The organism is Scandinavium sp. (genome assembly GCF_036271055.1).
In the GTDB taxonomy this organism is placed as follows: Bacteria; Pseudomonadota; Gammaproteobacteria; order Enterobacterales; family Enterobacteriaceae; genus Scandinavium.
Window position 1 is genome coordinate 1 of sequence record NZ_DATBBJ010000109.1, and the last position, 57,671, is coordinate 57,671.

General features: G+C 50.7%; 52 protein-coding genes and 1 tRNA gene (1 of these 53 running past the window's edge). 28 read left to right on the forward strand and 25 right to left on the reverse strand.

Translation table 11 applies throughout. The features are described 5' to 3' along the window. Nucleotides 1-693, forward strand: a 693-nt coding sequence (gene metK, locus VH187_RS22865) for a methionine adenosyltransferase (RefSeq protein WP_329703723.1), incomplete at its 5' end; no start/stop codon positions are given. Between the two features lie 77 nt (nucleotides 694-770). On the opposite strand, the gene VH187_RS22870 is transcribed toward metK, so the two are convergent. Further along, entirely contained in the window at nucleotides 771-1,220 is a 450-nt protein-coding gene (locus VH187_RS22870) for a hypothetical protein (protein ID WP_329703724.1), read from the reverse strand. Between the two features lie 432 nt (nucleotides 1,221-1,652). On the opposite strand from VH187_RS22870, the gene VH187_RS22875 reads away from it, so the two are divergent. The 7 genes from VH187_RS22875 to ruvX all read left to right on the forward strand — a co-directional run bounded on the left by VH187_RS22875 (nucleotide 1,653) and on the right by ruvX (nucleotide 7,274). Next, entirely contained in the window at nucleotides 1,653-3,047 is a 1,395-nt protein-coding gene (locus tag VH187_RS22875; RefSeq protein WP_329703725.1) for a sugar porter family MFS transporter, read from the forward strand. Between the two features lie 83 nt (nucleotides 3,048-3,130). Continuing rightward, nucleotides 3,131-3,631 (forward strand): SprT family zinc-dependent metalloprotease, encoded by a 501-nt coding sequence (locus tag VH187_RS22880; protein WP_329703726.1) that lies wholly within the window; start codon nucleotides 3,131-3,133, stop codon nucleotides 3,629-3,631. 94 nt (nucleotides 3,632-3,725) lie between these two features. Further along, nucleotides 3,726-4,460 (forward strand): deoxyribonuclease I, encoded by a 735-nt coding sequence (gene endA, locus VH187_RS22885; RefSeq protein WP_329703727.1) that lies wholly within the window; start codon nucleotides 3,726-3,728, stop codon nucleotides 4,458-4,460. A gap of 20 nt (nucleotides 4,461-4,480) precedes the next feature. Further along, nucleotides 4,481-5,212, forward strand: coding sequence for a 16S rRNA (uracil(1498)-N(3))-methyltransferase (rsmE, locus tag VH187_RS22890; RefSeq protein ID WP_329703728.1), 732 nt, complete (start codon nucleotides 4,481-4,483; stop codon nucleotides 5,210-5,212). A gap of 24 nt (nucleotides 5,213-5,236) precedes the next feature. Beyond that, complete coding sequence (gshB, locus tag VH187_RS22895) at nucleotides 5,237-6,184, forward strand: glutathione synthase (RefSeq protein ID WP_329703729.1); 948 nt, start codon at nucleotides 5,237-5,239, stop codon at nucleotides 6,182-6,184. Nucleotides 6,185-6,294: 110 nt separating this feature from the next. After that, complete coding sequence (locus VH187_RS22900; RefSeq protein WP_329703730.1) at nucleotides 6,295-6,858, forward strand: YqgE/AlgH family protein; 564 nt, start codon at nucleotides 6,295-6,297, stop codon at nucleotides 6,856-6,858. Then, nucleotides 6,858-7,274: a Holliday junction resolvase RuvX gene (gene ruvX, locus VH187_RS22905; RefSeq protein ID WP_329703731.1), complete on the forward strand. Its 417-nt coding sequence runs from the start codon at nucleotides 6,858-6,860 to the stop codon at nucleotides 7,272-7,274. Before VH187_RS22900 ends, ruvX begins: the two co-directional genes overlap by 1 nt. A gap of 39 nt (nucleotides 7,275-7,313) precedes the next feature. Here the strand turns inward: ruvX and VH187_RS22910 are convergent, their stop codons facing one another. Further along, complete coding sequence (locus tag VH187_RS22910; protein WP_329703732.1) at nucleotides 7,314-7,967, reverse strand: LuxR C-terminal-related transcriptional regulator; 654 nt, start codon at nucleotides 7,965-7,967, stop codon at nucleotides 7,314-7,316. 561 nt (nucleotides 7,968-8,528) lie between these two features. Beyond that, nucleotides 8,529-9,509, reverse strand: a complete 981-nt coding sequence (locus VH187_RS22915; RefSeq protein WP_329703733.1) for a type IV pilus twitching motility protein PilT — start codon at nucleotides 9,507-9,509, stop codon at nucleotides 8,529-8,531. A 15-nt stretch (nucleotides 9,510-9,524) separates the two neighbouring features. Here VH187_RS22915 and VH187_RS22920 point away from each other — a divergent pair, with 15 nt between their 5' ends. From VH187_RS22920 to hemW, 5 genes are read left to right on the forward strand one after another with little or no spacing between them, the layout of a single operon-like run. Then, nucleotides 9,525-10,229 carry a YggS family pyridoxal phosphate-dependent enzyme gene (locus tag VH187_RS22920; RefSeq protein WP_329703793.1) on the forward strand — a complete coding sequence of 235 codons (705 nt, stop codon included), beginning with the start codon at nucleotides 9,525-9,527 and terminating at the stop codon, nucleotides 10,227-10,229. 22 nt (nucleotides 10,230-10,251) lie between these two features. Further along, nucleotides 10,252-10,818, forward strand: a complete 567-nt coding sequence (locus tag VH187_RS22925; protein WP_329703734.1) for a YggT family protein — start codon at nucleotides 10,252-10,254, stop codon at nucleotides 10,816-10,818. Continuing rightward, nucleotides 10,815-11,102 carry a DUF167 family protein YggU gene (yggU, locus tag VH187_RS22930; RefSeq protein ID WP_329703735.1) on the forward strand — a complete coding sequence of 96 codons (288 nt, stop codon included), beginning with the start codon at nucleotides 10,815-10,817 and terminating at the stop codon, nucleotides 11,100-11,102. Before VH187_RS22925 ends, yggU begins: the two co-directional genes overlap by 4 nt. Before the next feature lie 11 nt (nucleotides 11,103-11,113). Beyond that, nucleotides 11,114-11,701 carry an XTP/dITP diphosphatase gene (locus VH187_RS22935; protein WP_329703736.1) on the forward strand — a complete coding sequence of 196 codons (588 nt, stop codon included), beginning with the start codon at nucleotides 11,114-11,116 and terminating at the stop codon, nucleotides 11,699-11,701. After that, nucleotides 11,701-12,837, forward strand: coding sequence for a radical SAM family heme chaperone HemW (hemW, locus tag VH187_RS22940; protein ID WP_329703737.1), 1,137 nt, complete (start codon nucleotides 11,701-11,703; stop codon nucleotides 12,835-12,837). The genes VH187_RS22935 and hemW overlap by 1 nt, the downstream gene beginning before the upstream one ends. 74 nt (nucleotides 12,838-12,911) lie before the next feature. On the opposite strand, the gene VH187_RS22945 is transcribed toward hemW, so the two are convergent. The 5 genes from VH187_RS22945 to trmB form a co-directional block, all read right to left on the reverse strand. Next, nucleotides 12,912-13,571: a hypothetical protein gene (locus VH187_RS22945; protein ID WP_329703738.1), complete on the reverse strand. Its 660-nt coding sequence runs from the start codon at nucleotides 13,569-13,571 to the stop codon at nucleotides 12,912-12,914. Further along, on the reverse strand, nucleotides 13,564-14,613 hold the full coding sequence (gene parM, locus VH187_RS22950; protein ID WP_329703739.1) for a plasmid segregation protein ParM domain-containing protein: 1,050 nt from the start codon (nucleotides 14,611-14,613) through the stop codon (nucleotides 13,564-13,566). Before parM ends, VH187_RS22945 begins: the two co-directional genes overlap by 8 nt. 473 nt (nucleotides 14,614-15,086) lie before the next feature. Continuing rightward, entirely contained in the window at nucleotides 15,087-15,806 is a 720-nt protein-coding gene (locus tag VH187_RS22955) for a YggN family protein (RefSeq protein WP_329703740.1), read from the reverse strand. Between the two features lie 54 nt (nucleotides 15,807-15,860). Further along, nucleotides 15,861-16,187, reverse strand: a complete 327-nt coding sequence (locus VH187_RS22960; RefSeq protein ID WP_329703741.1) for a YggL family protein — start codon at nucleotides 16,185-16,187, stop codon at nucleotides 15,861-15,863. Then, nucleotides 16,187-16,906 carry a tRNA (guanosine(46)-N7)-methyltransferase TrmB gene (gene trmB, locus VH187_RS22965; protein ID WP_329703742.1) on the reverse strand — a complete coding sequence of 240 codons (720 nt, stop codon included), beginning with the start codon at nucleotides 16,904-16,906 and terminating at the stop codon, nucleotides 16,187-16,189. The genes VH187_RS22960 and trmB overlap by 1 nt, the downstream gene beginning before the upstream one ends. 143 nt (nucleotides 16,907-17,049) lie before the next feature. Here trmB and mutY point away from each other — a divergent pair, with 143 nt between their 5' ends. The 4 genes from mutY (at nucleotide 17,050) to VH187_RS22985 (ending at nucleotide 21,020) form a co-directional block, all read left to right on the forward strand. Further along, complete coding sequence (gene mutY, locus VH187_RS22970) at nucleotides 17,050-18,102, forward strand: A/G-specific adenine glycosylase (RefSeq protein WP_329703743.1); 1,053 nt, start codon at nucleotides 17,050-17,052, stop codon at nucleotides 18,100-18,102. 25 nt (nucleotides 18,103-18,127) lie between these two features. Next, entirely contained in the window at nucleotides 18,128-18,403 is a 276-nt protein-coding gene (locus tag VH187_RS22975) for an oxidative damage protection protein (protein ID WP_329703744.1), read from the forward strand. 46 nt (nucleotides 18,404-18,449) lie between these two features. Continuing rightward, entirely contained in the window at nucleotides 18,450-19,529 is a 1,080-nt protein-coding gene (gene mltC, locus VH187_RS22980; RefSeq protein ID WP_329703794.1) for a membrane-bound lytic murein transglycosylase MltC, read from the forward strand. A 234-nt stretch (nucleotides 19,530-19,763) separates the two neighbouring features. Beyond that, a complete protein-coding gene (locus tag VH187_RS22985; protein WP_329703745.1) occupies nucleotides 19,764-21,020 on the forward strand; it encodes a nucleoside permease in 1,257 nt (418 codons plus the stop codon). A gap of 50 nt (nucleotides 21,021-21,070) precedes the next feature. Here VH187_RS22985 and VH187_RS22990 read toward each other — a convergent pair whose 3' ends face one another. Then, nucleotides 21,071-23,206: an ornithine decarboxylase gene (locus VH187_RS22990; protein WP_329703746.1), complete on the reverse strand. Its 2,136-nt coding sequence runs from the start codon at nucleotides 23,204-23,206 to the stop codon at nucleotides 21,071-21,073. A 539-nt stretch (nucleotides 23,207-23,745) separates the two neighbouring features. Here VH187_RS22990 and VH187_RS22995 point away from each other — a divergent pair. Continuing rightward, nucleotides 23,746-23,821, forward strand: a tRNA-Phe gene (locus VH187_RS22995). A gap of 373 nt (nucleotides 23,822-24,194) precedes the next feature. Here VH187_RS22995 and VH187_RS23000 read toward each other — a convergent pair. From VH187_RS23000 to VH187_RS23025, 6 genes are all read right to left on the reverse strand, one after another. Continuing rightward, complete coding sequence (locus tag VH187_RS23000; protein ID WP_329703747.1) at nucleotides 24,195-24,599, reverse strand: hypothetical protein; 405 nt, start codon at nucleotides 24,597-24,599, stop codon at nucleotides 24,195-24,197. Between the two features lie 14 nt (nucleotides 24,600-24,613). Continuing rightward, nucleotides 24,614-26,176 carry a fimbrial protein gene (locus VH187_RS23005; protein WP_329703748.1) on the reverse strand — a complete coding sequence of 521 codons (1,563 nt, stop codon included), beginning with the start codon at nucleotides 26,174-26,176 and terminating at the stop codon, nucleotides 24,614-24,616. Nucleotides 26,177-26,278: 102 nt separating this feature from the next. Then, nucleotides 26,279-26,962, reverse strand: a complete 684-nt coding sequence (locus VH187_RS23010) for a fimbrial biogenesis chaperone (protein WP_329703749.1) — start codon at nucleotides 26,960-26,962, stop codon at nucleotides 26,279-26,281. 37 nt (nucleotides 26,963-26,999) lie between these two features. Next, nucleotides 27,000-28,862: an Ig-like domain-containing protein gene (locus VH187_RS23015; protein WP_329703750.1), complete on the reverse strand. Its 1,863-nt coding sequence runs from the start codon at nucleotides 28,860-28,862 to the stop codon at nucleotides 27,000-27,002. 23 nt (nucleotides 28,863-28,885) lie between these two features. Beyond that, nucleotides 28,886-30,973: a hypothetical protein gene (locus tag VH187_RS23020; RefSeq protein ID WP_329703751.1), complete on the reverse strand. Its 2,088-nt coding sequence runs from the start codon at nucleotides 30,971-30,973 to the stop codon at nucleotides 28,886-28,888. A gap of 337 nt (nucleotides 30,974-31,310) precedes the next feature. Further along, entirely contained in the window at nucleotides 31,311-35,141 is a 3,831-nt protein-coding gene (locus VH187_RS23025; RefSeq protein ID WP_329703752.1) for an Ig-like domain-containing protein, read from the reverse strand. A 571-nt stretch (nucleotides 35,142-35,712) separates the two neighbouring features. Here VH187_RS23025 and VH187_RS23030 point away from each other — a divergent pair. Then, entirely contained in the window at nucleotides 35,713-36,576 is an 864-nt protein-coding gene (locus VH187_RS23030; protein ID WP_329703753.1) for a LysR family transcriptional regulator, read from the forward strand. 27 nt (nucleotides 36,577-36,603) lie between these two features. Here VH187_RS23030 and VH187_RS23035 read toward each other — a convergent pair whose 3' ends face one another. Continuing rightward, nucleotides 36,604-37,218 carry a helix-turn-helix domain-containing protein gene (locus tag VH187_RS23035; protein ID WP_329703754.1) on the reverse strand — a complete coding sequence of 205 codons (615 nt, stop codon included), beginning with the start codon at nucleotides 37,216-37,218 and terminating at the stop codon, nucleotides 36,604-36,606. A 269-nt stretch (nucleotides 37,219-37,487) separates the two neighbouring features. Between VH187_RS23035 and VH187_RS23040 the strand changes: the two genes are divergently transcribed. The 7 genes from VH187_RS23040 (at nucleotide 37,488) to VH187_RS23070 (ending at nucleotide 44,012) form a co-directional block, all read left to right on the forward strand. Next, entirely contained in the window at nucleotides 37,488-39,542 is a 2,055-nt protein-coding gene (locus VH187_RS23040) for a hypothetical protein (RefSeq protein WP_329703755.1), read from the forward strand. 18 nt (nucleotides 39,543-39,560) lie between these two features. Beyond that, nucleotides 39,561-40,694, forward strand: coding sequence for a hypothetical protein (locus VH187_RS23045; RefSeq protein ID WP_329703756.1), 1,134 nt, complete (start codon nucleotides 39,561-39,563; stop codon nucleotides 40,692-40,694). Between the two features lie 61 nt (nucleotides 40,695-40,755). After that, nucleotides 40,756-41,784 (forward strand): hypothetical protein, encoded by a 1,029-nt coding sequence (locus VH187_RS23050; protein ID WP_329703757.1) that lies wholly within the window; start codon nucleotides 40,756-40,758, stop codon nucleotides 41,782-41,784. 159 nt (nucleotides 41,785-41,943) lie between these two features. Next, on the forward strand, nucleotides 41,944-42,927 hold the full coding sequence (locus VH187_RS23055) for an Ig-like domain-containing protein (RefSeq protein ID WP_329703758.1): 984 nt from the start codon (nucleotides 41,944-41,946) through the stop codon (nucleotides 42,925-42,927). 91 nt (nucleotides 42,928-43,018) lie between these two features. Next, nucleotides 43,019-43,381, forward strand: coding sequence for a putative holin (locus VH187_RS23060; protein WP_329703759.1), 363 nt, complete (start codon nucleotides 43,019-43,021; stop codon nucleotides 43,379-43,381). A gap of 71 nt (nucleotides 43,382-43,452) precedes the next feature. Further along, a complete protein-coding gene (locus VH187_RS23065) occupies nucleotides 43,453-43,641 on the forward strand; it encodes a hypothetical protein (RefSeq protein ID WP_329703760.1) in 189 nt (62 codons plus the stop codon). A gap of 14 nt (nucleotides 43,642-43,655) precedes the next feature. Next, nucleotides 43,656-44,012, forward strand: coding sequence for a D-Ala-D-Ala carboxypeptidase family metallohydrolase (locus VH187_RS23070; protein WP_329703761.1), 357 nt, complete (start codon nucleotides 43,656-43,658; stop codon nucleotides 44,010-44,012). A 225-nt stretch (nucleotides 44,013-44,237) separates the two neighbouring features. On the opposite strand, the gene VH187_RS23520 is transcribed toward VH187_RS23070, so the two are convergent. From VH187_RS23520 to VH187_RS23095, 6 genes are read right to left on the reverse strand one after another with little or no spacing between them, the layout of a single operon-like run. Further along, nucleotides 44,238-44,498 (reverse strand): DUF202 domain-containing protein, encoded by a 261-nt coding sequence (locus VH187_RS23520; protein WP_414714055.1) that lies wholly within the window; start codon nucleotides 44,496-44,498, stop codon nucleotides 44,238-44,240. Between the two features lie 2 nt (nucleotides 44,499-44,500). Next, the gene (locus VH187_RS23075) at nucleotides 44,501-44,890 is read right to left on the reverse strand and encodes a YidH family protein (RefSeq protein WP_329703762.1); all 390 of its coding nucleotides are present in this window, start codon (nucleotides 44,888-44,890) and stop codon (nucleotides 44,501-44,503) included. Then, on the reverse strand, nucleotides 44,874-45,755 hold the full coding sequence (locus VH187_RS23080) for a MurR/RpiR family transcriptional regulator (protein ID WP_329703763.1): 882 nt from the start codon (nucleotides 45,753-45,755) through the stop codon (nucleotides 44,874-44,876). The genes VH187_RS23075 and VH187_RS23080 overlap by 17 nt, the downstream gene beginning before the upstream one ends. Before the next feature lie 43 nt (nucleotides 45,756-45,798). Then, nucleotides 45,799-46,677 (reverse strand): aldose epimerase family protein, encoded by an 879-nt coding sequence (locus VH187_RS23085; RefSeq protein ID WP_329703764.1) that lies wholly within the window; start codon nucleotides 46,675-46,677, stop codon nucleotides 45,799-45,801. A gap of 2 nt (nucleotides 46,678-46,679) precedes the next feature. Next, nucleotides 46,680-48,440, reverse strand: coding sequence for a sulfatase (locus VH187_RS23090; protein WP_329703765.1), 1,761 nt, complete (start codon nucleotides 48,438-48,440; stop codon nucleotides 46,680-46,682). 14 nt (nucleotides 48,441-48,454) lie between these two features. After that, nucleotides 48,455-49,996 carry a PTS transporter subunit EIIC gene (locus VH187_RS23095; protein ID WP_329703766.1) on the reverse strand — a complete coding sequence of 514 codons (1,542 nt, stop codon included), beginning with the start codon at nucleotides 49,994-49,996 and terminating at the stop codon, nucleotides 48,455-48,457. A gap of 157 nt (nucleotides 49,997-50,153) precedes the next feature. On the opposite strand from VH187_RS23095, the gene VH187_RS23100 reads away from it, so the two are divergent. Both VH187_RS23100 and VH187_RS23105 read left to right on the forward strand, forming a co-directional pair. Beyond that, nucleotides 50,154-51,380 carry an anaerobic sulfatase maturase gene (locus VH187_RS23100; protein ID WP_329703767.1) on the forward strand — a complete coding sequence of 409 codons (1,227 nt, stop codon included), beginning with the start codon at nucleotides 50,154-50,156 and terminating at the stop codon, nucleotides 51,378-51,380. Between the two features lie 278 nt (nucleotides 51,381-51,658). Continuing rightward, on the forward strand, nucleotides 51,659-52,414 hold the full coding sequence (locus VH187_RS23105; RefSeq protein WP_329703768.1) for a lipoprotein YafT: 756 nt from the start codon (nucleotides 51,659-51,661) through the stop codon (nucleotides 52,412-52,414). A 124-nt stretch (nucleotides 52,415-52,538) separates the two neighbouring features. On the opposite strand, the gene VH187_RS23110 is transcribed toward VH187_RS23105, so the two are convergent. The 3 genes from VH187_RS23110 to tssM all read right to left on the reverse strand — a co-directional run. Next, nucleotides 52,539-53,870 (reverse strand): VasL domain-containing protein, encoded by a 1,332-nt coding sequence (locus VH187_RS23110; protein WP_329703769.1) that lies wholly within the window; start codon nucleotides 53,868-53,870, stop codon nucleotides 52,539-52,541. Between the two features lie 98 nt (nucleotides 53,871-53,968). Beyond that, a complete protein-coding gene (locus VH187_RS23115; protein ID WP_329703770.1) occupies nucleotides 53,969-54,448 on the reverse strand; it encodes an Hcp family type VI secretion system effector in 480 nt (159 codons plus the stop codon). 80 nt (nucleotides 54,449-54,528) lie between these two features. Next, nucleotides 54,529-57,671: the 3' portion of a type VI secretion system membrane subunit TssM gene (gene tssM, locus VH187_RS23120; RefSeq protein WP_329703771.1), read on the reverse strand. It continues 388 nt past the right edge of the window; only the last 3,143 of its 3,531 coding nucleotides appear in the window; its start codon lies off the right edge, out of view — the gene reads right to left on this strand; the stop codon is at nucleotides 54,529-54,531.

The following is a 57,671-nucleotide window of genomic DNA, read 5'->3' on the forward strand; positions in this document are numbered from 1 at the left end:
AATGGCACCCTGCCATGGCTGCGTCCGGATGCAAAAAGCCAGGTGACCTTCCAGTACGACGACGGCAAAATCGTCGGTATTGACGCGGTCGTTCTGTCTACTCAGCATGCGGAAGATATCGATCAGAAATCCCTGCAGGAAGCAGTGATGGAAGAGATCATCAAGCCGGTTCTGCCAACTGAATGGCTGAGCTCCGCAACCAAATACTTCATCAACCCAACCGGACGCTTTGTTATCGGTGGTCCAATGGGCGACTGCGGTCTGACCGGACGTAAAATCATCGTTGATACCTACGGCGGCATGGCACGTCATGGTGGCGGTGCATTCTCTGGTAAAGATCCATCGAAAGTTGACCGTTCTGCGGCGTACGCTGCGCGTTATGTGGCGAAAAACATCGTCGCGGCGGGCCTGGCTGACCGTTGTGAAATCCAGGTATCTTACGCGATTGGCGTAGCAGAACCGACGTCCATCATGGTTGAAACCTTCGGTACTGAAAAAGTGCCGACCGAGCAACTGACCCTGCTGGTACGCGAGTTCTTCGACCTGCGTCCGTACGGCCTGATTCAGATGCTGGACCTGCTGCACCCAATCTACAAAGAAACCGCAGCATACGGTCACTTTGGTCGCGAACATTTCCCATGGGAAAAAACCGACAAAGCCGCTGTGCTGCGTGAAGCTGCCGGCCTGAAATAAACCGTTGCGTTTCATTCTCTAAAGGCCAGCCTCGCGCTGGCCTTTTGCTTTTGTGCGATCGATGTCGTTACCGTTCACTAAACAGGGAGCGTACCACTCAGCCATGAAAGAATAAGCATTAGCACAAGAATGGCAAAGACAACAGCAATCCCAAACAAGATGGCGTGAAAGGCCAGGGTCCCACCGCCAAATACTATTGCGCCCCTAATGCTCCAGCTATTTTCTTTACACATCCCCCCCACGAAAGCGAACACCAATGCCAAAACCGCCAAACCAATCCCTGTGTTATCAATTACTTTATCAATATTGACGCGATGAGTTCCCTCAGCCTCGGAGGGATTCTGGCCTTTAAGACCCGCAATGACGCCTTTTTTTATGGCAGAAACGTGTTCAGCAACAGCACGTTCGAGTGACACAGTCGGGGCTGAAACAGGCCCTAAGGTATAATGAAAAATACCGATTACGAGGGCCAAGGCACCCATTAACATCCCTGCAGAGCTCCATTTGTTTTGCAATAGCATTTCCATTTGACGTCCCTATACTGAGTAAAGTTTCGCCTGAATATCCTTCTCATTTCCTTAAACGAGCAAAGCCAGGCAATGCTATTTTGCTTGTTATACTGTTCAAAAATCCATCTTTTTTAGCGAATCAGTGGGAAGTGCCAAACTACACCTGCAATGAAAGCGATTACATTGATACTTGTTGGACTATTTTAAGATTAATCGCTTTGCATGACTGGAAATTGCGTGCTGTTACATAACATTTCAGTTAACTCCGAAATTTAAATTTTTCCAGACCACACGTAAAAACATATCGCACTGATTTATAATAATTAATTTAGCTTACACAACATGACAATAGTGTAACCGATTACACCAATGTGATTTATCTCACATCTTTTCACGTATCCCTAACCTACCCTTCACATTGACGAAATTAATAATTAAGTGGAGGGCGATATGCCTGACAATAAAAAACAGGGGCGTTCCAACAAGGCGATAACGTTCTTTGTCTGTTTTCTCGCAGCCCTTGCGGGATTACTTTTCGGCCTTGATATCGGTGTGATCGCGGGCGCATTGCCATTTATCACCCATGAATTCCAGATTGACTCACACACTCAGGAATGGGTTGTCAGCTCGATGATGTTTGGTGCTGCGGTCGGTGCTGTCGGCAGCGGCTGGCTCTCTTATCGCCTGGGCCGTAAAAAAAGCCTGATGATTGGCGCGATCCTATTTGTTCTCGGCTCGCTGTGCTCTGCCGCTGCGCCAAACGTTGAAGTGCTGCTGCTCTCCCGCGTACTACTTGGCCTGGCGGTCGGTGTGGCTTCTTATACTGCACCTCTTTATCTGTCTGAAATTGCGCCGGAAAAAATCCGTGGCAGCATGATTTCGATGTACCAGTTGATGATCACCATCGGTATTCTGGGTGCATATCTCTCCGACACCGCCTTTAGTTACAGCGGCGCATGGCGCTGGATGCTCGGCGTGATCATCATCCCGGCTATTCTGCTGTTGATTGGTGTGTTCTTCCTGCCGGACAGCCCGCGCTGGTACGCAGCCAAACGCCGCTTCAACGATGCCGAACGCGTGCTACAACGCCTGCGTGATACCAGCGCAGAAGCGAAACAAGAGCTGGAAGAGATCCGCGAAAGCCTGAAAATCAAACAATCTGGCTGGGCGCTGTTCAAAGACAACAGTAACTTCCGCCGCGCAGTATTCCTTGGCGTATTGTTGCAGGTGATGCAGCAGTTCACCGGGATGAACGTCATCATGTACTACGCGCCAAAAATCTTTGAACTGGCGGGCTACACCAATACCACCGAACAGATGTGGGGCACGGTTATTGTCGGTCTGACTAACGTACTCGCTACCTTTATCGCTATCGGTCTTGTGGATCGTTGGGGACGTAAACCGACGCTGGTGCTTGGCTTCCTGGTCATGGCGGTCGGTATGGGCGTGCTGGGCACCATGATGCACAACGGCATCCACACGCCGGGCGCGCAGTACTTCGCCGTCGCCATGCTGCTGATGTTTATTGTGGGCTTCGCAATGAGCGCCGGTCCGCTGATTTGGGTACTGTGCTCTGAAATCCAGCCGCTGAAAGGACGTGATTTCGGCATCACCTGCTCAACCGCGACCAACTGGATTGCTAACATGATTGTCGGTGCGACCTTCCTGACCATGCTGAACACACTGGGCAACGCTAACACCTTCTGGGTTTATGGCGGCCTGAACTTGTTCTTCATCGTCCTGACGCTGTGGCTGGTGCCAGAAACCAAACACGTGTCGCTGGAGCATATCGAACGTAACCTGATGAAAGGCCGTCGTCTGCGCGAGATTGGCGCTCACAACTAATTTCCACTACGCCCGGCGGCATACGCTTGCCGGGCAAAACCACCTCTTGCACCACCCCGCCTCACACTCTATCCTTTTGCGCTATGAAAACCCCTCGCCTCCCCATCGCCCTTCAGCAAGCCGTTATGCGTAGCCTGCGGGAAAAACTCGCGCTCGCGAATCAAAAGCTCGACCGCAATTTCCCTGAACCGAAACTGACGTGGCAACAGCGCGGCACCTCAGCGGGCACTGCCTGGCTTGAAAGCTATGAAATTCGCCTCAACCCCGTGTTGTTGCTGGAAAACCAACAGGCGTTTATCGATGAAGTCGTGCCACACGAACTGGCGCATTTGCTGGTGTGGAAACGCTTTGGCCGCGTCTCGCCGCACGGTAAAGAGTGGAAATGGATGATGGAGAGCGTGCTGGGTGTACCTGCCCAACGCACACACCAGTTTGAACTGGAGTCCGTGCGCAAAAATACTTTCCCCTATCGCTGCGGCTGCCAACAGCATCAGCTGACCGTGCGTCGCCATAATCGCGTAATGCGTGGCGAAGCGGTTTATCGCTGTGTGCATTGCGGCGATCCGTTGGTGGCGGAAAAGTAACCTTCGGAAATAACTGGAAGTTTTCTGATCTGACTGATTGCATCTGACAACAGCATTCGCTACGTTGCGGGCTCGTTTTGACACGGAGTTCGTGATGTCCCGCAAATCTCTTTTGGCGCTGGCCTTTTTTGCCATCGCCCTTTCCGGCCCTGTATTGGCCGTTGGTATCAACAGTTTTTCTCAGGCGAAAACTGCCGGAGTGAAGGTCAATGCTGACGTTCCGGGTGACTTTTATTGCGGCTGTAAAATTGACTGGCAGGGCAAAAAAGGCGTTATCGATCTGGAGTCCTGCGGCTATAAAGTACGTAAAAACGAAACCCGCGCCAGCCGCGTCGAATGGGAACATGTGATGCCTGCCTGGCAGTTCGGTCATCTGCTGCAATGCTGGCAGGACGGTGGACGTAAAAACTGCGCCAAAGATCCGGTGTATCGCAAAATCGAAAGCGATATGCATAACCTGCAACCCGCCGTTGGCGAGGTGAATGGTGACAGAAATAACTTCATGTACAGCCAGTGGAATGGTGGTAAAGGCCAATATGGCCAGTGTTCCATGAAGGTCGATTTCAAAGATAAAATTGCTGAACCGCCTGCGCGCGCACGCGGCTCTATTGCACGTACCTACTTCTATATGCGCGACCAGTACAAGCTCACGCTGTCTCGTCAGCAAACGCAGTTGTTCACCGCCTGGGATAAGCAATACCCGGTCAGTGCGTGGGAATGTACACGCGACGAACGTATCGCGAAGATTCAAGGGAATCACAACCCGTACGTCCAGCAGGCTTGCCAGGCACAAAAGAGCTACCCTACACTAGCGTCAAACGTTAACTGAAATCCGGAAACCCTGAGACTATGCGCATTCCCCGCATCTATCACCCTGAATTTATTGCTGCTGGCAGCCAGATTGCCCTGAGCGAAGACGCGGCGAATCACGTAGGCCGCGTGTTGCGCATGGGCGCAGGCCAGGCCATTCAGCTGTTTGACGGCAGCAATCAGGTCTTTGAAGCCGAAATCACTCAGGCCGATAAGAAAAGCGTGCGGGTCAATGTGCTCAGCGCCGAGACCGATGACCGCGAATCGCCGCTGCATATCCACCTCGGCCAGGTGATGTCGCGCGGCGAAAAGATGGAATTCACCATCCAGAAATCGATTGAACTCGGTGTAAGCCTCATTACGCCACTCTTTTCCGAACGCTGCGGCGTTAAACTGGATGCTGAACGTCTGAACAAGAAGCTCCAGCAGTGGCAGAAAATCGCGATCGCCGCCTGTGAACAGTCCGGGCGAAATGTGATCCCGGAGATCCGCCCGGCAATGGATCTGGAACAGTGGTGCGCCGAGGAAGAGAGCGGATTGAAGCTCAATCTGCACCCACGCGCCAGCGCCAGCATCAACACGCTACCGCAGCCGGTTGAGCGTGTGCGTCTGCTCATCGGCCCGGAAGGCGGTTTGACGGCGGATGAAATTGCCATGACCGCTCGCTATGCGTTTACTGATATTCTGTTAGGACCTCGCGTTCTGCGTACTGAGACCACTGCGCTCACCGCCATCACCGCGCTTCAGGTGCGTTTTGGCGATCTGGGCTAATACTCGCGTTACAGGAGAAGAGTAATGATCAAGCTCGGCATCGTGATGGACCCCATCGCGAAGATCAACATCAAGAAAGATTCCAGCTTCGCTATGCTGCTGGAAGCGCAGCGTCGTGGTTACGAACTCCACTATATGGAGATGAACGATCTCTATCTGATTAACGGCGAAGCACGGGCGCAGACGCGTCTGTTGAGCGTTGAGCAGAACTACGACGGCTGGTACAGCTTTAACGGCGAACAGGATGTGGCGCTTGCCGATCTCGACGTTATCCTGATGCGTAAGGATCCACCGTTCGATACCGAATTTATCTACGCGACTTATATTCTTGAGCGCGCAGAAGAAAAAGGCACGCTTATCGTCAACAAACCGCAGAGCCTGCGCGACTGTAACGAAAAGCTGTTCACCGCCTGGTTCTCTGACCTGACCCCGGAAACACTGGTCACGCGCAACAAAGCACAGTTGAAAGCCTTCTGGCAGCAGCACGGTGACATCATCATGAAACCGCTGGACGGCATGGGTGGCGCCTCTATCTTCCGCGTGAAGCAAGATGACCCAAACATTGGCGTTATCGCAGAAACCCTGACCGAACTCGGCACGCGCTACTGCATGGCGCAGAACTACCTGCCTGCCATCAAAGACGGTGATAAGCGCGTGCTGGTGGTTGATGGCGAACCGGTGCCGTACTGCCTCGCACGTATTCCACAGGGCGGTGAAACGCGCGGCAACCTGGCTGCAGGGGGCCGTGGTGAACCACGTCCGCTGTCAGAAAGCGACTGGGAAATCGCCCGTAAAGTGGGACCAACGCTGAAAGAAAAAGGGCTGATTTTTGTCGGCCTCGACATCATTGGCGATCGTCTGACGGAAATTAACGTCACCAGCCCTACCTGTATTCGTGAAATCGAAGCCGAATTCCCTGTCTCCATTACAGGCATGCTGATGGACGCTATCGAAAAGCGTCTGGGTAAGTAATCCGCTGATACGGCGGGAGCAATGGACTCCCGCCTTCTCTCGACAGCGCCCTGGTTTGCCCGCATACTGGCCGTTGTTGCTTTTTAAACCAGGAAACAGAACCTCTGACAATGAATTTACAGCACCACTTTCTAATTGCCATGCCTGCTCTCCAGGACCCGATGTTCCGCCGTACCGTTATCTACATTTGTGAATACAATGACGACGGAGCGATGGGGATCATCATCAATAAACCGATGGAAAATCTGAAGGTTGAAGGGATTCTGGAAAAGCTGAAAATCACCCCGGACCCGCGTGATCCGGAGATTCGTCTCGACAAACCGGTGATGCTCGGCGGCCCGCTTGCGGAAGACCGCGGTTTTATTCTGCACACACCACCGTCATCGTTCTCGTCGAGTATCCGCATTTCTGACAACACTGTGATTACCACTTCCCGTGACGTGCTTGAAACGCTCGGCACCGCTGAACAGCCGACAGAAGTGCTGGTCGCGCTGGGCTATTCTTCATGGGAAAAAGGTCAGCTCGAGCAAGAAATTCTTGATAACGCCTGGCTGACCGCGCCGGCCGATCTCAACATTCTGTTCAAAACACCGCTCGCCGACCGCTGGCGTGACGCGGCTCGTCTGATTGGTATTGATATTCAGACCATGCCCGGCGTGGCAGGGCACGCCTGATGAGCGGCACATTGATAGGCATCGACTTCGGCACGCGCAGTATCGGCGTAGCGGTCGGACAACGCGTGACCGGAACCGCCCGTCCACTCGGTGCGCTGAAAGCGCAGGACGGCACGCCAGACTGGACCGCTGTCGAAAAAATATTGAAAGAGTGGCAACCGGAAGCCGTGGTTGTTGGCCTGCCGCTGAATATGGACGGTACAGAACAACCGCTCACCGCTCGCGCCCGCAATTTTGCCAACAAAATTCATGGTCGCTTTGGCGTGAAAATTATCCTTCACGACGAACGCCTAAGCACCGTAGAGGCACGCGCAGGGCTGTTTGAGCACGGCGGATACCGCGCGCTGAACAAAGGCAAAGTGGACTCTGCCTCAGCGGTAGTGATTCTGGAAAGCTTTTTCGAGCAGGGATTTTGAGACTCCCTCTCCCTTGCGGGAGAGGGTTTTGTGGCACAATCAGTGACGCAGATTTTCGTTCGCCCAACTCACCGCCTGGGTTCTGTTTTTCACGCTTAATTTGCGGAAAACATTATACAGGTGCGTTCGTACCGTATTCTCGCTAATAAATAACGCTCGCGCGATATCCATATTGGTTGCGCCATAGCGCAATTCATTGAGGATTTCACATTCACGTTCGGTCAACGGAATATTGTCTGAATCGCTGGATGTGTGAACCGCTGCATACATGGCAGGGTGCATCACGCTCAATTCAGCCGTCTGCTCGCCGTGAAGCACAGCTTTGACGCCCTCAATTAAGCGCGATTCATCATCGTCATGGCGAAATACTCCGTAAAGCGCTGGCCATTTCGCCATTTCGTATAGCTCATACTTTTGTGCGCTATTGATAATAAGCAAGCGCGGGTTTTCCACCTGCGACTGAATAATATCTCGCCAAATCCCATTCAGTTTTTTCGTCGATACGGCAATATCAAACAATACCACCGTTTCGCGCGGGAGGCGCTGTAACAGCGGTTTATTGATATTGTGCACATCAACAAAAACAGAAAGGAGATCGGACAGATAATTCGCAAAAGCATTCGCTTGTACAGACGGGTGAGTGATAAGAAGAAGCTGACGTGATTTGCCTACACTCTCTGATACATCAAGCATTTAAAAACTCTCCATAGTTGAGGCTCACCATCATGGTGATTAAATGGGTCAAAAAGACACAAACAACGTGTATGAATATATAAATTTCAAACGTACACACCGAAATGATATTTCATGAGAAAAATCCTATTCCTCATAAACAGAATAGAACGAATGCCTGATAAGTGTCAAAAGATTATCACCCTTTTTTTCTACGCCTGCGCAATACAATCTCATGCGTGGCGCGGGTTTGCCTGATACATGTTCCGCAGCGTTCGTTTTTACAACACCAGTAATGATGCATATTACTGAGAGTGTAAAAAATAAATTGTATTAGCCCGACTGAATATCAACATCAATATAACATTAGTATTAATTAAGTATTAATCCCGCTAACACAATAATTGTATTTTACTGGGGCTGCCCAACAACGATTAATTATTCGGCAAATAACTCGATACTTTGACCTGGAGGCGTGATCGGACTCACGTTTTTTCACTAAATAATTTTCATATCGTTAACCAATACATAAAAAGTGCCGCTGAAATGAGCCTGTTCAGCGGCATTACGCAGATTTCGGGGTTATAGACGACCCGCCGCCTGTCGCTGTTGATAGCTTTGAGCAAAAGTCAGCATCCCCGCCTGCTGCCCGGTTTGCATTACGCCGGGTAGCTGGTGCGTTTTCCCTTCGCGAATAAGACTGCCCACAGCAGGCGTGTTCACCAGCAGTTCATAGAGAGCCACTCGCCCCGCTTGTTTGTCCGGCAACAGTTTTTGCGCCAGCACCGCACACAAGCTTCCGGCAAGCTGGCTACGCACCTGCTCTTTTTCCCCGGCAGGGAAAACATCCACCAGCCGCTCAATGGCCTGAGCTGCACCGCGCGTATGCAGCGTGGACAGCACGAGATGGCCCGTTTCTGCCGCCGTCAACGCCAGACGAATAGTTTCTGTGTCTCGCAACTCACCTAGCAGGATCACATCCGGATCCTGACGCAATGCCACGCGCAGTGCCGCAGAAAATGATCCACAATGCGCTCCCACTTCTCTTTGATGAATCAAACATCGTTCGCTGTGATGCACAAACTCCACCGGATCTTCCAGCGTCAGAATGTGCCCGTCGCGCTGATGATTGAGATGGTCGACCATCGCCGCAAGCGTGGTGGATTTCCCGCTTCCCGTCGCGCCGGTCACCAGAATCAGCCCGCTTTCCTCATTCAATAATTCATTAATGGCGGGCGGCGCGCCCAATGACGACAACTGCGGGCAGCTTTCCGGTAAGAGTCGCAAGACCAGAGAGACTCCGTCTACATGACGAAATACGCTGGCACGCAGGCGCGTACCGCCATCGGTTTGTACTGCGAAGTCGCATTGGTTCTCCGTTTGCCACTGCCGCTGCGCCGCCTGACTCAACCAGTCATACAGCAGCAATTGCGCCTCGGGTGCGGTAAACGGCGCGAGTTCCAGTCTCCCCTGCCGCCGCCAGCGTACCGTGCCATCGTTGCACAGGTGTAGATCCGAGACATTATGCTTTACACTAAGGGCCACAATTTCCTGCATATCCATATCATCATCCTGAAAATGACCGACATTGCGCATAACCTGACACAGGTCAGGGACAAAATCTCAGCCGCTGTCGCCCTTTGCGGCCGTGCTCCAGAAGAAGTTACGTTGCTTGCAGTGAGTAAAACGAAACCTGCGAGCGCCATCGAGGAAGCTATCGCTGCGGGCCAGCGTGCCTTTGGCGAAAACTACGTTCAGGAAGGGGTAGAAAAGATCCGCTATTTTCAGGAAGCGGGACAGAACGCGTTGCAATGGCACTTTATTGGCCCGTTGCAGTCGAACAAAAGTCGCCTGGTGGCTGAGCATTTCGACTGGTGTCATACCGTCGATCGTCTGCGTATCGCCAGTCGTTTGAGTGAGCAGCGCCCGGCGCATCTGCCGCCGCTGAACGTACTGATTCAGGTGAATATCAGCGATGAAACGAGTAAGTCCGGGATTGCACCTGAGGATGTTGACGCGCTGGCGGCCGAAGTGGCTGCATTGCCAGGTCTGTGCCTGCGCGGTTTGATGGCCATCCCTGCTCCAGAGTCAGAATATGTAAGGCAGTTTGCGGTTGCCCAACAAATGGCGGTAGCATTTGCCCGGCTGAAAACACGCTATCCGTCCGTAGACACGCTGTCGCTTGGCATGTCAGACGATATGGACGCCGCCATTGCGGCGGGTAGCACGATGGTGCGCATCGGTACTGCCATTTTTGGCGCGCGCGATTACACACAACAATAAATAAGGACAACTGAGGAACGCCATGAAGACGTTGACTTTCCTGCTTTCGACGGTGATTGAGCTGTACACCATGGTGATGCTGCTCCGCGTCTGGATGCAGTGGGCCCGCTGTGATTTTTACAATCCGTTTTCGCAGTTCGTGGTGAAAGCCACTCAGCCGCTTGTCGGGCCGCTGCGCCGCGTTATTCCTGCGATGGGGCCGATTGACAGCTCATCTTTGCTGATTGCTTTCGTGCTCTGCGTATTGAAAGCGATCGTGCTGTTTATGGTCATTACATTCCAGCCGATCATCTGGATCTCAGCGGTACTGATCCTTGTGAAAACCATCGGTCTGCTGATCTTCTGGGTGTTGATGCTGATGGCGATCATGAGCTGGGTCAGCCGTGGTCGTAGCCCGGTCGAATTCGTGCTGATGCAATTAGCTGATCCGCTGTTGCGCCCTATCCGTAGCATGTTGCCTTCAATGGGCGGCATCGACTTCTCTCCGATGATCCTTGTGCTGCTGTTGTATGTGGCAAACATGGGCATTTCAGAGCTGTTGCAGGCGACCGGAAATATGCTGCTGCCGGGGCTATGGATGGTACTATGAGTGCTGTCGTAACCTGCGAAGACGGGCTGGTTTTACGGCTGTATATTCAGCCGAAAGCCAGCCGTGACAGTATTGTTGGGCTGCATGGCGACGAGCTTAAAGTCGCCATCACCGCCCCTCCGGTTGACGGCCAGGCCAATGCACATCTGATTAAATTTCTCGCCAAACAGTTTCGCGTCGCGAAGAGCCAGGTGATAATTGAGAAAGGCGAGCTTGGCCGCCATAAGCAGATAAAAATTATTCACCCGCAGCAAATCCCTTCGGGCGTTGAAGCGCTCACCTGACAGGACATCCCATGCAAAAAGTAGTTCTGGCTACCGGTAACGCCGGTAAAGTGCGCGAGCTCGCCTCGCTGTTAAACGATTTTGGTCTCGACGTTATCGCGCAGACCGAACTGAACGTGGAGTCGGTGGAAGAGACCGGACTGACGTTTATCGAGAATGCGATCCTTAAAGCGCGTCACGCCGCAAAAGTCACCGGCTTGCCTGCTATTGCCGATGATTCAGGTCTGGCAGTCGACGTACTCGGCGGCGCGCCAGGTATTTATTCCGCACGTTTCGCGGGCGTTGACGCGACTGACCAGCAGAATCTGGAAAAGCTGTTGGTGACGCTGAAAGACGTGCCGGACGACAAGCGCCAGGCGCAGTTCCACTGTGTGCTGGTGTATATGCGTCATGCCGAAGACCCGACGCCGCTTGTTTGTCACGGCAGCTGGCCGGGCGTGATTACCCGCGAAACGGCGGGTAATGGTGGCTTTGGCTACGACCCAATATTCTTTGTCCCTGAAGCCGGTAAAACGGCAGCAGAACTGAGCCGTGAAGAAAAAATTGCTGTGTCCCACCGTGGGCAGGCGCTGAAACTGTTACTGGAAGCCTTGCGTTAATGACCGTTCTCCCTCCGCTGAGTCTTTACATTCACATTCCCTGGTGCGTGCAGAAATGCCCGTACTGCGATTTCAATTCGCACGCGCTGAAAGGCGAAGTGCCGCACGACGACTACGTTCAGCATCTGCTGGCCGATTTGGACGCCGATGTGCCGTATGCGCAGGGACGCGAAGTAAAAACGATTTTCATCGGTGGAGGCACACCGAGCCTGCTTTCCGGTCCGGCGATGCAGACGCTGCTCGACGGCGTGCGTGCGCGCCTGAACCTGGCGGCAGATGCGGAAATTACCATGGAAGCCAATCCGGGTACGGTGGAAGCTGACCGCTTTGCTGACTATCAGCGCGCTGGCGTGAACCGCATTTCAATTGGCGTGCAGAGTTTTAGCGAAGAGAAGCTCAAACGTCTGGGGCGCATTCACGATTCGCAAGAAGCCAAACGCGCGGCCCATCTGGCGACAGGTTTAGGCTTGCGTAGCTTTAACCTCGACCTGATGCACGGCCTGCCGGATCAGACGCTGGAAGAAGCGTTGGACGATTTGCGACAAGCTATCGCCCTCAATCCACCGCATCTGTCGTGGTATCAGCTCACCATCGAACCGAATACACTGTTTGGCTCTCGCCCGCCGAAACTGCCAGACGACGACGCGCTGTGGGATATTTTTGAGCAAGGCGACGCTCTGCTGACGGCTGCGGGTTATCAGCAGTATGAAACCTCAGCCTATGCCAAACCGGGTTATCAGTGTCAGCACAACCTGAACTACTGGCGTTTTGGTGATTACATCGGTATCGGCTGCGGCGCACATGGCAAAGTGACCTTCCCGGACGGACGTATTTTACGCACAGCCAAAACGCGTCATCCGCGCGGATTTATGGAAGGCCGCTATCTGGAACGCCAACATGATGTGGAAGAATCGGATAAACCGTTCGAGTTCTTTATGAACCGCTTCCGTCTGCTTGAAGCCGCTCCCCGCGCAGAATTTACGGCGTTTACCGGGCTCGCGGAATCCGTCATTCGACCGCAAATTGACGAAGCGATGGCGCAAGGTTATCTCACTGAAAGTGAGCAAGAGTGGCAGATTACCGAGCACGGTAAACTGTTTTTGAATTCGCTGCTGGAGCTGTTTCTGAGCGAATAACGTTGTGTGCCGGGCTCGCGAAAAAGACGGAGAGGCTCCTCTCCGTCAGCATCAAATCCGGCTTCACTTCGGTATTAGAAAATCCCTTTCTGCTTAATCTTCTGCATTTTTTCGGTCGGGGCTGACAGCGCGGACAAATCGCTCTCCTCCGTGCCATCGCCTTTCGTCGCTTCTGCCGGAGCACTAACGCCCTGACGCTGCAACTGCTGGAGCAATCGGGTCTGCTGATTCAGCACCCCTTTCAGGCTGTTGAGCTCTTCGCGCACGCGCTGAAATTCAGCCTGCTGATCGGCACTTAATCCATTATCACCAGAGGGCGCAGCCGCCACTTCTGGTTTATGCTGGCTCAGTAACTGTTCCAGTTGACTGAGCTGTTGGGAAGTGAACTCTGACGCTTTACCGCCAGTCACTGCCGCCATCGGCACACCTTCCGGCATCAGTTTTTCTCGCACCAGTTTGCCCACCAGCTCCGGCAGCGTCATATCTTCGCGGCTAATAGATTCCGCGATGGCGTTACACAACTGCGGCTCGAGAAGCTGAAGCTGTAGCCCTGCCAGATAGACATTACGATGGAAAGCGCGGATCTCCATATTCGCATTGTTGCGATCGTCGCTGCCCTGCTTTAGATCGCTGTGCCATTGATTCAGCCAGCTCAGCACTCGCTCATCTGCTTTGGACGAGTCCGGGCGCAGATGGAGCGAGAAGTTAACCTGGCGGATTGGCCCGTTACTCATTGTCCTCTACCTCAAGCAGAACCGGCTCTTCGACTTCCTCTGCGCCTGATTCAGAATGGAAAAGACAGATTTCGCGCGACAGCGCACTTTGCGGTTTATCGATGGTGATAACGCGCTCGCCGAGAGTGGCATACACTTCACGCACGGCGGTTTCAATTAACGTTGCGCCACCGCCGACCAGGTAAACGCGGTTTGGGTTACGAGCGAATTTCTTCGCTTCGTGCGCAACCTGTTCGCCAAGCTCTTTGATTTTGATTTCAATGCCACGAAGAATGTCATCGATGCGCGATTCATCGTTAATGACGCTGCGTACGAAATTCATATCATGACGACGCTTAATCAGTTCATTCGCAACCAGATAGCTGGAATCACTGTCAGCAGAGGCCAGCGCTTTACGCGTGGCATCCGTGACCATCGCCACACCAATTTCGTTGTTGCCGTAGATAGCGGAAACATCATCAAATTCACCGACGATGATGCCCATATCCAGCGTCGTGCCACCGCAGTCGATCACCAGCGACTTAGTGAATTCGCTGATGTCTGCTTTCAACAAATGGGATAGCGCAGCAGGCAGACTTTCTGGCATCACTTCTACATTGACGATGCGGAATACGTCGCCTTTGTTGAGTGAAATCTCACGCATCAGGTTGCGGCGTTTTGCTTCGATGCGCTCTTCGTTTCTCTGGCAGTCGTCCGGATTGTAGAACTGCGTGATCGGCAAGGTCACCACGATTTCGACGTCACAAGGCTCGAGACCCGTTTGCAGTAATGCATGATGAACAGCCAGCAGATTCAGATCGTCATACTGGTAGTCGATGTGTGTCGTGGAAAGGGCTTTATCCGAGGTTGCATCGTAAGTGTATTTGGTCGTGCCAATGGTGTAGTTATAGACTTTCTGACCACGCAGCAGCGCCGCACTTTTCCAGTCTTTACGAAACGAATTTGGTGAAACAATGGTTTTTAATGTGCCTTGTTCAATCCAGCTTAATTTTACATTGGTGGATCCATCATCGATGGCAAATTTCATTTGTGACTGGGTCATAACTTAACTCTCAATAATTACTTATCCGGAAACACTAAAGCACGCAGGATAAACAGAAGACATACCCACAGGGGTAAAAATGCGGAGGCCTTCTCATGGCTGGCATGAGATAACTGGCTGAAATCAGTTGATTATTGACTTAGGGTCACGCTACAACGCTATTCACAACGGCACACCGCGCTACATGGATTGTTTGAGATTATATCCCAAAAGTGAACAAAATAAAGGCAACTCCTCTTATTATTTTATATTTACCCGCTACTCTTCCGGTTATGGAAAAATATCTTCCAGAACACCGGAAGTCATGTTTCCGCAATATTTAATTTGACTGCAAATCCATGTTACTCATTATTTTAAAATAAACATAAGCATGGTAATCAGAATTATTTATACGATGGGTAAAGTCAATGCGGGGCAATACGAAGTTGGGCAATCCCCTCTCCAGAATGAGAGGGGTTGTGAGTGACGTAAATCTACTTCAGCGATCCGACTAACGTTTTACGGCTCTCTTCGAGCGACACGACGCGGCTGCACACGTCTTTGCCGAACTTCTGGAAATCAGCCTGCTGGCTTTTCCATTCGTCCTGAATCGCGCCCTGTAAGCCACCTAGGCTACCAAGAATGCCTTGCAGAGGATTGCCACCGCCTTTCACCACGGCTTTCGCGCCCATCTCATTGATGCTGTCTTGCAGAATGCCGCCCATCGCCTGATTCACCAGCTCCTGGCCGTCGGCGCGCACCTGATCGATGCCTTTATAATGGAACGTCAGGCCGTCAGTGCGATGTTCGATAATGCGGTTCATTTGCTCTTTGAGCTGCGCATCGAGTTTGGTCAGGCGGGCATGCATGTTGCTGCTGGCACCCACTTGCTCAGTGATAATTTTGTCCAGCGCGACACGGCCTTTGTCCACACGGGTGCGGGCGCCGTCATCAATCCACGGCAATGCGCTGCGCAGTTCGGTCTGATAATCTTTCGCCTGCTCTCGCTGTGCGGCGCTCAGGGTGTACTGTTTGCCGTTGTACATGACGTTGCCATCGGGGGTAATCACCAGATTGCCGTTCTCGCCTTTCACCTGCACGGTCTGCGGGTTGAGGATAACGTCGTCACGCGGGCTCACGCTGCACTGATAATCGGCCTGCGCGGCAAAGGCGGTGACGGTAAGGGCCGCGGCCAGCAACGTTTTACGCATCATGTAAACTCCTGTAGATACAAAACGGGCCAGCGAGTGCTGGCCCTTTATGTTTGTTTAGTCCCACCAAACGTCGAAAAGTTCGCTGGTACGCACTTCGGCAAACTTCTTGTCTTCCAGCCATTTGCGCACAACGGCCTGGTGTTCTTCGGTGCATTTGCCGATTTCCTGCATGCAAATCAACCCTTCCCATGCCAGATAGCCGCTGCCGTCGAAGGCCAGCTTGTTCGGCTCGATCACTTCGTTGATGAAATCATCTACGGTTTTATCGATCTGCTCTTCGGTGCTGCCTTCCGGGAAACGCCATGCAACGGAAAATCCTAATTCCTGGAATTCGTCGATGTGCATTTTTTTACGCAGACGACGGCTACGGTTCTTCGCCATTATTTCACCCTCTCGAACATTAAGTCCCATACGCCATGGCCAAGACGATGGCCACGTTGTTCAAATTTGGTTACCGGACGTGAATCCGGACGCGGTACGTAATCGTTGCTCTCAGAGAGGTTTTTGTACCCGTCGAGCGACGACATCACTTCCAGCATGTGTTCCGCATACGCTTCCCAGTCGGTCGCCATGTGGAAGACGCCGCCGAGTTTCAGCTTGCTTTTCACAAGCTCAGCAAAAGGTGCCTGAACGATACGGCGTTTATTATGACGTGCTTTGTGCCATGGGTCAGGGAAAAACAGCTGAACCATGTTCAAAGAATTGTCAGGAATCATTTTGTGCAGCACTTCTACCGCGTCGTGACACATCACACGCAGGTTTTCTACGCCTTCTTCATGCGCAGAGGCGAGACACGCCCCGACGCCCGGCGAGTGCACTTCAATGCCTAAGAAGTTCTGCTCAGGTTTGGCGTGCGCCATCGTGACGAGTGATGCGCCCATACCGAAGCCAATCTCCAGCGTAGTTGGCGCGTCGCGACCAAACAGGTCGACGAAATCGACTGGCGTTTCACTGAACTCAACGCCCATCACCGGCCAATAGTTGTCCAGCGCGTGCTGCTGCCCTTTGGTCAGGCGGCCCTGACGGCGGACAAAGCTGCGAATACGGCGCAGCGGGCGGCCGTTTTCATCAAAATCCGGTGAAATGACGTCGTTGTTCATAAAAATTCAGTCTACCTGGTGAGTATTCGGGAAACGGGCATTATCCAAACTCAGGCGAAGTATGCAAGCATGGGAAAGATCCGGTTTACAGCCCGGTGACGCTGTGCTGCAATCTGCGTCCCTGATACAGCGAATCGGTAGCCATGCAAGCCTCTCAATTTTCAGCCCAGGTGCTGGACTGGTACGACAAATATGGGCGTAAGACCCTGCCCTGGCAAATAGAGAAAACACCGTACAAAGTATGGCTCTCCGAAGTGATGTTGCAACAAACGCAGGTTGCGACGGTTATCCCTTATTTTGAGCGCTTTATGGCGCGCTTTCCGACGATTACCGATCTCGCTCACGCGCCATTGGATGAAGTCCTGCATCTGTGGACCGGCCTTGGCTATTACGCCCGTGCTCGCAATTTGCATAAAGCCGCGCAGCAGGTTGCCACATTGCACAACGGCAATTTTCCGGAAACCTTTGATGAAGTGGCGGCGCTGCCCGGCGTGGGTCGTTCTACCGCAGGCGCGGTACTTTCGCTGTCACTCGGTAAGCATTTCCCCATTCTCGACGGCAACGTGAAACGTGTGCTCGCCCGCTGTTATGCGGTCGGCGGCTGGCCCGGCAAGAAAGACGTCGAAAAACGGCTGTGGGAAATTAGCGAAAATGTGACGCCCGCCAAAGGCGTGGAGCGCTTTAATCAGGCGATGATGGATTTGGGCGCGCTGGTATGCACCCGTTCAAAACCGAAATGCGAACTCTGCCCGCTGAACAGCGGCTGCATGGCGTACGCCAACCATTCCTGGGCCGACTATCCAGGCAAAAAACCAAAGCAAACATTGCCTGAACGCGTCGGATATTTCCTGATTATGCAGCATGAAGACGACGTGTTTCTGTTGCAGCGACCGCCCAGCGGCCTGTGGGGCGGCTTGTTCTGCTTCCCGCAATTTCCAGGCGAAAACGAGTTACGTGAGTGGCTGGCACAGCGCCAGATAAAGGCTGACGGTCTCGCCCAACAAACCGCTTTCCGTCATACATTCAGCCATTTCCATCTGGATATTGTGCCAATGTGGCTCAATGTGCAGTCTGTTACCGCATGCATGGATGAAGGCAGCGCTCTCTGGTATAACTTAGCCCAGCCACCGTCTGTCGGGCTGGCGGCACCCGTTGAGCGCCTGTTACAGCAGTTACGCGTCGGCGCTCTGGTTTGAGCGACGGCCATAAAGAGGATTAGTCATGAGCAGAACCATTTTTTGTACCTTCCTGCAGCGCGATGCTGACGGCCAGGATTTCCAGCTTTACCCGGGTGAACTCGGCAAACGCATCTATAACGAAATCTCAAAAGAAGCCTGGGCGCAATGGCAGCATAAGCAGACCATGCTCATCAACGAGAAAAAACTCACGATGATGAACCCGGAACACCGCAAATTGCTGGAAGAGGAAATGGTCAATTTCCTGTTCGAAGGCAAAGACGTACACATCGAAGGCTATACGCCGCCAGAACAACACTAAGGGCCTGACGGCCCTTTTTCGCAACCCGACACGCACTCCCGGAATGATGAAAAAATATTTAGCGCTAGCCCTGATTGCGCCGTTGCTCATTTCGTGTTCAGGCTCGAAAAAGGGTACGCCCTTTAACGAAGCCTGGGTAAAGGACACCAACGGTTTTGACATTCTGATGGGGCAGTTTGCCCATAACATCGAGAATATCTGGGGATACAACGAAGTTCTGGTCGCAGGACCGAAGGACTACGTAAAATATTCCGACCAGTATTACACCCGTAGCCACATCAACTTTGATGACGGTACGATCACGTTCGAAACCATTGCCGGAACCGATCCTACGGGGCATCTGCGTCAGACCATTATCAAAACGCTGTTGATGGGTGACGATCCGGGTTCTGTCGATCTCTATTCCGATGCCGATGATATCCAGATTTCCAAAGAGCCGTTCCTGTACGGCCAGGTGGTGGATAACACCGGGCAGCCGATTCGCTGGCAGGGCCGCGCATCGAACTACGCCGACTGGCTGCTGCAAAACCGCCTCAAAAGCCGCCAGAACGGGTTGCATGTCATCTATAGCGTGACCATCAGTCTGGTGCCAAACCACCTTGATAAACGTGCGCATAAATACATCGGCATGGTGCGTCAGGCATCCCGTAAATACGGCGTGGACGAGTCGCTGATCCTGGCGATTATGCAGACCGAATCGTCATTCAACCCGTATGCAGTCAGTAACTCTGACGCGCTGGGTTTGATGCAGGTTGTGCAACACACTGCCGGAAAAGACGTTTACAAGGCACAGGGGAAATCAGGCACGCCAAGCCGCAGTTACCTGTTCGACCCCGCCAGTAACATTGATACCGGCACCGCCTACCTGGCGATGTTGAGCAACGTCTATCTGGGCGGCATTGAGAACCCAACCTCACGCCGCTATGCCGTGATCACCGCTTATAACGGCGGGGCAGGCAGCGTGCTTCGGGTGTTCTCCAGCGATAAAGTTCAGGCAGCCAACATCATTAACAGCATGGCACCGGGCGATGTGTATCAAACGCTGACCACTCGCCATCCGTCCGCCGAATCGCGTCGCTATCTGTACAAAGTGAACAACACACAGAAAAGCTATCGCCGTAAATAAACGTTTTCAGCGCCCTAAAGGCCCGGTTTACGGGCCTTTCCTCCCTCCCAGATACGCCCCCTCCCAACAAAAATGTTAAATACGTCACTATTCTGTGGTGCAAAAGAAGAAATATTGCATTTATTTGCGGGCGGTAACAAAACGCATGACCTCACCTCGATAGAATCGCATCAAATTCAGGCCGCAAATGTTTCTATAACAACATAGCTCCCGTCACTTTGTGAGGAAATTAACATGAACCTTAAGCTGCAGCTCAAAATACTGTCGTTCCTGCAGTTCTGTCTTTGGGGGAGCTGGCTGACCACCCTCGGCTCTTATATGTTCGTCACGCTCAAATTCGACGGTGCATCTATCGGTGCCGTTTATAGCTCACTGGGCATTGCCGCCGTATTGATGCCGACGCTGTTGGGGATCGTGGCAGATAAGTGGATCAGCGCGAAATGGGTGTACGCACTTTGCCATTTGGTGGGCGCAGGCACGCTGTTTATGGCGGCGAGTGTGACCACTCCAGGTGAAATGTTTGTCATTATCCTGCTGAATTCATTGGCCTATATGCCAACACTTGGGTTGGTTAATACAATTTCCTATTACCGCCTGAAAGCAGCGGGTATGGACATTGTGACCGACTTCCCACCCATCCGCATTTGGGGCACCATCGGCTTCATTATGGCGATGTGGGCGGTGAGCTTCTCCGGCTTCGAACTGAGCCATATGCAGCTGTATATCGGCGCGGCGCTGTCGCTGGTGCTGAGCTTGTTTACCCTGACGCTGCCGCACATTCCGGTATCCAATCAGCAGCAAAAACAGAGCTGGAGCAGCATGCTCGGCCTCGACGCGTTCGCGCTGTTCAAAAACAAACGCATGGCGATTTTCTTTATCTTCTCCATGCTGCTGGGCGCAGAGCTGCAAATTACCAATATGTTCGGCAACACCTTCCTGCACAGCTTCGATAAAGATCCACTGTTTGCCAGCAGCTTTATCGTGCAGCACGCCTCGGTGATGATGTCGATTTCGCAGATTTCCGAAACGCTGTTTATCCTTACCATCCCGTTCTTCCTGAGCCGCTATGGTATTAAGAACGTGATGCTTATCAGTATCTTTGCGTGGATGCTGCGCTTCGGTCTGTTTGCCTACGGCGACCCAACACCGTTCGGCACCATCCTGCTGGTACTGTCGATGATCGTCTACGGCTGTGCGTTCGACTTCTTCAACATCTCAGGTTCGGTGTTTGTCGAAAAAGAGGTGAAACCGGAAATCCGCGCCAGCGCTCAGGGCATGTTCCTGATGATGACCAACGGCTTCGGCTGTATTCTCGGCGGGATTGTCAGTGGCAAAGTGGTGGAGATGTATACCGTCAACGGCATTACTGACTGGCAAAGCGTGTGGCTGATTTTCGCCGGTTATTCCCTGGTATTAGCCTTCGCGTTCGTGGCGATGTTCAAATACAAACATGTACCAACGGTTGCGGGCGCTCAGCCTGTCACCCATTAATTCAGGTGTAACCCACACTCTCCATCCGGAGAGTGTGGGTTTTCTTTTCTTTACTTCAGCACATAGCCATACAACCGCTTAATGCCATCCGCATCTTTCTCGCTGTACACACCCTGTAATTCTGGTGAGAAACCCGGCAGCATGTTGACGCCCTCTTCCAGTGCAAGGAAATAGCGCTGCACCGCACCGCCCCAAATTTCCCCTGGAACCACACACAATACGCCTGGCGGGTAAGGCAACGCGCCTTCTGCGGCAATGCGCCCTTCCGCTTCGCTAAGACGAACCAGCTCAACGTTCCCGCGAATAAACTCAATATTGGCATCCTGCGGGTTCATGACCACCGCCGGGAAACTCGCTTTGCGGAACATCGCTTTTTGCAGATCTTTCACATCAAAACTGACGTACAGATCATGCATCTCCTGACACAACTGACGGATCGTGTAATCGCGATAACGCACCGGGTATTTGCTGTAGATAGTCGGCAAGACATCCGACAGCGGCGTGTCATCTTCAATGTGCTGCTCGAACTGCCCGAGCATCGCCACCAGATGCGCCAGTTTCTCGCGGCTTTCGGCTGGTGTCAGCAGGAACAGGATCGAGTTGAGATCGCACTTCTCCGGCACGATGCCGTTTTCACGCAGGTAGTGCGCGAGGATCGTCGCCGGAATACCAAACTCGGTATATTCGCCTGTATCCGCGTTGATGCCCGGCGTGGTCAGCAGCAGCTTGCACGGGTCGACAAAATACTGGTCCTGCGCGTAGCCTTCAAAGCCGTGCCAGCGGTCGCCCGGCCCAAAGCTAAAGAAACGACGCTCGCGAGCAATGGCGTCGGTGGGATGATCCTGCCACGGACGCCCCGCCACCGTCGGCGGAATAAACGGTTTGATCATCTTACAATTGGCAATAATGGCTTTACGCGCCTCAATGCCCACCGCCACACATTCTGCCCACAGACGGCGTCCACTCTCGCCTTCGTGAATTTTGGCATTCACATCCAGTGCAGCAAACAGCGGATAAAACGGACTGGTTGAGGCATGCAACATGTAAGCATTGTTCAGCCGCTTATAAGGGCAAAATCTCGCCTGCCCGCGAATATGATTGTCTTTCTTGTGGATCTGCGAGGTCTGTGAGAAACCCGCCTGTTGTTTATGCACCGACTGGGTGACGAAAATACCTGGGTCGTTTTCATTCAGATCGAGCAATAGCGGCGAGCAATCGGCCATCATTGGGATGAACTGTTCGTAGCCTACCCACGCGGAATCAAACAAGATGTAATCACACAGATGACCTATTTTATCGACCACCTGACGGGCGTTATAGATGGTGCCGTCGTAAGTCCCTAGCTGAATAACGGCCAGGCGGAACGGACGCGCCTCCGTCGCTTTTTCTGGTGCCACTTCACGGATCAGTTCGCGCAGGTATTTATCGTCGAAACAATGCTCGTCAATGCCGCCGATAAAGCCAAAGGGATTGCGTGCCGCTTCCAGATAAACCGGTGTCGCACCGGCCTGGAACAGTGCGCCGTGATGGTTTGATTTGTGATTATTACGATCAAACAGCACCAGGTCACCGCGCGTCAACAGGGCATTGGTGACGACTTTATTAGCAGCCGACGTACCGTTCAGCACAAACCAGGTTTTATCCGCGTTGAACACTTTGGCGGCAAACTTCTGCGCTCGCTTAGCGGCCCCTTCGTGGATTAACAAATCACCCAATTTAACGTCAGCATTGCACATGTCGGCGCGGAAAATATTCTCACCGAAAAAGTCATAGAACTGACGCCCTGCCGGATGTTTTTTGAAGAACTCACCGTGTTGATGGCCCGGACAGGCAAACGTGCTGTTCCCCATTTCGACATACTGCGTAAGCGTGTCGAAGAATGGCGGCAACAGGTTTTCTTCATAACGCGTGGCGGCGGTTTCAAGCTCCAGCCACTGTTGCACGCTGCCATCAATAACCGCATCTACACCTTCTGGCGCATCCAGCGGTTCTTCAGAAAACAGGAACACCGGCAAATGAAAACCGGTACGTTTAAGCAGGCTAAGGATGCCGCTGCGGCTATCCGCCACGGTAATGACAACTGCCGACACGTCGGTAAAATCGGTACTGTCTAACGCCACCACGCGACGGTGACTGGAAAGACGAGAGACCAGCTCGCGGCTGGCGGCAATGTGCATGGATTTCATAAGCGCGGCTACCCAAATCGGGAGAGTAAAAGGCCCGGACAGAGTGTCGACTCTGCCCACAAATTGTCTGGGTCTGACTGGTGACCAGCTCCGACCGCCAGACATCAGTAAAAGCAGACGAGATCTGATCTTACTGATGTCCTGCAGTGAGCGTGCGTTTGCTTCACCGCATGGTGAGCATAGAAGGTTCTGTACGGATACGGGAGCCCCTTCGCATTAGCGCGAAACGTATGTGGCAACGAAGTTTGACAGCTAGCATTCCGACGCCCCCGAGTTGATAAGGAGAAAATTCGCGCAATAATTACACCTTTCATCAGGTGACGCAAGGGTAAATGGCTATGCAAAATGCAGGACATTGAATCAGCGCTAAACAAGAAAAAACAGCTTATAAATTCACTAACTTTGCATAAAACGATATGTGAATGATGGAGCAAAGGAAGAGGCTTTCTATCGAAAATGGCGAGAGATTGCGCACTCTGTCGCGAAACACACAAATTTCGTTGACGACGACGGTCGAATCTAGTTTAATGCGCCCCGTTGCCCGGATAGCTCAGTCGGTAGAGCAGGGGATTGAAAATCCCCGTGTCCTTGGTTCGATTCCGAGTCCGGGCACCACTATTTAGAAGAACCAGCCTACGGGCTGGTTTTTTGCTTTCTGAGATACGAGCTCTCCATCGAACTTCGTTCGATTATTTGCCGCAAGCGGCTCACCCCTTCGGGGCCAGCGCGACAAGCGCGCTGTTCAACGCCTTCGGCGTTAGTCCGAGTCCGGGCACCACTATTTAGAAGAACCAGCCTAAGGGCTGGTTTTTTGCTTTCTGAGATACGGACTCTCCATCGAACTTCGTTCGATTATTTGCCGCAAGCGGCTCACCCCTTCGGGGCCAGCGCGACAAGCGCGCTGTTCAACGCCTTTGGCGTTAGTCCGAGTCCGGGCACCACTAGCCCGTAGGCTGGTTTCTTGCTTTCTGGGGGTCATACAGCCAGATTACGGATAATCAATCGTCAGCTCAGGTCCCTCACTGCCTGAATGCTCCGAAGCCCCGGTTAGCGGTTGAGAAGCCGACAGTTGCAGGGTGTTGCTCCCTTGGTTCAGTTCTCCATTCGGGTTACCGGACGTTTTCAGATTGATGTCCGAAGTGGTCTGCACCGTTGTCTGCATGGCCATATTCCCGCTTTCCGGGCAACTCAGCACAACGGTGAAAGCGGAATTTCCGTCCTCCGAAGTAGACTCAAGATCGGATGGCGTACTGTTAAGCGTACAGGCAGGTGCCTGAATCATCCCTGTCATGCTGACGGACACGGAGTCCGAGGCATGAACCGCGGTACTCCCTGCCCATAACATTGCCAGACAAAACGGAACCAGAACCCGACGAGTGTTGTTTGCACACATAGCATTTTCTCCTGTTACTCGTAGTCGATAGTTACTGTAGCCGAAGCGTTAGCATCGCCTACTGAGACCGGTGCAGATGTGGTCTGCAGATAGCGAGCTTTCCACCCAAAATCAAAGATGCCCGATACGGTAGTTTGAAGCTGGGTTACTGCGCCAATGGGAACACCATTGTTTTGTTTATTGATTATTTGGACAGCAACACCTCCAGCGGTAAGCCCGCTGCTGGCGGTCAGTTTGATTGCACCAGACTCAGTGGTCGAGTTATCCGGGGTGGCATTCAGCGTTGCCAGAACCCATACTCCGGCCGGGCACTGTAACTGGACGGGAACGTCAACGCTGACGGTTGTACTGTTGATCCCCGTAAACTCAGAGGTCAGATGATTGCCCAGGGTTACGCTGGTTGCAGGCGTTAATACTGAACAACCGGGTACGATAATCGAGCCACCGGTAATGGTGTAGGTCACAAAATCAACGCTGGCAGCAGTCATTTTAGACATAAGGCCCGTACTGAACTGTCCGGCTGAGATTTCCCCCGTTTTAATTAAATCAAATTTTACGGTTTCATTATCATAGAGTCCGTAATTACTTGATTCATTTACAGTGACAGTATCCCCAAAATAAAGCCCCGTAGGAATACCCTCTATGACCTGAGCTCGAATACCAACGCCGGGTACATTCGTGGCATAAATATACCCAGAATTGCGAGTCGAATAGACACCAGTAAAGATACCACTGTAGGGAATTTGTCCCGCATGACATCCACCGATCTGAGTGTTGCTGGGCATTACCGTTTGCGTAGCAATTACATCACCCATGGCGATATCGCCAGATGCCGTGACAGTGCCAAAATTAACATTATGATTATAAGGGCCTCCGTAGACATTATTATCACAGTAAGGCGTACTGTCTTTCACGGTAACCGTTCCTGAAATAGATATCGTTAAGCTGGCACTGCCCTGATTACCCGAGGCTGTGGCCTTCCCAACCTGGCCTCCCAGTGAACCGCTGGTAATCGTGGTCGCCGTTTTGACAAGACGAAAACTTGGCGAATAATGGATATAGAATTCCTCTCCCCAGCCTATATCGGAAATAGAAAATGCAGTCGCCGAGGTCGCGCCGTTTGACAGCCACAGCGTATAATTCGTGTTGTGCTGCTGGTTAGATGTGACCGAGAACCCGCCTCCGAACTGGATACCCACGCCTGGGATATTAGTATTAAATGTGGTTCGCCCATCATAAACGCCTGCCACAGAGAGCGTTCCTGTCAGTCCTCCACTAAATTCTTTCTCGACTGTGTTTGTCGATTCGCACATCGCATAATAGACATCGTCGCTGAAATTCAGCTCACCGGTAATATATTGCCCGACGGCTAAATCGGCAGAGACGGTAATATCCCCCAAATCTTTTGAGAGAGAAGATGTTTGTTGATGGCAGTCAGAGGCCATAACTATTCCAGGAGCAAGCAATAAAACAAACAGCACCATAATATGGCTCACTGCTTTATCAAAAATGCACGATAGTTGTCGACATTGTCTTTTTCGACAAAGTGCATACAGCGCACGAATAAATTTAATCATAATTCTTCTCCAAAAAATCATCACTGAAGTGAATTTCAGATAATAACTAAAGCGTTAATTTTTACTGTCACATTAATGGCACAGACACCATTGAGAATTTAATTAATGCAGTTTCAATACGTGATCAGAACTTTCCCCACCATAATCATCAATCACTTTCCAGGTCAATGTTTTACCTAACTGCCCTGCTGGCAGGAGATAATTCACCTTTCCTTTAGGGGGAATCATTTTCCCACTTGTATTCACCGCCTTGCCTCCAAGCGTTAGCGAATAAAACGTCATGTAATACGGCGTTGGGTTATTTACGCGAAGATTATTCCCCTGCCGATGGAACGACAATTTTTTATAATCGGATTCTGACGGTGCCTTTATGCCCGCAGGGCGGTAAAACAATTTCAGGCGCTGGTTCACGGATATCATCAGCGACTGGCTTTTGCCCTGCGGGACATCCGGAGTGGATTTTACGTTCAAGCGGAACAGAGACTCCCGGTCCGTCAGCTGGCCATCATCCTGATAAGCAATGCGAAGGAACTCCCTGTTGCCTGCATCCAGACGAAATGACGGCGGCGTGACGCTAAACGGCGATTTCAGCCCGCGTTTAGCGCCATCCGCATCCACCCATACTTCAATCTTCCAGGACGATTGATCCGGATTCCCCAGCGAGATGACCGCCTCCTTTTTTTCTCCGTTAATGATCACACGGGTACTGCTGGTGACGACCCCCGCTAGTGCGCAATTCCCCCATAAGGCAGAGATCATCGCGGCAGCGATAAATGCTTTTTTCATTGAAAACTCCTTAATACAGCGTTGCTTTTGGTTATTGTTAAACTGATGGTTGATAGGCAATGAATGTCATATCTTCGGTTGACGACACGTAATATGGGCTGTCCGGTGTCAGCGTCGCGGATACCGTTGCCGCCGTAAAACTATAAATATCAACCGCCACTGCGCCATTCTTTGCATTAAGGCTGTATGTTCCGGTTGTTGAGTTATCCGCAAAATGTGCCCCCCCCGTCAGGGATAACGTCACTTGCGTTACACCAGCTGTTTGATAATCCCACCAGTAGAATGTCGCCGCGGTTTTGTTATCGGCTGGCGTCAGGTTATTGACGTAGATGGCCCCTTTGTCCGATGTTCCGGCAAATGTCATGGTTCCACTGACGGTCGAGCCTGAAATAACAGCGCTAACGGTCACCGTTTCAGCCACGGTGTCATACACTTCCGCCAGGCCGTAGCCGCTGGAATCCAGGGTGACGCTAACGGAAGTCGTGTCGCCAGAGGTAAACCGCGCGTTTCCCGTCACGCTAAGCTGTACGGTGGCGGACGGCTCACCGTACAACGCGACTTTGTTGGTGGGACCAACGGCGAGCAACATACCCGCATTCAACGGCGCGCCGGTTGAGCAGTAAATATTTAAAGCCGCTGGGTTGCTAATGATGATGTTATACGTCCAGCTTTTCCCGTTACCCAGTGAGGCCGTGACGCTGGCTTTACCGGTATCGCCGAGATTGGTCAGTTTCGCGCTCGACTGTCCGCTGGCATCGGTATCCTGTTCAACATGATTCAGGCTTCCCAATGTGGTGGACCAGTAAACAGGAATATTCGCTGCGTTATTGCCTTGACCGTCGTGCACAAGCGCGGTCAGTTTTGCCGCATCCACGCCGTCATTGATGATGGTGTCCTTGTCGCTAGTCAGGCTTGCGATAACAAAACCCGCCATGCTATCAGTTACGGTGACATCAACAGCTTGACTGCTGCCAGTCACCGACGCGGTCACCGTGACAACGCCAGGCGCATCGCTATCCGTCAGGCTGGTTGTCGCCAGTCCATTAGCGTCCGTGGACGATGACGAGACTGAGAGTTGACCGGCCGTAGTCACCCAACTGACAGAGACACCCGCAACAGGCTGGCTGTTACCATCCACCACTTTTCCCGTGATGAGCGAGGCGCTAATACCGTCATTTGCGATACTGGTGGGGTCTGCGGTAACAGACACAATGGTATTCGTGACCGGCGTACCGCCATTTAGTGTGACGACCCAGGAGCCATCGCCCTGCAACTGTGGCGGATTGAAGGTCCAATATTCTGGGAAGCCGGTTGCGCTGATAATCACCACGCTGCCGCCGGTAAACTCCAGCACTATCGTACCAGTACCACTCCAGGCAACCGTCCCCTCGCTGGTGTTGTAATCGCCATATCGGCATGTCGCCACAACTGCACGGCCTTCTGATTTCCACACAAATCCCAGCGCGCCCGGTTTACCCGGCAGGCTCAGGGCATTGATTAGCGTTGTACTTCCGCCAACCTCAGAAGAGGATGCCACCACGTTCGGTGCAGCCTGCGTCGCGTCAACATCAAGCCAAACGGTAGCGGCAATCTCCGGGTCAATGCCAAGATAGTTCAGAGGAAACTGGTCTGAAGAGGGATACATCAGCGTAAGGTCATCCTGGCGAACGGAGATAATGTCTTCCTGATGCCCCAGGTAAACCACCGTGGCATCTGCGGAATTCACCTTACTGTTCACAAACACCTGCATATCAGACATAGCCACTGACTGATACGTCCAGTTGGCTGATGCGCTAGCCAGTTCACCCGTTTGTCCGTGGGTAACAAATTGTGACGCACCCGCGTAATTTTTACTGGTGTAGAAAATGAGGCTCTTACCTGCAGAGCTGGTGATGGTCATAATGTTATCCTTGTTGATTATGATTAAGCTGGAAGCTCGCTCAGCAGAGATGAAAATGCGAGCTTGCCAGTGACATACGCCCCCGTGTCTGGCAAAGACAGTGTGAACGTTACGGATTCCACGACGCTGTCGGTGACATCAAACCCGGCAGCATGAGACGAACTGACGTTCACCAACGCCATTGTTGTTCCTGATATTGGCAAGATGGCGTTGGTTGTACCGGTAAGCGTCAATTTCGCCTGACGGGCTGTTGAATTCTCCGTGGTCTGCATATAAACACCGCAAGCACTTAGCCCATCCGCTGTGGCATTGGTGGAAATGCCGTAACTCAACAGATCTCCCGTCCCGAGTGTCCAAGGGCTAAAGGTCATACTGGCGGTGGCGCTGAGCGCCGGGTCATTGATATCAAATGCGCTGACCTGGACATTCCCGGTGGAGAAACTGTAAACCTGCGCGCTGCCGCGGCCTGTTTCATCCAGAGTGAGCAATAACGTCTGAACGCCATCCGGTTGGAACCAGGCGCCAGAGCCTGAAGAGAGCGACAATTCGATGCTGGCGCCGGCGGGTCCAGAGAGCGTGACAGCATTGAGCGGGCGGACCAACACCGTCGGGTCAAAGAAGGGCGCACCGGTTCCGCACCCCATCAGAAGTTCCGATGAACCGTTGATCGCAATGTTCACATCTTTAACGTCAGATGACGCCACCCCACCGCTGCTGTACATAACCTGATATCGCCCCTCTCCAAACCCGTTTCCTACGGGCGTAATGTTGTCTACCGGAACATGAAAAATGGCCAGTTGCGCCTGTGCTTCTGCGGCGGTGAGTGTGCGTGTTTCTGTCCAGGTCGCGCCGGTCACCGGGCTTTCAGGTGATAACAGATAACCCACCCAGAAGGACGCAACGGTGTCTCCGGCAGCCATCCCTGGATAATAAATATTCATATCAGTACCGTTATCAGCGGTGACTTCAGCGCCAGTCAGGGTGTTATCGCCCGCGGCATTTGGGAAAACAGGCGGCGGTAACAGTGAACAGTGCTGCGCATCGACCCTCACACCCGTCACCCCGGATACGCCAGGAATGGCGGGAGACGTGACGGCGTACCAGGCCTGGGCAGACCCAGTGCCAATGGGGGTGATATAGCTTGCTGGGATAAGAACACTGAACCCGGCAGTGACATCTGCCGGCGTAAGAGAATGCGAAGAGGTCTGGTAGCTTGACGTGGAGATCGCGCTACCGGTGGCATCATAGCCTTGCCAGTACACCACCACGCCGCTTCCCGCGACAAACTGCGAACTGGGCAGAACATCAATCTCTACACCGTTCGCAGCAGTCAGTTCACTGCAATCTATCCAGCCATCGTTGCCCGCCGGAATGTACGGCGCCGGATAATAACCCGCGTCGGTCATGTCTATTTTTGCGCTGCCCGTTTGTGAGCTTTTTGCACTTTCGGTCGCGGAAATGACGGAATACCACACTTCGGCACTCCCACCAGGCGTCGCTGCTGTAACAAAAGGTGGTTCGATAAGAACTTTAAATCCTTTGCCCACGTCCGAACTGTTTACGCTGTGTGTGATAGTGGTGCTGCTGCCGGGAACGAAATTCCCGGCAGAATCAAGTTCCCGCCAGTAAATATAAACCGTATCACCCGCTGCATAGGCATCTATACTCCAGGGCACTTTAACGTGTGTACCGTTATTCTGAATAACAGAGGTATAGGTAATCGTATTTGTCGCATCAGCATCGGTAAATAACGGAGGAGGAAGACCGTCCGTATGCTGGCGATCCACCACGGCCATAGAGATAGGCGAAGCCGACTGGTTTTGCGCAACATCCGTCACGGTATACCAGGCCTGGTGAGGACCATCCGGTGCATAGGATTCGGGAATAACAACAGTCCAGGGCCAGGCGTAAGTATCAGGATCGTTTAGCGAAAGCGTGCCAAAAAGGCGTCCATCCCAGTACAGCCCCAGATAATCACCGTGAGCGGCCAGCGGATACCAGTTAACATCAACGACAGCGCCGCCATCGCTTTGTAATTCAATGTCAGTAATATAGCCATCATTGACCATTTGCGGCAATGTGGGGCCTGTCAGCTCAGTATAATTTTGCATATTAAAAACCCGATAAATTAATTAAAGATTAAGAAAGCGGGGTTCCGATAATTATTTAATGAACAATGCTACTCAATCAGCAAGCTATTCCTCCTGCCAACATTGCTTTATTCAGAGGTGCCCATATATTTCTCGTTAAAACCCGCGTTAATATTTTTATGAATGTCGACACGCTTTTTGTGTAATGCTGGGATGATAAATCATTAAAGGGGCGATCATTGGGCAAAAAGGCAGCGGCGTCAGGCAAAAAAAACGAAGAGAAAAGAAGAAGAAAGAGAGAGAGAGAGGATATGACGAACCGGGCACATAGCCGCGCCCGGTTCACATGTTTAAACGCTTAATACACGAGGCACACTTCATCCATCTCCTGAGTCGGAGGATTGTTATTCACGTATCCATTGCGCCAGTTTATGTAGATTCGCGTGCCCTTGTTGCCCGTTTCACTGGCCCACATGGATTCCGCAGTGCTGGACGTTGACCATTGGTTGCCCATCATGTTTTTAGGGTTGCCCCACTCGCCGTAGAATGTTCCCATTCCACGCGCGCCATACTGTCCTTCCATGCCGCTTGAGAAGAAGGAATAGCTCGGCGTTGTCGCCCCATTCTTTACACAATCTGTATCGGCAACATTCGGGTCAATATTTGACCTCCCAATGTTCAATACCCAGTGATTTAAGGTGAAGGTGTAAGTCAGCGCAGGTCCCGTACCCGATACCGGAGTGGCGGTAATGGTGGCCGTTTTGGTGGTGGCTTGACCGACAAAGACCGCTTCACCCGGGCTGCGGAATGCCAGCCAACTGGCATCGCTCGTCCAGGTATATTTGCTATTACTCGCCATTGAATCGTTGATTTTCATGATAAAGCTGGCATACAGCATGCCGATGGTTGGGAATTTATCGCTAACGGTGAAGTCATGCCCGTTGGCCGTCATGCCCGTAATATGGTCGGATTTAAATGCCACGGTGCTGGTTTTGCCGGTATCCGCGTTCCAGGCTTGAGATTTGGCGGTTATCGTGACGCTCTCTTCTTTGTTGTCAACCAGGGTGACGGTTGCCTGCCCGCTGGCGTTGGTCGAGGGCTGTGCGTCGCTCAACTGCGCGTCCGCAGACGTCGTAGAAAACGCAATTTTTTGCCCCGAAACCGGGTTCCCGCTATTGTCTTTCAACGTCGCGGTGAAGGTGATTGGCGATTTTCCGTCAGCCTGCTGTTGCGCCATATCCGGGGTAAGTTCCGTGACCTGATACGACACAAAGTGGGTATCGATAGTGCTACTCATCTGATTCGCCAGCGTAGCCGTCAACGTGACGCTTTCTCCCTTCACGTCCGTCACCCTAATCTGCGAGAACCCTTGCAGATCGGTTTTGCTGGAGGCGGGAATCTGCGCGGTCACGCTGTTGCTCTTCCAGGTGATGGTTTGCGCAGGAAGGGGATTCCCCTGCCCGTCCGTCACCACGGCGTTGATGGTGTTGGTCGTGGATCCGTCGGCGAGGCTATTATCGTTACCCAAACTTAACGCGACTTTCGCCGAGGCTGGATCGCTGATAAACAGGCTCTTCGTTTGTTTGCTGTTCGCATTATCCAGCGTTGCCGTCACGTCCACCTCTTGCGCAACAATATCCGTAAACGCGATGGACGACTGGCCCTTCGCATCCGTTCTGGAATCCGTCTGGCCCGGCTGTGCGCTGCCGCCAAGATGCCAGGAAACATGCGCATCAGATACCGGATTGTTGTTTGCATCAACCACCACCACGTTCGCCGTGTTGGTGGCGATGCCGTTGGCTCGCGCATTTTTGCTTGCCTCCAGCGAATCGATAACCGCAGTACTGATGTCGGCAATAAACTCGCTTTCCTTCGTCTGGCTGGCTGAGTTTTTGGCCAGCGTGGCCTTCATATTGACCTTTTCTGCTTTGGTATCGCTGAACGTGACGACGAGTTTCCCCTGCGCGTCGGTTTGCCCTGCCAGACTCGCGAGCTTCGCCGCCCCATCCACTTGCCAGTTAACGGTTTCGTTCGCCGCCGGGTTATGGGTCGCATCAGTCACGGTGATACTGGCGGTATTGGTTGCAGAACCGTTCGCCACCGCCCCGGTTGTCACATCGAAGGTGGCAATCTGCAGGCTGTTTTCATCAGTGTTGAAGCTGGACGGTGCGTTTAGCCTGCTGCCGTTCGCGAGGCTAGCTGAGAGGGTAAAGGTTTGCGCCTTCGTACTGGTGTAGGTAATGGTCGCCTTCCCGTTTTGGTCGGTCTTGCCCGCTTGCGCAAACTGCACGTCAGGTTTATCCGCTTTCCAGCTTACCGCCTGCCCCTGCAGTGGATTATTGTTACCGTCCATCACATACACCTCGGCGCTGTTTTGCGAATGCCCGTCCGCCGGGCTGCCGTCGTTCGTGACCGTCAGACGCTGCAGCGCGGCAGAAGATTCATCGGCAATAAATTCAGCGTTCAGCGTTTTGGTGTTGCCATTTTTCAACGCCGCGGTGAGCTGAACCTTTTCCGCGACCGTATCGGTGAATTGCAGATGTACCTGGCCCTGAGCGTCGGTGCGCATTGACGAAGCCGCGCGCTGTGCGCCCGATGAAAATGCCACCGTTGTGCTCGTTGCCGACAGCGTTATCGGTGTATCAACAACCGGATTACCGGTAGGATCTTCGACCGTAATCAGCGCTTTGTTCGCCGTGTTCCCGTTGGCCGGGCTTTTATCCAGCGTAAGATCAAACCGGGTGATGGCAGCATGGAGATCGTTTGCCACGAACGTCACGCTGCCCTGCTGCGATAATCCACCCGATTTAACCGTTAAGGCGTATTCACCCGCAGTGGTTGAAACAATTTGCGCATGCGCAACGCCATCGGCATTGGTCGTTACTTCTGCGCTGCGCAACGTCGCAGCAGAAGAAACAGCCCACTCAACAGTCGCATTGGCGATAGCGTTATGCTGGGCGTCTTCCACTTTTACCGAGGCGCTATCCGTCGCCACGCCGTCAGCAACGCTGTTATTGCTATCCACCGTCAACACCAGCGAGGCGGGTACAACCTTGTCAAAAGAAGATTGCGCCTGGGCGGAAACACTGCCGCTCGTCGCGGTGACACTGACGATTTCGCTCGACACATCTGTAAGCGTGACGAAGGCAAAGCCATTCTCATCGGTCACTGAAGAGGTTGAATCCAGCACCGCGTGTCCATTCGCGGCCCATTGCACCCCCGAATTGCTCATCGCCTGGTTTTTGGTATTAAATACCTGAACCTGAAGCCGGTTCTGCGTTTTGCCATCCGCGGGACTATGGTCATCCAGGGGTTGCAAAACCAATTTCCCCACTCCTTCAGCCTCTTTCTTGCGGTACTGCATCACGATTTGGTTATTACGCTCCACCAGGTCGGTACGGCTTCCGGCAAGACTGCGCTCAAGCGCGACATTGTCGGAGGAGAGCTGATAGCGCCAGTCATGCGCAAAGTCATAGTGGAAATCGACCTGGAATTGCACATCGTCCAGGTTATCCTGCCCACGGCGATAGTTGGTGCCCAGCGTGATGAGCGGAACCGGCGTATAATTTACACCCAGCGTCACCGCCGAAGGGTTGCTCTGCAAATGGTCGGTATCGAATAGCGCGACGTTATCACCATAGTACTGCTCGTAGACCACCTTCATGCCCAGTTGAGGCTGCGCGGGAAGATACCCTTCGGCACGGAGATCAAAACCGTCAGCGGCTTTTTCTTCATAATCGTCAAAATCCTTCGAATCATGCCATTGGCTGGTAGCCAGATAGGTATTCGCCGATAATTTAAGATAATTGGTCCAGGCTTCACCACCTAATCCAATGCGCCTGTTTTGCCCCGTAAAATCATTATCAAAAAATACGTTGGCGCCAAACATCCAGTTGCGCAAATAAAATGTGCGAATACCGACCCCCATATTTCCTGTAACTCGTGAATCCGGATCACGCAAACCAAGTTGCGCAAACAGCAGCGACTCTTTATTGTCATAAAGCGGCGAAAGAAGATCGACTGAACTTTGGTCCCAATTCCCATTTTGATCCACACTCAATTGCACTCGTGCAGTCCCAAAATGGCTTAACCACTCTTCAATGGAATTTGCCGTTTGCGATGTGGCACGTGTTGTAATCTCTGCTTCCGCCTGTTGCGCAATATTTTGATCGCTATTTTTAGACAGCATCGTAGCGGCAGCTGTTAGGGTACCCGTATCAGGTAAGGCTGCTGCAACCGGTTCACTGGCAAAAGCGGAGCGAGTGATGAAAGACGGAATCATCAATTGTGATATTATTAACAGCCAAACGATAATATTATGTGTCACAAACCCAATACTAAGGAGGCCTTTCGCCATTTTTTTTAATTTCATATTCATTGAGATACAGCATCGAAATGCAAATGGATTTAAAAAACAGGCATATTCCCTTCATCGAAATACGCACACTCTTATGAATTAATTTTTTTGAAGCCGTGATTTATTACCACATGAAAAAAGAACAAACAAATATATTATTTAGATTGTACATTCATGGACTCCCATTATGTCAAAACACAAATAAATGTAAGTTATTATAAAGTATCAAATGCGCAAATATGGCGTGACCGGGGGCAAAAGATGAACAGCCTTAAAAAGTTCACGTGCTAATTTTAAAAGCATCTACTCGCGACCTGTAAAATAAATAAAATTCGGAGAGATTCATGAGACAACAATCACGACAAACACCTATCTTCTAATGTGTTAATACAAGGAGTAAAACATGCATTTTTTATTAACAAAGAAGCTTAAATATTTCATGACCGTTATGGAAAAGAAATGTTTGACCAAAGCAAGTGAAGATCTATTTATTACACGCTCACCATTAGGAAAAGCCATTAATGAGCTTGAAACATTACTTGGTGAAAAGCTCTTTCTTCGCGAACATGGGTTGTATGAACCGACTCTTTTTGCCCAGGAAGTTTATGAACAGGCACTTCCTCTTTATCATAAACTGTTAAATCTTGAAGAATATTTTTTGAATTCTTGTCAAAGCCGCCACATCAACATCATACTGGACACTGCGTTTCCAGATAATCTTGCTGATATCATCAGCAGTAGTCTGAACAAAACCGATTTTCTTTTTCACCTAAGTCGTAAGCCTCTTATTCAGGATGATATTGATAATATCGAACCCGGCCCGGATACCCTGTTCATCACGCATAAAGATCTGGTTGCAGAGCCCGAGATACAAGAACACCACACCCTCACCAGCTCGTTGCTATTGGTGATGAACAATGCGGTAAAATCCGTGCCGGAAGATTTATCGAACGTTCCGCTAATCTTTCGTAGTAACGTGGTTGGTGCGAATATTGGACGTATCACATCAGAGCTACAAAAAAGCCTCGGCTTTGTCCCAAAAATCCGTTACATTAATGGGAGCGTATTTGACTGCCTGCTAATGGCGGGAGAAGGCTCAGGAATAATGTTATTACCATTGAAAACTTGTGAACTGATTAACATCAATCGAAAAAATACATTATTACTGAATAATTTAACAATTAAGATCAATTATTACCACCGTAAAAAGATAAAAAACAAGAAAGAGATTAATACTATCATCAACCATATTACTGCACTGTTTTGATTTACCGGTATTGAGCGCTCATTTCCGTTAGAAACCTTGTGGCAACGAGTTGATCCGTAGAAGCCTACCATTATCCATTTCAATATATCCGCCTTTCCGTAACTCTCTGATGATCGTCATTACGCCACTCCTTGAATATCCCGTTCGTGTTGTTATATAATGACAAACATTCTCTTTTTTCTTAATTTCAGCATCACTCTCAATTTTAAACAAATAGTATTTCACCACATCGTACAAACTACCCATTCCCATCACTTCAAACTGTTGAAACATAAGCAGACTTGAATAGGATAATATGATATATAGATCGCGCCACAGGTTATGTGCTTCAATATGCGAATAGAATAAATGACGAGGACAGCTAATATATGAAAAATGGCTATTAGCAGAAACAACATAATTTTCAAAAAGTGCTTTTGGCACCAGTTTTAGTATATAAGGCCCCTTAACACCACCCAGCATAACATGGCTTTCTTTATGACTGAACTCGATCCATCCCTCTAGGATAAGAAGAATTTCATCGTCATGCAGAAGAGTATGATTTGACTGTGACGGATTACAAGACAGGATAATCGAAGATAGATTTTTAGAATTAATTACGCTAGTAATTATATCGTTAATCTGTTGACTGGGTCTGTCCATAAGTGTTCCTTTCGTCTCATTCATATTCCCTGATCTTACAATAAGTTAATTACTGATTGAAAGAACGCATCAATGGCGAGTTCAATTTTGCACTATATAAACACAATAACATTACAAAATGAAAATAATTATTTCCAACATGAAAATAATTCACACGCAAACTTTGCGCACGTTGTCGATGCTTTTTGCCCAGTGATTCATTTCCGTCGCTTGTAATCTCTCCTCATCACGTTATGAATTTCACCAACGCAGAGTCACGAGGGCATATTATGTGGACGACAACATTGTACTCGCCATTATTTCCACAAATGGAAAGTGATGGCGTGATTAACCTGGCAGAGCTCGATTCTTCTGGCATCGTCATTGACATCGCTGAATATGAGAATGCCCAAAAAGGCGATCTGATCGAATTATGGTTTGAAAGCTATGCCATTGGCTCAATTGGGCTGGCTGACGATCCGGTCAGCCAGTATTTCCCATGGCAATGCACTATTGCCCCTGACGTCGCTACCAACATTAAGGATGGTGTTTATCAGGTGCAGTACAACGTTATTGATGCGGCGCAGAACAGCTCTTGGTCTGAACTGGGCAACGCCATTATTGACAGAACCTCTACCGGTACGTTACCACCACCCTTCTTTCCCGAAGCAGGCAGCAATAACACCATTGACTATGACGAGGCGATGAGCGGTGGCGGCACGCCAGTTGCGGTGCCAAATTACGATGGCATTACCGCTGGCGATAACGTAACGGTTTATTGGGTTGGCCTGAAAAATAACACGGTTATTCAGCAGAGCATTACCAGAGTAAGCCACACCGTCCAGGCCAATGAGCTTGATGGTTTTGAGGTTCTCATTGCGACCACCTTCATCATTCCAGGCAATCTCAATCAAGCACTCGCCTGGTACGTGGTTGAGCATAGCGACAGCCGCAATGAGCGCTCTGAAAACGGCACCGTGAACATCGACACCTCAACCGGCACCACGTTGCCTCCTCCTGTCTTTGTCGAAGGCAATGATGGCTGGATTGATGCCGATGAAGCCGCCAGCAATAACAATACGCCCGTTGCAATTCCGGCTTATTCTGGCATCTCCGTTGGCGATACCGTGACCACGCACTGGCAGGGTTACAGCCAGGATGGCTCCCCGGTTACCACCGCTAAATATGACGCGATAACGATCGTTGAAGAGACAGACCTTGCAGAAGGTTTTGAAGTGGACATTCCCACGGCCAAAATCACCCCGGTCGGAATTGGCTACGGCATCTGTTATTACGACGTCATTTTTGCCAACGACAGCGCGGGCAGTTCACTCGCTGCACAGGTGGGTATTGATGTCGTTCATAGTGAATTACCTGCTCCGCAACTACCTGAAGCACTGGATGATGGCGTCATCGACAACGATGACGCCATGAGCGGCGGCGGTACGCCGGTTGTGATTAACTACGAGCCGATGTCCGAGGGCGACAGCGTGACGCTGGATTGGTCAGGCTATCAGGGCGCAAGCATCACGCCAGTGAACGGCACCGTTTATACCTCCACACGCGCGGTAACGGCGACAGAAGCGGCCGCTGGCACCATGACGTTCACCGTACCGTCAAAATATATTACCCCGATTGGTCAGGGCTACGCCGTCGCCAGCTACTCCGTGCAGTTTATCGATGGCGGGATTGCGTGGTCTGACGATGCAACGGCAACGGTGAATACGCAAGGTAGCGATATCACCGGCTCAAATTATCTGGGTGGATCTACGGGATATGCGCCGTGGAACAATACGGTTGTTCAGGGGTGCTATGTTGAATATCTGGCGATGGCGAATGGTGTACCGCTCAGAAATACCGATGTCCTGCTGACGATTTTTGGCAATAACTATTTCACCAACAACCAACTGGACACTATCACGCTCACCACCGATTTACAGGGCTATGTGCGTACCAATATTTCTGGCGCAGATACCACCACCAACACCATTACGGCGGAAATTGTCGGTGGCGATTACCCTGTCTCAACTGTGGGCTTTGAAACCGAACGCACAAATATTCAGGCCGTACCATACCTGACCAGCGATCCTTATATTCCAGGCAGCGGCAACAGGAAGTTCACGCTTTCGATAAGCCAGGACTCCGGCATATACCGGCTATCAACAAGCAATAATGTAGACATTTATATTAATGGCATAAATAAAGGAGGCATTGTCAATGGCGTGGCTGTTTACGCCGGGAGCCCACTCGAATTTGAAGTGACTTCAAATAACTTAAACAACACTGCCGTTACCGTTTCGGATAATGGTGCCAACACAAAAGAATTCTGTACATTCTATTTCTAACACTACGAGGTTAATATTATGATTAATGCAAATGCTAAAATTCCTGCGTTGCAGGCACAGATGCAATGGGTGGCGGGTTCACCACAGACCAGTACGACATCAGTAACACGCATGATGTACAATTTTAACAACGCAAATAATACACTCGATCTTGATACAGGTTTTTTACCAGGGATCATTGAGACAAGCACGGCCCAGCAAGAATCAACTATTTGCGATCCGCAAACAGGCGAATGGGTTCTTTTCTTCGATGGTAACAATATCTATGATGGCTTAGGAAATCTGGTAAACCCAAATAATAAGCTCGATACGATCACGAGCACCTCAATGACCAGCATCATTGCTCCGAGTCTGTCATCTTCTATTCCAACTTATAATGTTTTCTATGTTGATAAAACAACTCACCACCTGAATTATGGTATCGTTAATTTCCCTGCGGGGATGAGCAATGAAGCAAACTGGGTAGGGATGCAATCACTCAGTATTGATAATGGCGTTGCGACTCCATTTGGTCTCGCATGCCGAAATCAAAAAGAGTATTGGGTTCTGACACTGGCTAATGTGAATACACTGGTTGCTTACAAGTGTGATGTAACAGGTGTAAACACCACTGCACCAGTACATATTATGCTTCAACCTTTTGCTTCTTTAACGGGTACCGTTGATTGCACTAAGAGTTCTATTGTTACCTTTGGTGATAAAATTGCGATCACAGTCAATAATAACATTATGGTTGGAACATTCAATTTTAATACAGGTTTCTCAATCCCTCAAATCAGTCAGTCGTTAGTCGCAATGTCAACCATTACTTTAGCGCCCGATTTTAATGCCTCTGGAACACATCTTTATTACCTTAAAACCAGAGATAGTTCAAATAAAAACCACGTGTGGGTTTATGAGATGAATAGCGGAGCATCTTATTCTGCTGACTCAAGCTACGCGTATACAAATCAATATAAAACTCTGAAACTGGCGCCTAACGGTATTATTTACGGCATCAATTTGTTTACCACAACAACGCATGCAGATCCTATTTTAAATATTACTGAAATCCCAGAAAGTGGAACTATTTCGGTAACCGAAACCATTATCCAGAACCTGAATAGCTCTAATACCTTTGGTAACATCCAATATCAAATCAATAACTTTTAATGCCTAATGCCCTCTCATATAGAGGGCATTATTTTAAATACAAACGATGAGGGCTCTCATTATGATTAGTTCAACAATGCAAAACTACTGGTTTCCTGGCCATGCGAATCAACGTTCAATTTTTGACTTCACAAGCGGAGTTCTGGATATACAGACACCTGGTTTTCCTTTAGTACCTGAGGACTCAGATAATTTTGGTAATGTCATTACTCTGGAGAACGATGTTGGATACTACATTCTCGGGAAGTATCTGATGGATGGTAATTTCTCAGTCGTTTCGGGTTCCGATGATCTCTTTAACAAAATCCCTGCCAATATTGCATGTTGTACATTCGCCCCTGATAACGCTCATACTAGCTCCGCACATTTATATTTCATCGACAGCGATGGCCTACACTACGCCCATATATCGAGAAATATATTTAAAGAATCTTCAATTGATACCTTAGCGCTTGTTTCTCTATCCTATAAACCAATCGAAAACTCTCCATTATGTATCCTGGGTGACAGTGTCGGCGGTGGAAACTGGTTAATCTATGTTTCTGTAGTGAATAATCTTAAACGACTCGTGACTATTTATTGCGAAGCTGATACGGTTCTCGATGGCGAGCAAACGCTTCTACCAATACAAGATAACCCCGTTAGCATCGATATTTACAAAAATAATGCCGCAATAGTCTTTGATTCCTGCTGTTTGCTATATGCTTCAATTACTGTATCTGATAAAAAAATGGCTATCGCAATCGACAGGATGATCACTAACCTCAGCATTGATTGTGTGCAGACGGCATTTTCTGCAACGGGCACATACCTATTCTGGCTAACCAAAATATCCGGAAAATGTTTCATCAATTATATGGACATTCTTAGCGGTACAGTTACCACCGTACAAACAAGCGGAGTATACAAGGCATTGAAACGCGGCGCCGACAACGTAATTTACGGATTGAATCACCAGACCTCCAACTCCTCAACTCTACTGACCGTTACACCAAACAACCTGCTTGGTAATTTCAGCGTGTTAGAAATTCTTGTCACCGCCAATGGCGGATATTTCCCGGCAACAGGCTGGGATGTTTATTCATTATAAGCACAGATAAAGCCGTTATTTTGATAGCGGCTTTTTTATTATTTTCCTTCCTCTTTTTTGCTTCGATCCCTTCCCTAATTTGCCCCCATCGCAGCCACTTTATTTCATAAAGTATTCAGCGATACATAAGGTATCACTACTTTTAACAAGGTAAATATTATGACTGATACAATTTCTGCAGTAAGCGCAGTACCGGCCACTATCGCTAACGATGGTTCTGAAGCTTCGATCGTTTCCGCAACCGTTCTGACTGATGGCGCGCCCGCGGCTGCGGGTGTTAGCGTCTCCTGGACCGCTACGGGCGGTAAAGTGAGCGACGCGACATCAACTACCGACGCGAACGGTATTGCGCAAATTAGCGTGACGGCAACGTCCAGCACCGTGGTTGTCACCGCGGCAATTGGGCTTAGCACGATGGATAAAACCATCACCACTTATACTCCGCTGGCAGCCCCAATTGTTGTTAATGCCAGCAGCGATGATGATTATACGCTGGATCACTACGATATTAGTTTCGGCGTTCAGGCGGAGATCCCTTTTTATAACAACGTTGCATTGGGCCAGACGGTACAATTCTTCTGGGGAGATATTGATAATATTTCATTTATTATTACTGAAACCGAGCATCCGCCATTTGTGATTGACGTGACTCATGCGCTGTCACCGGACTGCCTGAAAGATGGAACTTACAACGTATATTATGTCGTCACCGACCAGGCGGGCAACTCGACCAAATCCTCAACACTCAATATTACCGTCGCGGACGGCGGCAGTACCGTACCAACGCTGCCTGCGGCCTCTGTTTCAGAGGCCGATCCGTACATCAACATTAACGATGCCGGCGACGGCGTTGATGTTGTCATCGCTTATCCAGGTATGGTGGCCGACGATCTGGTGACCTTCTACTGGAACGGCTTTGATAAGTCCGAACGTCAGATCACCGGTACTGAAGCAACCGACGACTATAAGGTTGTGGATGGCGATACCTCCATCACCTTCACCGTTCCGATGGAAGCGTTCTATCCTAACGGCACGGGTTATGAAGGCTATGCAGAAGTGTACTACACCGTTGAAACAACCGGTTCCAGCGTGCTGGCGCTTTCTGATACCAAACAGTGCCTGGTAGATACCCTGGCACCGTAAGGGTACCGTCCCGGCTTCTGGCCGGGACATTTTCTTTTTCACAACACATCCGCACTGCTGTTGTGAAATAGCCATCTGTCAGGAAAATATCATGACTACGTTAATCACCGTGGAATATATTTTTAAAGCCGTTGTCCGATGTATAACGCATATTATCGATCACAATGATATTTCCGTATTTACTGGCGCGGCATGCGGAGCAGCCATTTTTATCCTCAATTTACCCCAGACCGATAGACTGCGTCGCATCTGCTATTTTTTAATCTCTTTCTTCTTAGGCAGCAACTGCGCAGAAAGCACCGCCAGCCTGTTGAACCGAGGAGCGGAGAAATTTATTACGCCTGCACCAGAGATTAATAAGACCTTTACCGCAGCACTGACTGCAGCCATCGCAGTCCGCCTGATAACCAAACTCAGTGAGTTATTATTAAAAAAAATCACCGATAAAAAATAGAAGAGATGGATATGAAAGCGATAACGATTTACGAGTCAATAGCGGTTTTCATTATATTGTGCCGATTAGTCATGCTTCGTGCCCGCAATAACCATAAGCCGCGTAGCGTTCGCTTTACCTGGTGGTTAGCCATTGTGGTGACCTGTATGACCCTTATTCGTTTAACCGACAGCCGCATTGTCGCGGATACCTTACAGTTGTCATTAATGGTGCTTGTCGCCCTTGCGCTGTGGGCCGATGAAATTATGAAAGATGAGTAATAAGGAGAAGAAGAATGGGTGATTTATCTGAACATTTTAGCCGTCATGAGTTCACCTGCCGCTGCGGGTGTGGTTTTGACGACATCTCACCTGATTTAATTGCCGTACTGGAAACAGCCCGCGCCGGGTTTGCCGCACCAATTCACATTAACTGCGGATGCCGCTGCGCCACACACAATGCCGATGTGGTCGGCGTTCCGGACAGCCAGCACCTGAAAGGGACAGCGGCGGATATCACGCTTTCCGGCGTGACGCCCGCCACACTCTATAACTGGTTTGACAGCCATTACCCGCAGGCGCTCGGGCTGGGAAAATATCGAACCTTCGTTCACGTCGATGTTCGCCCCCAGCGCGCACGCTGGACGGGCTAATCAGGCTAGATCGGGGGAAATGTGGGTGAGCATCATCCCCCTTAAAATGCGTAGTGAATACCGAGCGTGCCACCCACATTTTGATAACCCTGCTAACCTTTCTGAACCGTCGCCTGCGCCGTTATCCCAAGATCGGCCGTTAACCTGGCACTGGCCCCTGCAGATTAGTCCAAACTTATGCCAGCAACCTCGGGTTTTCTTATCTGACAATCAAAATGATGGCAGTTAGTGGCTAAAGAGAGTCATTAATAAAAGGACAATTCCACTCATCATGACATTCATTGATATCAGGTAGTGTCGCCCACGACCCGAGCCACAAAATATCACCAGAGCTCCCCCCATCAACAATATTCCAGCCAATGCGTATAACAGATTTCCTGTGTGGCACCACCCTCGTAAGCACAGCAAACCCGGAACCAGCATTGACCAACCCGTTCTCCGCCAGGATAAATGAGTGCGTTCAGGTTGAAGTCCAGGGTCTCGCATTATCACGATTGTCCCTGCCAGAGCAGTATCCCCAGTAATGTGGCGAGAACCACCATCAGAGCCGCCAGAATCACCAGCGCACGGGTGTAGGGTAAATTGCTTTCAAGGCGCATGGCATACTCATTCCGGCGCCAGCGTCGCCAGGCTGTGTATCCCATCATTGATGCCGCCACCAGCAGCATTGTCGAAATGCCGATGCGAAGTTCTGCAGAGGACAACTGCGGGGAAAATTGTTCTATTCCGACAGCGCCGGCCATAAAAGCCAGCGCGGTGCGTATCCAGGCCAGAAATGTGCGCTCATTAGCAAGCGTAAATCGGTAATCGGGGGTTTTGCCGGCAAGCCACCACTTACCCTTTGGGCGTGTTGACTGCGTGCTATCCTGTAGACTCACGTTTAATCCTTTCTTTTATCAACAATTCTTTAATCGACAGTCCGGTCGATGCGCTGTCGCGAAGGTTATGGCGGGTGATTTCCGTGCACAAAAACTCGATCATGAACAGCTGTGACATACGCGTAGCGATCGAGTCCCCCTGGTAGGGGCCGGCGTTACCGCTGGTCAATAGCCAGGTGTCTGCGAGTTCAGTCAGCGGTGACTGAGGACTGTGGGTGATAGCCAGACACTGTGCACCCGCTTTTCTGGCAAGCCGAAACGCATTGACCACTTCGGGGGTTTCGCCGGAGTGCGAAAAAGCCACCACCAGATCTTCAGGTTTGAGGTTGGCGAGTTTCAGCGTCATGGTGAAACGGTCGGTATAGGCTTCCGAATCAATGCCCTGACGGTTCATTTTGTCGCGAGCTTCCATTGCCGAAAGCCCGGATGCGCCGAACCCTACGAACAGCACGCGATTCGCGGTCAGAAAGCGTTCCACTACCGGGTTGACGACCTGCATGTCCAGCAGACCTATGGTCTCATTCAGGGTGGTTTCGACTGTCAGAGCAATCTTCTGCGCCACATCGTTGCGGGTATCGTCCAGGAAGATATCCGGGGACGATGGCAGCAGCTGCTCGCGTTCGTCCAGCAACTCGCGCTTGAGGGCGGCTTTAAGATCGAGCAGACCGCTGTAACCAATCTTTTTGCAAAAACGCACGATAGTGGCTTCACTGACCGACATCGCTTCGGCCAGTTTGCGCACTGGCATCTGCGCTACTGTTGCAGGTTGCTCCAGAATAAACCGGGCAATATGCTGGTCTGTTTCACCGAGCCCGCCCAGCACATTACTGATATATACCCGCACATTTTCGCGATTTGCGCTCATTGCCGTACCTGACCTTTTTGCATGAAAAATAACGGGTATTCTGTCAACCCCCTGCGCATGCGTCTACCTCAAAGCGCAGCCTCACGGCAAATGCCTGACTCTCACCTGGCACCAGTTGTCGTATCCCACGCTTATTCCTGGCTATGCCATCAAAGTCCGGGGTATCGGTTGTTCCGGCCAAGGGCTCGATGCACAGAAGATCCGCACCTGGAATGCCCCAGAGAGCCAGCCAGTCATGTTCATCCGTTTCGAGCATCATGACGGTTGTATCATCCGGCGAGCAGATCCGGACCTGTTGTTGCTTACAGTCACCAAAGTAGATGGCACCATCACGAAATGATGTCTCTGTCAGTGGAAATGACGTGGTTGTCCGGGTCTGACCGTCGGTGACCAGCGTTCTGTTACGGGTAGGAAACGGTCCCCTGACGCCCTTTTCACCAAATTGCACATGCCAGCCTGGTTCGCTGGCCACAGGAATTGCAAACCCAGGATGCCAGCCAATGGAATACCAGAATGACTGACTGTCATCATTAAAGACATGCTGTGACACACTGAGCCCATCTGAATGCAGCATGAGCCGCATCTGAACACGCCAGCGCCAGGGCCAAATACTGAGGGTTTCAGATGTGGCCCGGGCCTCCAGCAGCAGGTGGCACTCATCCTGTTCAATACAAGTGAACAACTGTTGACGCAGAAAACCGTGCGCCGGTAAGGGCAGGAACTTCTCGTCCACCTTGATTCCCTGATGAATAAGCGCACCAACGACTGGAAACAGCTGGGTGGCAGAGTTGTTCCAGACGTCTTGCGCGGGTTGCCACAACCATTCACGACTGGTGAATTTGTCATAGATTCGGGATAACTCACCGCCTGTCGCGTTCACCGCGATCCGAAAGCGATCGTTTTCAAGTTGCCAGGCGTTCATGTCTACTCCGTCCTCAGCAACAACCGAGTCTGATAAACCAGGGCCTTATGCCGGTCACCGGTAAAACAGGCATCAATCAACGTGAAGATATCCCTCTCCACCAGCAGATGCCCTGCGGGGAAGTGCTTCAGCACCTCTTCCTGAGACATTCCCTGCTCTTTTGCTGCGCTGAGGACAAAACGCAGCGCCTCCTCCACACCATGATGTTCACAGCGATATGTCTTATCTGTCCAAACTGTGAGACTGGACCAGCGTTCAGCGAAGGCTTTCTCTCGCTCAGGTGTCAGCGTGTCCAGCTCAAATCGATTATAGAGCTCAGGCGGGGCATCATGAGAGCGCATCAGCCTGATCATTGCCTGTGCGTAATGGAAAGCCCGCTCACTGTCATGCAGAGGTTGCATCTGTTTCGGATCGGCGTTGAGGTCGAAAAGCTTATCCCCGAAGCGCCACGGATTCAGATAACCGAAGGTGGCCGGGATTTGCATGACCTGCGCACCCTGGGTGAAATCAAAGCCGGGATGAATGCTGATGTTCTGTAATTCATTCACTTTGAACATGCTGTCGATTCGGGTCGGCATCAGGGTGTACTCATACAAATTCCCCTTCCCTTCTTCTCGTGGGCAACGCATATAGACATAGTCGCCGTCGGTGATATTGATGTGGCCGCCAAAGTAACCAAACATCGCATAGTCCCGTACGGGCGTGTCATTTTCCACGGCCTGACGCAGCGGTTTACCGGTCATGGATGGCGGACGCGGAACATCGAAATACTCCAGCAGGGTTGCCGGGATATCAACAGTCTGAGCCAGTGCGCTGCGACGAACGCCTTCGGCTTTACAACGAGGATCGCGGATAAAGAATGGTGTATTAGCGATTTCGTTGTACACCGGCATGATGTTCTTGCCCCACCACTGATGCTCTCCGAGCAGAAAACCGTGGTCAGTACAAACGATGAACAGGGTGTCTTCCCACAGATCCAGCGCTTTCAGTTTGTCCATCACCTGCCCCAGATAGTCATCACACATGGTGATAAGCGCCTGGTAGAATTTCCGGACTTTATCATCGTCCTTACCGCCCGGCGCACCGCAGTAGTAAGGCACCCAGCCGTCAAACTCATCAGGCGTGCAGCCATACTGTGCGAGGTATTTTTCCGGGACAAAGAACGGTTCATGAGGATCGAAACATTCGATCTGCAGGAACCAATTATCCTGGTGCTGATTGGTTTCCAGGAACTCTATACCGGCACTGATGGTTCGGTGGGTAAAATGATCTTCCTGGGTAGGCATGGCTGCACGATTAATCAAATCTTGTGTCATGCGTCCGCTGCGACGACGCAGGGTTTCTTCGTCTTCCATGCCCTGCCAGTTGATGGCGGGTTTCTCAACCTGCCCTTTCCAGCAATCCCCTTCCTGGCCACGAATGAATTCGAAAGTAGAGTAGCGGGTGTGGTAAGTCGCCCCGCCATCACGCCAGTAGTGTTTATGGTCGGTCACCATGTGGGTATGGACGCCAGCCTGTTTCAGCGCCTGAAACGTTGAAAAATCAAACGGCTCCAGCGGCCCCCAACTGCGATGCAGAAAATTGTAACGCCCGGTATGCAGTTCGCGCCGGGCAGGCATGCAGGGCATACTGCCGACATAGAAGTTGTCAAACTGTGCAGACTCGCGGGCCAACCGGGTAAAATTGGGGGTGAGGGCATCGCCCCCATAAGGGGCGAGATGGTTACGTGTCAGCGTATCAAACATCAGCATTACAGCTTTCATAAGACGTCTCTTCTTTATGAACCGATAAATTCTTCAACTTCGTTTTTGATCAGGGTGACATGTGGTCCATACACCACCTGCACGCCTTCTCCACGGACGAATGCGCCACGGCTGCCGAGTTGTTTGAACGCATCCACAACGACGTTTTGCGGATTTTTGACCGTGATGCGAAGGCGGGTGGCGCAGCAGTCCACATCAACAATATTCTCCCGACCACCCAGCGCCTGGACGATCCCGGCGGCACGCTCATTACCTGTGGTACTCACCGTCGGGGAATCATCTTCAGTATCGTCTTCACGCCCTGGCGTTTTCAGTTGATGCCATTTGATTAGAAAGCGGAAAGAGAAGTAGTACAGGCAGAACATCACGGCACCGAGGGGAAGCATCAGCAGCCAGTTGGTTTTGGCGTTACCCTGGAGAACCCCAAATAGCAGGAAATCGATAAGTCCGCCGGAGAACGTCTGCCCCACCGTGATTTGCAGAATGTGCGTGAACATAAATGCCACACCGGTCAGCACGATGTGTACGCCATACAGCAGCGGCGCGCAGAACATGAAGGCAAATTCCAGAGGCTCGGTAATCCCCGTGACAAAAGCGGTGAGCGCAGCGGACAGCATCAGGCTGGCAACTTTTTTCTTATTCTCAGGACGAGCGGAATGGTAAATGGCCAAAGCCGCACCCGGTAGGCCAAACATGAAGTCAGCGAAGCGTCCGGCCATGAAACGGGACACGCCAGAGTAATACTGCGTCACTGACGGATCTGCCAACTGAGCAAAGAAGATTTTCTGCGTTCCCTGCACCAGATTTCCGTTTACCATCTGCTCCCCTCCGACACTGGTCAGCCAGAATGGGAGATAGAACAGATGATGGAGACCGAGGGGAATGAGGCATTTGAGGATCATGCCGTAGAACAGCGTGCCAATGTAGCCAGTTTTTTCAACCAGACCGCCCAGATGGGTGATCCCCATCTGAATGTGTGGCCAGACCCAGAACAAGAGCACACCAAGGAAGATGGCAAAAAAAGAACTGACAATTGGTACAAAACGAGAGCCGCTGAAGAAAGCGAGCAGGCTTGGCAGTTCGGTTTTTCCGAAACGCTTCTGTACCCGGTAGGCCAGCAGGCCACTCAAAATCCCCCCCATCACCCCGGTTTGCAGAGTGGTGATCCCCATGACGCTCGCCTGACCTACTACGGCCAGATTTTCCGTTGCCAGCGTGCCTGAAAGCAGCAGAGAAGCGTTAATAGCTTTGTTCATCACGATGTAACACAAAACGGCCGCCAGGCCCGCCGTACCCTTATCGCTGCGCGCCATCCCAACCGCGATACCGACAGCAAATAGCAACGAGAGATTATCGAAGACCACACTGCCACACAGTTTCATAACTGTAAAAATCGCCTGAATCACCTCACTGTTGAGGGCAGGATAGGTCGATATCGTCACAGGATTCGTAAAGACGCCGCCAAATCCCAGCAACAGCCCTGCCGCAGGCAGGACCGCAATTGGCAGCATAAACGACTTACCCAGGTTTTGTGCCCCGGCAAACAATTTGCTCATAAAGACCCCTGATGTTGGTGTTATGAAATTTATATTTCATGATATAATATTATCAATGAAAACTATGTTTCGATCATTCACGGTCAAAGTCAAAACGCATTGACAAAATAGTGAGCAATATCACTAAATTTTATGCGTGAATTTTTGAGGGGAACCCATGAACAAACCTTTCCATTTGATGGCCAAACCCGTCAGCTACCAGTGCAATATCGCCTGCGATTACTGCTTTTATCTGGAAAAGGACCAGGGGACTCTGAAGCCCAGAAAACCTGCACGGCATATGGATGACACCACTCTTGAGGCTTATGTAAGACAGTACATTGAGGCTAACCCAGGCCCGGAAGTGGAATTCACCTGGCAAGGAGGAGAACCCACACTGGCCGGCATTGCATTCTACGAGAAAGCCTTAGCGCTCCAGGCTAAATATGCCGCCGGTAAACGCATCAGCAACAGTATCCAGACTAACGGCGTGCTGATTGATGAACCGTGGGCTGAATTTCTGGCGAGAAATCACTTCCTGGTCGGGCTTTCCATTGACGGACCGGCCTGGTTACATGATACCTACCGCAAAACCCGCAGCCAGAAGTCAGTCTTTCACAGCGTCATCAATGCGATGGCTTTGCTAAAAAAGTATCGTGTCGACGTGAATGTACTGACAGTCGTCAACAACGTCACTGCTGAGCATCCGAAGGAGATTTACGACTACCTGACCAGAGAGTTAAAAGCAGAATTTGTCCAGTTTATTCCGGCTGTCGAACAAAGGGCCGTAAACGAAAAATATGGTGAATTGCTCTACCCGCAGACACTTACCGGGACCACGTTGACAAGGTGGTCGGTATCGGGCGAACAGTGGGGGAAATTCATGAAAGGCGTTTTTGATATCTGGGTTCGCCGGGATGTGGGGCGCGTCTATGTGCAGATGTTCGACAGTTCACTGGCTGCCTGGCTGGGGGAGAAACCTTCATTGTGTGTCATGCAGGCATCCTGTGGTTTTGGGTTGGTTGTTGAACAAAATGGCGATGTGTACAGCTGCGATCATTACGTCTACCCAGAGCACCGGTTAGGAAATCTTCGACGTGAAAGCCTGGCAAAAATGGCAGCCAGCAAGCAGCAAAAAAAGTTTGGAATGGCGAAAACGGAACTCACACCCGATTGCATGCAATGTGAATGGCGTTTTGCCTGTCATGGAGGATGCCCGAAGCACCGCATCCACAAAAAAGGTGAACGCTGGCACAATCATCTTTGTGCAGGCTACAAAGCCTTTTTCAGCCATATCAACCCGTATATGCGCTACATGGCACAACAGATACAGCAACAGCAGCCACCAGCAAACGTGATGTCGGTGGTTGCTGTTATTGAGGCTCAGAACGCTACGACCCTGTAAATAATTCTGTGTAACAGCCACCGTATTAAAGGTGATCGCTCAGGTGGTCACCAACCTCGATGATAAAATGGCCATCGCCAACGGCTCAACCCCACTTCACATGAAGCCGTAACTAAGCTTTCTCATAATTATATATACTTATTCATATTAATTTAAAACAAACATTCATAATAAAAATATAATCTATTTGTAAAATTATTCTTTCACAACAGACCGTCAGGTATATAATTTCACCTGGCTTTTCAATTCGAATTCGTGAAACCTCAGGGAGGAGTAAAATGAAGTACGGAAACGTTGCATTATTATGCTTAACAATATTTTTGCTGAATGGTTGTGCAGAATCACCGATTGATGCAAAAAAAGTCGGTAGCACCCAGGCAAGCAGCCACAATGTGGGTAACTCAGCAGAATTACAACTAACAGACAAGGATATTTTTGGTAATGAAACCACATTGGCGGTTTCAGAAGAAGATATTCAGGCCGCACTGGATAGTGAGAAATTGAGTGTCCCGCTGCATTCCTCTGTTATTTTGGTTCAATCGGGAAATCGCGCACCTGAATTATCCATGCAAAAAGAAATGAGTCGTTATTATACAGTGGCTACTTTCTCCGGCATCCCAGACAGGCAGAAACCAATGTCATGCAATACCAAAGTACAAGATACCCCTATCAATGAAAACATGAATTATATGCAGGCCTTACGCTATATTGCAGCGAAAGGACGGCAAAAAACGATTGTTGTTTACTGGGAGGCGTTACAGTCAGGCCATTATGATGTCACCACAAAATCGACTCAATGGTCTGATTACAAGAGTGATAAAATGGCAGATGCCTCCTCTCTTCGATATTTGATTCGTTTTGCACTGGTCGATGTGGCATCAGGGGAGTGGGCGAGCTGGTCTCCGGGGAATGACGAGTATATCGTCCCTGCATCTCAGCCCAGCAAACCAGAGACAACGGAACAACAACTCGTTCAGCTTAAACAAAAAACATATGCTGCCGCAGTTAAGGATTTAACGACACGCTTTGAATAAATGATAGTTGCGTTGAGCCTCCTGCCACTATGAACAGAAGTGGCAGCGAGATTCATTTTATCACAGAAAAAAACCATCAATCATTCACATCTGAATCGATAGAAAGCCGCATGCATAATATATGTTACTTATTATTTTCCGTCGTATTTTCCTGAAGCAACATCCATCGACTTAATACTCCATTGAGTCGTTCATTAATCAGTTGTTCTTGTACCTCTGTACTTAACCCTTGCATTCGCGCCTCCTGATATTGGGTCAACAAATATTCCAGGGGTATATCCTGATTAAGAGAGCGCTCTGCCTGATAGACCACCGTTTTAATATAGGAAAGCGTAAACCCTTCTTTTGCCTGCTCTCGCTTTTCCAGAAGATCTGAAAACGCCCTTAAATCTTGTCTCGTTTGTTGCCAGCCACTCAACTGAGGGCTACTCTCCGCCCGCGTTTGCAACGTTTTAAACCACAAAGATGAGATATGTTGTTGCTGCTCATCTTCAGGCCACAGAGATTCTGCTGTTTGTCGCATTTGCTCGCCAAGGTTAAGCGACATTAATGGGGAAGCCTCAAGCAAATGCTGCATCCCCGTAGCATAACGTCCATTATCAGGCGAACTTAACCAGAGTAAAGCCGCCCCCTGCGCACTATTTTGGGCGCTTAAAAGCTGCTGTTTCATCGGATAAACCCGCCACCACCACAGACCGGCTGAAATTATTGCAGCACAGCCAAGACCGGCGATAAATCCTTTGGCGATAGTATGCCGAGATTTTTCATTCTGTGAGTTCTCTCTGGAACCGGAGCAAACCGCAATTCTGACATCAGGAAGTGCTGGTAGTGGAGGTTGATTCTCTACCGGGGAAGATACACTTTCTGGAGCATAAACCAGCGTTCGCACAGCCGCAAAGGATGTGGCCAAAATATCTTCGCTTTTCGGTTTCGGTTCAAGCCGCTTACGCGTGTTCTGCACAAAGTAGAGAAGATTCTCTACTCTCGGCTGGCGTGTCAACTCGACCTGCTGGAGCTTATTACACAATAGCTGCAAGGCTACTTCGGTGCGATGGAGTATCGCCAGGTCGGAATCAGAAAATGACAACTGTTGACGCAAGATATTGCCGGTCCGGGTATTAAACCAGTCAAGCATTTCACTTCGTGCAGATCCTGCCTGAGGCCAGAATTTATCCCATTCATGGGTTATCATCGCAGCCAGTAATTCTGTGCCTTCGCAGAAACCTATCAGTCCCTGCGTACGGGTACGCGCAAGGGTGTAATAAGCTACGGTATGGAGATCCACACCGTTTGTCTTGAATATCGCCAACGCCAGCGACTCAACCAGCTTCCAGTTTAGTTCCGGCTGAGAGGGATGATTGGACTTATTGATTTCTTCCCGGATAGCGCTGAACTCCGGCAATGCGCGCGGATCGGATCCGGTGGTAATGCTCTGAGTTTCCACAAAAGAATTCATTTCGCGTCCTTGGCAGGTGGGAATTATTTAAGAGTGGGCTAATGTGCCTTCCCTTCTTTGGATGATATTCATATGTTTGCTTCAACAGAGTTCATCAATCACAAGACTCTTTCACTCCATAAACTGTATGCGCTGGTGCCCGCGGTGCAGTGCTCCCAGGTAATAGATTCATAAGTGAACTCGATCGATTCTTCCGGTTGGCCAGCTGCATTCTCTACCGTATGCGGAAGCTGAAGATGAATACTGGCTATCCGGGCAGCGGTAAGTTTCAGCTTGTAATAAACTTCGTTAAGACCCGCTCGGTTTGTGCGATAAAAAATGAAATCACAGGTCATGGCTTCATTTTCATTAATTGCCTTCGCTAATAATGGCGATGATTTATCAACCGGTTTTACAATAGTGAGTGATTGGTGATTAATATTCTGCTGACGTGACATTCCATGGTTTAACCCCAGAATCATTATCTGGTCGCTGTGGCTTAATTGGGCTTTATTGCCAATCGAATCCATCGTTGAACATCCAGCAGAAATGAGCCCTTGTATTTGTCCGTTAAGCGTTAAATAAGTGATATTTGCCATAATTATTCCTTTTGCAGATTGCAGGCACGAAACCAGTGTGATGCCTGCTCCGGATATATATCAGGAGCAGGTAACGTTATTTAATAAAGCGTATCCGGCAGTTGGAACTGGCTAAACATTCCACCGCTGAATGGATTATCTTCCGTATCTGTATGAACTCGATAAACCATCGTTCCACCGTCCAGGTTAAATTTTACGGTGAAAGTTCCCTCCTGCACGCTGGTCAACTGACCCGCACTAAACAGCCGGAACTGAGCCCAAGGGCCGGTGAAACGAATACTTCGAGGCGAGTTCCCCGCAACCCCCACCAGCGTTAGCTTGCTCTCGTTACCTTCACGCATATTATTCGGCCAGACAAGATGGGCGGTGTAGCTTCTCCCTTGGCTGTAATCCACCAGTTGACCATCAAGATTGAGAACGCTTCGGCGCTTATTCCCGGAAAGAGATACCGTTTCCAGGGCATATTCCGCCCCCAGTCCATTCTGTTTACTGAAGAAGATATCGCGGATCTTGTTCGCCGCTTCCAACTGCTGCTGGATATCTTCACGAATAACAACACTGTCATCGCTATCAAGATTCAGTTCGTTCTCCATAAACAGCTTTAGATTTTGCTGATAAAAGAGATCCAGCACGCCATCGGGTTTGAAGAATCGCTCAAATGCATCCAGGGATACATCTTCGCTAGCATGAGGGTTAAAAGGATATTTATCGGCAAGTTGGGTATTGAACGTCGCCACAACGTTATCACGCCAGTCCAGTTCCATATAATGGACGGCCTCAACCATGACGACATGCCAGGCCTGATCGGCCAGTTTTCCAACCCAGCGATTAAGCGGCGCAGGTAACGTTTTTGCCATTTGTCGGGTGACAAAAATAGGGTCACTGCTATTCTGATCAAGCCGAAGCTGAACAGCTTTCAGGGCTGATTTTCCTGGCACTGGTGCATTCTGGATAGCCAACAGGTAACGATGCAGTTCGCTCAACTGCTGGTAAACGGCCTGCAGCGTGCTTTCTTTATCCTTCTGCACCGCCAACGTGCTGTTTTCCGCCGCGAAATCATGGCCCAACCGCGTGAGGAGGCGATAGTCAGGCTCTGCCAGAATGTCAGCTCTCTCTTTGTCATCCAGTTTTTCAGAAATCGCTGTGGGCTGCGTGTTATCCCGTAACGCTGTTAACGCCCGCTGGAAGGGCTGGTCGCCACTGATAATTTGCTCCAACGCCTCCGTCAGTTGCGCGATAGAGGCATAATCGCGCACATTAAGATTATCCATTCCGGCACGCCACGTAGCCGTGTAATCACTCAGATATTGATCGGTGAGTTGACGTTGGATTTCGGCCCGGTCAGCATCGCTGTATTTCACGCTTTGGGTAAGATTAAGAACCCAGGAATCCATTGCCGTCAACGTCACCAACTCATCACGCTGTTTGACAAAGTAGCTCTGTAGGCCGTAACGGGTGAGAAACTGTGGGATAACCAGTTTGCTATCGTCACCGGAGACAAAGACCGCCTCATAGGAGGAGCCAATCTGATCACGAATATTCAGGTCTGCTGGTAAAACGCCCAATGCCCGTGTTTTCAGGCTTTGGTAAACGCGCTGATAGACCGGGAGTTTGCTGAGTTCGTGCTGAGCAGCCACAACGGGTGTGCTATAAGGAGTCCAGAGACTGATCGCATCACCGTCTCCTTTCTGCCGGTCTGCATGCCAGTCGGTATGTGTCAGCGCATAATCCAAATGTGACATCAATTGCGTTTGTACAGTGCGCTGCCCATGAAAAGCCTCGCTCCAACGCTTCGCCATGTATTGCTTTACAACATCATCGTTGCGCCCGCTTTTATCTTCCAGCATCCGAATAACACGCAAAACGGCGAGTTTTTTCTCGCTATTAGCAGGAGCCGACGCCAGATCTTTGATGAGCCCATTCATCAAGGAAGGAAGATAGCGTTGCTGCAGAAGCTGCAAGTAGGTTTGCTCTACATAAGGACCGATTCGGCTTCCCTGATATAGCCCCATTTCCGATAGCCGACTGCGTTCACCCCAGTCACCGTAGGCCAGCGTCGCATCACGAACCGGGTTGAGCAGCGGTAATTGCAAATTTCCCAAATAATCTTCGCCCTGTGGCGGCGGAACGGACATAAAGGCTTTGGCTTGATTAAGCACCGTAACGCCAGCACGCCAGTTAGTGTTGTAGTAATAGCGCCAACCGACGATAGCCATGACCAGGAATACGAAACTGCACCCAGAAAACAACGCCAGTCTGCGGCGTGAATGCCGAAGCCAGACACTGTTCTCACCCGCCAGATTGGGCTCAGCCAGAAGCACCTGCGGAAATAAGCTGCGGATAAAATAAGGCGTCGTTTCTACCAATGGCCATGCTGCTAACGACCCTTTCCCGAGTCCATACTGCCGCGCAGAAGACTGAGTAAAAAGATCATCTATCTGCCCACGCTGTAATGAGGATGTGAGGTACACTCCCCTAAGCATGACGTCCATGTTTTCCCCATCCAGCAGACCCTGGAGCAATGTTTCCAGTTGCTCACGTGCCCCCTGCATTTGCCGCACAAAACTGAATAATGAACTGCGTGACGACGCCTGGCTTTGCGCAAGCATCTGGTCTGCCAGAGACTGGTTAAGCTTCGCCATCCAGGTTTGCCAAAAAACATTCAGTTCTGATCGCCAGACGTCCTTTTCATGGGCGTGGTGTGTGAACGTCACACCAAGGATCGCATCGCGATCTTTGCGGTCCAGAGACTGAAAAAGTGCCGCAAAACCATGTAAGAGATCCAGTCGGGTCAATATTACATACACCGGCAACTGGCAGTGAAGGTGCTGTCGAATATCCTGCAGGCGCTGGCGAAGTGTCATTAACAACGCTTCACGACCCCGTTTATCTGCGGTGAGAAGCGCTGGCAAATCCAGCGTGAGCACCAGCCCATTCAGTGGTTGACGGGTACGATGTTGCTCTAACCATGTCAACCAATGCTCCCAAAGACGACGTGGGAGCATATCGGTATCGGATTGTTCACACAGCCCCCCATCAACATCAAAAATAATGGCCTGCTTACCAACGTACGGAATGATGTCGTTACGCTGCTCAACCTTGCCACGAAGGGTTTCCGGATGATAAATAACATCAGAGGGATATCCTTCTTTAAGCAACGCTGTTTTACCGCTACCTTTAGGGCCGATAACCATATACCAGGGTAATTGCCAAAGGTAACGTC

Excerpts from the sequence above, each read along its gene's own strand:
- VH187_RS22870 (WP_329703724.1), bottom strand. The coding sequence starts at position 1,220 with ATGGAAATGCTATTGCAAAACAAATGGAGCTCTGCAGGGATGTTAATG.
- VH187_RS22875 (WP_329703725.1), top strand. The coding sequence starts at position 1,653 with ATGCCTGACAATAAAAAACAGGGGCGTTCCAACAAGGCGATAACGTTC.
- VH187_RS22880 (WP_329703726.1), top strand. The coding sequence starts at position 3,131 with ATGAAAACCCCTCGCCTCCCCATCGCCCTTCAGCAAGCCGTTATGCGT.
- endA (WP_329703727.1), top strand. The coding sequence starts at position 3,726 with ATGTCCCGCAAATCTCTTTTGGCGCTGGCCTTTTTTGCCATCGCCCTT.
- rsmE (WP_329703728.1), top strand. The coding sequence starts at position 4,481 with ATGCGCATTCCCCGCATCTATCACCCTGAATTTATTGCTGCTGGCAGC.
- gshB (WP_329703729.1), top strand. The coding sequence starts at position 5,237 with ATGATCAAGCTCGGCATCGTGATGGACCCCATCGCGAAGATCAACATC.
- VH187_RS22900 (WP_329703730.1), top strand. The coding sequence starts at position 6,295 with ATGAATTTACAGCACCACTTTCTAATTGCCATGCCTGCTCTCCAGGAC.
- ruvX (WP_329703731.1), top strand. The coding sequence starts at position 6,858 with ATGAGCGGCACATTGATAGGCATCGACTTCGGCACGCGCAGTATCGGC.
- VH187_RS22910 (WP_329703732.1), bottom strand. The coding sequence starts at position 7,967 with ATGCTTGATGTATCAGAGAGTGTAGGCAAATCACGTCAGCTTCTTCTT.
- VH187_RS22915 (WP_329703733.1), bottom strand. The coding sequence starts at position 9,509 with ATGGATATGCAGGAAATTGTGGCCCTTAGTGTAAAGCATAATGTCTCG.
- VH187_RS22920 (WP_329703793.1), top strand. The coding sequence starts at position 9,525 with ATGACCGACATTGCGCATAACCTGACACAGGTCAGGGACAAAATCTCA.
- VH187_RS22925 (WP_329703734.1), top strand. The coding sequence starts at position 10,252 with ATGAAGACGTTGACTTTCCTGCTTTCGACGGTGATTGAGCTGTACACC.
- yggU (WP_329703735.1), top strand. The coding sequence starts at position 10,815 with ATGAGTGCTGTCGTAACCTGCGAAGACGGGCTGGTTTTACGGCTGTAT.
- VH187_RS22935 (WP_329703736.1), top strand. The coding sequence starts at position 11,114 with ATGCAAAAAGTAGTTCTGGCTACCGGTAACGCCGGTAAAGTGCGCGAG.
- hemW (WP_329703737.1), top strand. The coding sequence starts at position 11,701 with ATGACCGTTCTCCCTCCGCTGAGTCTTTACATTCACATTCCCTGGTGC.
- VH187_RS22945 (WP_329703738.1), bottom strand. The coding sequence starts at position 13,571 with ATGAGTAACGGGCCAATCCGCCAGGTTAACTTCTCGCTCCATCTGCGC.
- parM (WP_329703739.1), bottom strand. The coding sequence starts at position 14,613 with ATGACCCAGTCACAAATGAAATTTGCCATCGATGATGGATCCACCAAT.
- VH187_RS22955 (WP_329703740.1), bottom strand. The coding sequence starts at position 15,806 with ATGATGCGTAAAACGTTGCTGGCCGCGGCCCTTACCGTCACCGCCTTT.
- VH187_RS22960 (WP_329703741.1), bottom strand. The coding sequence starts at position 16,187 with ATGGCGAAGAACCGTAGCCGTCGTCTGCGTAAAAAAATGCACATCGAC.
- trmB (WP_329703742.1), bottom strand. The coding sequence starts at position 16,906 with ATGAACAACGACGTCATTTCACCGGATTTTGATGAAAACGGCCGCCCG.
- mutY (WP_329703743.1), top strand. The coding sequence starts at position 17,050 with ATGCAAGCCTCTCAATTTTCAGCCCAGGTGCTGGACTGGTACGACAAA.
- VH187_RS22975 (WP_329703744.1), top strand. The coding sequence starts at position 18,128 with ATGAGCAGAACCATTTTTTGTACCTTCCTGCAGCGCGATGCTGACGGC.
- mltC (WP_329703794.1), top strand. The coding sequence starts at position 18,450 with ATGAAAAAATATTTAGCGCTAGCCCTGATTGCGCCGTTGCTCATTTCG.
- VH187_RS22985 (WP_329703745.1), top strand. The coding sequence starts at position 19,764 with ATGAACCTTAAGCTGCAGCTCAAAATACTGTCGTTCCTGCAGTTCTGT.
- VH187_RS22990 (WP_329703746.1), bottom strand. The coding sequence starts at position 23,206 with ATGAAATCCATGCACATTGCCGCCAGCCGCGAGCTGGTCTCTCGTCTT.
- VH187_RS23000 (WP_329703747.1), bottom strand. The coding sequence starts at position 24,599 with ATGTGTGCAAACAACACTCGTCGGGTTCTGGTTCCGTTTTGTCTGGCA.
- VH187_RS23005 (WP_329703748.1), bottom strand. The coding sequence starts at position 26,176 with ATGATTAAATTTATTCGTGCGCTGTATGCACTTTGTCGAAAAAGACAA.
- VH187_RS23010 (WP_329703749.1), bottom strand. The coding sequence starts at position 26,962 with ATGAAAAAAGCATTTATCGCTGCCGCGATGATCTCTGCCTTATGGGGG.
- VH187_RS23015 (WP_329703750.1), bottom strand. The coding sequence starts at position 28,862 with ATGACCATCACCAGCTCTGCAGGTAAGAGCCTCATTTTCTACACCAGT.
- VH187_RS23020 (WP_329703751.1), bottom strand. The coding sequence starts at position 30,973 with ATGCAAAATTATACTGAGCTGACAGGCCCCACATTGCCGCAAATGGTC.
- VH187_RS23025 (WP_329703752.1), bottom strand. The coding sequence starts at position 35,141 with ATGCTGTCTAAAAATAGCGATCAAAATATTGCGCAACAGGCGGAAGCA.
- VH187_RS23030 (WP_329703753.1), top strand. The coding sequence starts at position 35,713 with ATGCATTTTTTATTAACAAAGAAGCTTAAATATTTCATGACCGTTATG.
- VH187_RS23035 (WP_329703754.1), bottom strand. The coding sequence starts at position 37,218 with ATGGACAGACCCAGTCAACAGATTAACGATATAATTACTAGCGTAATT.
- VH187_RS23040 (WP_329703755.1), top strand. The coding sequence starts at position 37,488 with ATGTGGACGACAACATTGTACTCGCCATTATTTCCACAAATGGAAAGT.
- VH187_RS23045 (WP_329703756.1), top strand. The coding sequence starts at position 39,561 with ATGATTAATGCAAATGCTAAAATTCCTGCGTTGCAGGCACAGATGCAA.
- VH187_RS23050 (WP_329703757.1), top strand. The coding sequence starts at position 40,756 with ATGATTAGTTCAACAATGCAAAACTACTGGTTTCCTGGCCATGCGAAT.
- VH187_RS23055 (WP_329703758.1), top strand. The coding sequence starts at position 41,944 with ATGACTGATACAATTTCTGCAGTAAGCGCAGTACCGGCCACTATCGCT.
- VH187_RS23060 (WP_329703759.1), top strand. The coding sequence starts at position 43,019 with ATGACTACGTTAATCACCGTGGAATATATTTTTAAAGCCGTTGTCCGA.
- VH187_RS23065 (WP_329703760.1), top strand. The coding sequence starts at position 43,453 with ATGCTTCGTGCCCGCAATAACCATAAGCCGCGTAGCGTTCGCTTTACC.
- VH187_RS23070 (WP_329703761.1), top strand. The coding sequence starts at position 43,656 with ATGGGTGATTTATCTGAACATTTTAGCCGTCATGAGTTCACCTGCCGC.
- VH187_RS23520 (WP_414714055.1), bottom strand. The coding sequence starts at position 44,498 with ATGCGAGACCCTGGACTTCAACCTGAACGCACTCATTTATCCTGGCGG.
- VH187_RS23080 (WP_329703763.1), bottom strand. The coding sequence starts at position 45,755 with ATGAGCGCAAATCGCGAAAATGTGCGGGTATATATCAGTAATGTGCTG.
- VH187_RS23085 (WP_329703764.1), bottom strand. The coding sequence starts at position 46,677 with ATGAACGCCTGGCAACTTGAAAACGATCGCTTTCGGATCGCGGTGAAC.
- VH187_RS23090 (WP_329703765.1), bottom strand. The coding sequence starts at position 48,440 with ATGAAAGCTGTAATGCTGATGTTTGATACGCTGACACGTAACCATCTC.
- VH187_RS23095 (WP_329703766.1), bottom strand. The coding sequence starts at position 49,996 with ATGAGCAAATTGTTTGCCGGGGCACAAAACCTGGGTAAGTCGTTTATG.
- VH187_RS23100 (WP_329703767.1), top strand. The coding sequence starts at position 50,154 with ATGAACAAACCTTTCCATTTGATGGCCAAACCCGTCAGCTACCAGTGC.
- VH187_RS23105 (WP_329703768.1), top strand. The coding sequence starts at position 51,659 with ATGAAGTACGGAAACGTTGCATTATTATGCTTAACAATATTTTTGCTG.
- VH187_RS23110 (WP_329703769.1), bottom strand. The coding sequence starts at position 53,870 with ATGAATTCTTTTGTGGAAACTCAGAGCATTACCACCGGATCCGATCCG.
- VH187_RS23115 (WP_329703770.1), bottom strand. The coding sequence starts at position 54,448 with ATGGCAAATATCACTTATTTAACGCTTAACGGACAAATACAAGGGCTC.